This window comes from Lactococcus sp. NH2-7C, assembly GCF_029953655.1.
Classification (GTDB): Bacteria; Bacillota; Bacilli; order Lactobacillales; family Streptococcaceae; genus Lactococcus; species Lactococcus lactis.
On sequence record NZ_CP124538.1, the window covers coordinates 1150950 to 1207416 of the forward strand.

Genomic DNA, 56467 nt, shown 5'->3' on the forward strand with positions numbered 1-56467 from the left:
CCACCAATATATACTGCGTCTGCGCCATAATCAATAGCGACTTTTAGTTTTTCGAGTGTTCCTGCTGGTGCAAGCACCTCTGGACGTGTTTTTGTAATTGACATGTTTCAATTCTCCAATTTTCAAGATTGTAAGTATTTTGAAAAGGCTCCAAAAAGAAAAAATCTTAGTCAAATTTATTGTCAGTAAATTTGCGAGCCAAAACTTCTTTGTTTCTTTATTTTACAGGATTTCTTGCCAAATTTAAACCTTCAAATATGACAAAGTTCTTTGACATTATGTTGCTTATCTCTCATTTTTACTGACAGAATTATTGATATTTTTTTGAGTAAATAATAAAAAGGTCACTCTGAATATCCAGAGTGGCCTTCCATTTTGAATTCATTTGTTATAATTTTTGTTAATGAGCCTTGTGATAATGGCTCCAACAATCAATAAAAGTGTAAGGACAATTTTTCCTACTATTCCTGGATTAGAAAAAAGAACAATAAGCCAGACAATAACCATAATAATTGGAAAGAAATATTTTTTAAAATTAATCATTAGTTTTTCCTCCTTATTGCCATTTATATCCGCTATAAACAGAAGAAATCTTGCCACCTTTCAAAATAGAAGGGTAATATGTCGTGCAAGTAAAATAAAATCCTCCCGGTACTCTAGTCCATACCCCAGCTAGACTTAACATAAATTTCCCAATAGTTCCTACTCCGGGTATTACAAAACCACTATATATTAAACCCGAAGATATCATTTGATTTGCCCTATCTTTGGAAACGTATATTCTTGTTGTTTGAGAATATTTATTTTTACTTACCATCACCACTTTATTTACCCCTTGATGATAAGTTGTTGCTTTAACTTTTGGACCACCTATTAGTCCAAAAATAATTAACGATAAACACACTGTACTAAATATCAGAATCTTTTTCATGCCATAGTCCTTTTACCTTTCTCATTTCTTAATAAAATAAGAAACTAATTAAGAGCTCGGCATTCAAATAATCACCTAGATATGGCGGCGACTTTCCATAATTTTATCTCCTTTCTAAAAATTTGAATCTTTCATTTGAGTGAAAGTTTGCTTGTTTATTCGTAACTTTTCACTTGTTTTTATCTACAAGGACACTATAATATTTTATCGTTAGTTTTACAAATGATTTGTTTTTTTATTTCTAAAAGGTTATGAAAAAATTACAAAAAGTTATCGATAAATCGATAACTTCCTTTTTTTATTTAATGGCATCTTTGTCCAAATCATAGAAACCGTGTGATAATGTCCGTCCTGCTGGATGTATTTTTCGGATTTCTTCATCTAGTTGGAAAGCCTTAAGTTCTGTAAATTCGCCTGCTTCAATCAGCTTTTTAGCTTCTACAAAAAGTTTGCTTATCGCTACAAAATCTTCACCACGAGTAAAAATTCCATCCAATTTCCAATGGTTATAACCCATTGCTACTAAATCTGAAAGTTCTGTCATCATATCTAAATCATCATTAGCAAAAATATGCGTCCCGTGATTATCTTCAAAGATTGAATAATGTGTATCAACTTTCTTAGGTTCAGAGACAAAAAGATTTCTTTCTCTGTCTTTGCCTTTTTCTTCAGTCTTGATGAAATTATAATAGTTTTGCACCAATGGACGTTTGCTATGATGAATCACCGTTGCACCATAAACTAAAATTTCGCCTGGTACAACTAATTCATCGGTCATATCAGCAAGTTCTTCTTTTGGCAATTCACGTGCAAGAACAGCTTCAATTGCCCCTTGTTTGGCCCAAAAATTAACTTGGCGGGCAGAAGCAACCATGGTTGAGGCATCATAAGTAAATGGTAACTCATATTTATCACGTTGCAAAACAAAAATCACACCCGCATCGCCTACTGCAATTCGGTCAGCTTTAATTTCAACTAAGAAATCTAAAAAATCTTTTATTTTTGCCATCATCTCTGTATGCATCAGAGCATTGACCGCGACAGTTACTGTCTTTCCTGCATCATGTGCAAGTTCTGTAATTTTTTGAATCTCTTCGTTGGTTAAAGCAGTTGGTACGCGTAAACCATAATTTTTTTCACCAATGTATAAACGGTCGACTCCAGCTTCGAGCAATGCTTTAGCTTGCTCTAGGCTTTCTGCCGTAGAAGTAATAGTAATCATAGTGATAATTATATCATATTGTTCTCTTACACGTTTTTTCTAATTCATCCTCTTACTAAAATTTACTACTCAAAATGATATTTATTCATAAAAAAGTATAGGTTAATTTTATTTTAACTCAAACGAAACCAAATAGCAATACATTTAAACTCTCGGTAACGTAAACCTTTGCTTTTTATACTATAATTGATTACATAATATAGGAAAGTGCTAGAAAATTATGGAATTAAAGAATTTAAAAGATTTTTATGAGAAGCAAGAATATGTCGATTATAACGAAAGTAAAAGTTTTGAGCAAAGACAAGTCAACAAAAGAATTGAAGAATTAAGCTTCTTCACTAATATTGCTGTTTTCTCAATTTTTCTTGTTTTTACTACTTACATTTTGGTGAGTTTATTGGCAAGCTGGATTGCTATTCCAGTTTCTATTGTTCTCTCGCTTGCTCTTTATATTTCCGTGAAAAAAGGAATTGCTAAAGCGATTAAATTTATGATGAAATAAAAACTGTCTAATAGACAGTTTTTTTATTTTATTCCAATTAAAATTTGCACATGAATTCTCGCTGTTTTTGGCGGATTTTCCTTTGCAAATTTTTTTCTTTCCTCAGAAACTGACCATTCTAATGGACTCATCAATAAGAAATCTTGACGCAAATTTTCTGGAATTTCAAAAGTATAATCAATTGTTTGTTGAGTAGTCTTAGGAAATTCTTCTTTAAAACGCTCAATAACTGCTTGATTATCATAATCAACTGGAAGTTGATAAACTTCTCGCAACTCGCGTAAATAATTTCTGTCAGGAATAATTTTAATGACCCGTCCATTTTCTGTCAGAACTCGATGAAATTCTGCATAATTTGAAGGCGTAAAAATATTCAAAATTACTGACAAACTCTCGTCAGCAAAAGGGAGATTAGTTAAATCAGCTAAGGACAGAAAACTTTTCGTGTCTAATTCCGTCGCCATTTCAATTCCATCTTTAGCAATGTCAAAAGCAAACTTCGCCCCCTCTACCTCTAGAAGTTCTAAAAATGAACCTTCGCCTGTTCCAACATCAAGTAAATTTCCACTGACAAATGATTTTTGAATTTCTGTCAGTAAATTTTGATACATCCCTGCTTGAATTAGGCGTCTACGTGGTTCAAACATTTTACGCGTATAATGCTCTGTGTCAGCTTTTGTTTGTAAAAAATTAACATAACCTTTCTTGTTTAAATTATAAGTATGATTATTTTCACATTTTAAGGCATAGGCTGCCAATTGAAATTTACCATGACAAATTGGACATCTCAACATTTCCACATTTTCTTCTAAAAGTAAATAAGCTTTTTCAATTTTTTTTAACATAGTTCTATTTTATCACAGCTCCCCATTAGAGCCAAATAGAGGGTAAAATACACGTTTTATACAATTATGCACTAAAAACACGACCCATTAGACCACAATATACATGTTTTTAAACGTAGTAAAAAACGTTAAAAAACACAAACGTAGTAAAAAGCGTTAAAAAAATGAACAAATTTTTGTCAGGCAAGGGGCTGTATATCCACGATATACGGCTTTTAATTTTGCTGAATTTTTGTATAAAAGCGTAAAAAAATTATTAAAAAATGAATACCCCCGCCCCTATTTGTTTTAGGAGAACCGTATACCAATAGTGACTCCCTTTCGAAAAAAGTGATTTTTCAAAACTTTTTTTCTGAAACGAAATCGCTCAACTGCAATGATAACTAGGATAATTGACCCTCAAAAGTTGCACACCAAAAAGGAGGAAATAAGCTAAATCTATTTGTGAGACACGCTACCAACGATTATTAGTGCTAAAACGACATAAAAAAAGGCAAGAAAGGGAAGTAATTCCTCCTTTTTTTGCCTATAAACATGACTATATAAATGTTTTAGTGTTTTGACCCCCCCTATATAAAAATTTTCAAAATTGGGTTTTCACGCAAGACGAGACCTATGTGTGTGCTTTCCCTGTGAAAAGATAGGGGGGAGGGTGTTTAAAAAATAATCTAATCATTCGAGCTTATCGGAAAAATATTATAGATTAATAATGTAAATCAATCACAGAAGCTCACGGTTTAATCGCTGTGAGCTTTTAATATATTTTGCGGTAAAATTTTATATTCAATCAACCTCACGCGCGTGCTGTGCTTGTTCTGTGGCTTTCTTTATAATCTCTTTCACTTGGTTAATAGCTGGGTTCGTGTGGTTTCTAACAGTACGTTCGTTTAACAGATAACGACTTGCAACCTCTGATAGTGTCAAGCGTTCCATGTATCTAAGTCTTATTAACTCTAGGTTATCCTCACTCAATGAATCAAACAGCTCTGTCATTGCGTTTAATATAAAGCGTTGTGGTGTTTCTTTCCCTGTGTTGTCTATCCTATCAGTCCATGACTTCATAACGCCTGTAAGATATAACCTGATATTAAACTCTATGTTATTCATAATACAATCCTTTCAAACAAAAACACTACAAAACACGCGCTACATCTTCTTTAAAAGTAAAGTATATTCTTTTGGCTCTCTTGATAGATATGTCTATTCCTGCGTTCTCTAACTCCATAGCGACACGATACCACGTAAAACCGTCATACCCTTTACATCTTAACTCTATGATTCTTTTTTCTGATACTGTTAAAGTATTGTATAAAGCTCCTATAAGTTCAAGTGTTCGCCTTAATTCTATCAGCTCTTTATCCTCTTCCATGCGTTCCTTGTCTAATGTGTTCCCCTCTGGCTCTGCTGTGCCTTTATAAGCTGTTCTAATTCCTAAGTTGTCCTGTTTTACCCTGTATAGATAACGGCTCTCAATTGCTTTTATTTTGGTTTGTGCGCGCCCGTTAATATAATCGGCTATGATTTTATCTATTTTATCTTTCACGCTTCCCCCTCTCTGCTTGCTAAGATTCTAAGTTCTTCTTCTGTTAGATTCTCAAAAGGATTGCTCACGTTTAAATTCCCTTTGATATTAATGTCTTGGGCAAGTGGGTAACGTTTTAAGATTTCAGCACTCGCCCTAATGACTTGATTAGTATCAGGGTGTTTGTCTATGACGTCGCCCTCTGCTGTTATCACTTGCTCTGTATGCTCTCCTCGGACTATCTTAGTTAATATGCCTAGGGTTTCCTCTGCGGTTGCTATGGCGTTGTTTGAAATGTCTTTTAACTTGCTATCAATGTATTTTTTTAAGTCAGGTTTAGTAAGGTTTTCGGCTCCTATCGACTTCGCTGTTTTTTGGCTATACCCTGCATTAACAGCCGACTGCGTGGCGTTTCCTGTTTTAATATATTCATCGCAAAATTTCCGCTGTTTAGGTGTCATTGTTTCCCCTCGTTTCTGTTTATATGTCCTTTATTAATTATAGCAAAGTAAAATGACAAGTTTTGACAAGTTTTTATTTCCACATAACGTTAAAAAAGCCCAGTCATTGACTAGGCTCTTTTTGTTTATTCTTCTAACTCAAAGCCGATTAATTCCGCGATATTATCCAGCGCGTTGAGGTTCATATCTGCTAAGTCTTTAGCTGTGATGATTGTACCGTCTGTGAACCGTGGCACTTCGTTGATATCATCTTTAAACATTGAATCATTGAGCGCGTGCAAGTCTTGTAACTGTGCTTTAAGTGTATTTTCTTCTGATTCTTGTTTGTCGCCTACCGTGATACTTAAATCAGTCAAACCTAGTGTATTAATTAAACGCTCAACACTATCAGCGAGTAAGTCAGCTAAAACCTCAGTATCTGCCCCAACTAATTCATCAGGATTAAAGGCTGATGTCTTAATCTCCTCAATGATTGATTTTACTGTTTCCTGCGGTTCATACTCTTGCGGTTCTGTCAGTTCGTCCACAGATAAGCCTAAAACTTCAGTAAGGTTGATGAGGTTCTCATGCAATCCTTTCGCTAAGTCTTTTTGAGTGGCTGGCGTTTCGTTTGCTCCCTCAATATGAATCAATTTAGAGGTTGGTTCTGAAAGTTCACTTGTCAGCGTGAAAAGGTTAGATAAGATTGTTTTTGTGTTTTGGCTCATTTTATTTTCTCCAATTTTTCTATGTTTATTTTTTATTATTTTTTTATGCTCCATTTGTCGACAATTCAATTTGTCGGACATCGTGCTTTTTTCATGTTTTTGTTTTCCTGTGATAATTTCTAGCTAGTAGGTGTTTTTGCGGTAACAGAGTAACAAAGTGCTATAAACAGCTTAACCACGCGCCTAAAGTTGTTACTCCTAACAGTAACGTGTTACCGAAGTACAGTAACACTTTTATTTTTTCTTGCGTAAGTAACCTTTAGTAACTTTTTTATGTTTCTCATCGTCCCAGTAAAACAGCCGTCTGAAAAGCTCGGACTCCTCGGCTCGGTGTAAGTCGATCGCTCTGTTAAATCCTGCGCTGTACGGTCGCTGTACGGTCTTTTTCCATTGGTCTTTGACATAATCAGGTAGTTTGTTTTCAAACTCTCGCTTATTAAAGGGCTTCACTCCCTCATCTTCACACCATGCACGATATAAGGCACTTAGAAAAGTAGTCGGTAGAAAATCACTGACAAACTCCTCAAACATATCATTTACAAACGCCAGCACGTTATCATTAGAAATTTTAAAGTCATTTAATAGCCCTTGCGTGGCTTTTGGTTCGTCAAACTTCTCAAAGTTAAGGGATAACGCAATTTTAAGCACGTACTCTAAAACGTCTTTACGTTTAATATAATCATCTTTGATTTTCCAGTTGTCATTATCTGCCGTGAAAGACTTGTTAAAGGGAACAATAAGCAAACGTCTATATGTTCCGTTTGACTTGTTTCTGAACTTTGGTAAGAAATTAGTCGATTGAATAACTAGCTTGTTAAATACTGCCAGCGTTGGTTGTTTTCCTTTCGCTTCAATCGGTACTGGGTCGCCAGTAACCACAGAAAAGTAGTTTCCTGCATTGTCTAAATAGCTGACTTGGCTATCATCTCCAATAATGCAAGTCTTCCCAACGACTTGGGAAAGAGAAAAGCGTTCAGAAAACTGTTCAGCTTTGACACTTGCGACGTTCTCACGTCCGATTAAGTTCATGATGAGGCTCTGAAATGTGCCTTTGCCGTCATTCCCCTTACCGACAAGCCAAACGCCTTTGCGATATGAATAGTTGCCGTTGGTGCTTGCGGAAATAATCTGCCATAAAAGGCTAACGAGTTCTTTATCTCCACTCATTAAATCATTGAGCCAGTCGTCTACGTTCCAATCGTTAATATTAGGCGTTTTTGCCTTGTCATTGTACTTGGTCGCAATCGTTGAAGTAAAGACATAACTAGGGCTAAATGGCTCTAATTGTTGCGTTTTCTTGTTAAAAATACCGTTCGCAACTGGTATCAAGTGAGCTTCTGCGGTTTGTTGCTTAACCTCTGATAGAGTTTCAAGTTTAAAGAGAACCTCTTTAGACCGTGCTTGACTATAAGACGGTTCTAGCCAATAAATGAGCCTATGGAAGAAATTCTCATTCGTTTCATATATTCCTAGTTCAGGGTTATAAACGCCTAACAGTCCGCTTTGGTGGTCTAATTTTATGACTTTGAGCGTTTTATAGATGATTCTAGCCGTATCTAAGGGACTTAGCGAATTGGGTGTATTGCCGTCTTTGTTGGGTGTGCTTAAAAATAAATTGCGATGTTCAAAGAATAGTTTTCTAACTGCTCTAAGTGTTCGAGTGTTTGCTTTGACATAGTCAGGGTGATTGATGATTTCTTTTTCTTGTTCTAGCCAGTCCGCCAAACTGTCTTGATAACCTGCGATATTGATGACTTTTTTGCCGTCTTCGCCATAATCTGTGAAGTCCTCTATTTGCGGTTTTGGAATTCTTACATTTTCTTGTGGCGTTTCTGCCAAAAGTTTATCTAATTGGTCTGTCATGACTTCCTTTCTATTTCATCTTGAATACACTTTTCCAAATGGTCGCCAGTTCGTCATCAGGTAAGGGTGGACTGGTTCGATTGTTAAAGGTTCGCAATAAGTCCATGCAATTATTGTTATCAATGCCGATTTTTCTCCAATAGTGAAGTATTCGGTTCGTGTCATTGTTTCGGTTGCCTTTTCTTGCGCCTTGGTTGAATAGTTCCCACATTTCAGCGCCATAAGTCCTACTTCCTGTTATAGACTTTGCGCGTGCCTGTGGTCGCTGTATCATTTCAAGTAACCAGTCAGGACAATCGCAAAGACTATCGAAAGTTAAAGGCTCGTTAGTTTCTATATCATTCAAAGGCATGTAATCGCCGTCTGTCCGTTTGCTCGGATATATTGGTGTGAAGTGTGTTTTTATCTCTACGCCGTCCGCTAGTTCGCTGACAATCGGCTGATTAAATAGCTCTTTCGGAACTTTAAAGAAAACGTGCAAGCCGTTGCCTGTGGGTGTCTTTTCAACATAGGTACTTAATATTTCGCCCTCGCTGTTTTCATTCCACAATCGACTAAATACAGCTCTGCCATTCTGTCCGTTTTGGTGCTGGTCTAAGTCAATACAAATCAAACCACTATTTCTAAGATTAATCATAATGTTGCGGTTCGGTATTTCATCAAACCACGCGCTCACTGTGATTTCGTCAAGAGTTCCGCTTGAAGTTCCTTTTATAACAGCTCTCTCGCTTTTACCTGCTGGATAACCAGCGATAACAGAAAAGCCACGACTAATACAGTTTAAGGCTTGTTCTTTTGGTGTCAATCGTCAGTCCTCCTCAAAGAGTTGGTCAATCCAATCAAGTTCTGCAAGGGTGTAGCCGTTGACTGCATTATTAATCGCTATGCCTGTGCGTTGTTTTTTTATGATTCCAGCTCTGCGTTCTTCCTCATTAGTTGGGATAAAATAACCGTTATCAATCGAACCAATGGCGCAACCTTGCTTATGGAGGTACTCAATTCTACTCTGTAAAGTTCTCAAATCAATATCAAGGGCTTGTGCTAAAATCTTGCCTTTAACAGCTCGGTCAACTCCTCTATGTTCAGCAAGAAATTTAATAATATTTTGGTCTATTTTCTGTAAGTCAGTTATCTTCATTGAGATACCCCCAAATTCTAGTAACGGTTTCTAAAAATTGCTCATAGCTTGTTCGCTGTCTAGCTTCGCCAATCAAGGCAAACATTAAGACAGTAATGGCTTCGTTGCTTGTATCGCTGATAAGATACTCTAAATTGTCCTTATTACTTTCATTTTCAAGAACATCAATTGTAATTTTCATGGTTTAGTTTCCTTTATCTGTAATTTCATAACAGCCAGCTCTTTGCCTAGAATTGGCACTTGTTGCGTGCATAAGTTTCTTTTCACTCCGCTGGGTAAGATTATGCCTGTACTTGCTTCAAACTGCTGTATTAAGTCATATTTGACCGCTTGTGCGTTGTGAATAATCTTAAATGGGTGTTTCCCTACTGGTCTAAAACTATTCCGTCCGTACCGTTTTATAGCCGTGTAACCTTGGTGGTGTTCAATCATTTCGCTACCTCATCAAATAAGCTGATTTCTCCGCCCTCTTTTTCGCCCTCAAATCGGACACCGTGCTTATATTTACGAACTTTAAAAGAATAATCAACTGTGCCTGTATTGGCGTTTAATGGGTCTAATTTTTCAATCTGCTTGTCTGTGAGTTCTGTATGATAGGCTTTTAAACTTCGCAACCCTACGCTATCAATACCAGCCACATAAGGGCAAGCTCTAATAATATTTGTCATTTCTTAATCCTTTTTGCCTTGCCTGACAAGTTGCTAAGTATCTATGATGATGAATTTGCATATATCATCGATTAAATAGTAAATAAGTGTGGTTTTGTATCGCGGTTTATAGCGGTTCAAGCCGTGCTTTTCCCAATTATCAAGTGTGCCGTCTGATATATCCATTTCTTTCATGACATCTTGCCTAGAAATATAAGGTAACTTGCGGTCTTTTTTTAGTTCTAATAATTTATTTGCATACTGGTTAAAATCTGTAATCACAGAATCAACTAAACCACGCGCCACAAGGTTCGTTAAGGTGTCGTCATTCACTTCCTGCATCCTTTGGCTTCTCTTTTTTCATAATCAAACTAGCTATTTCATTGATGTCTTCCACTCGTTCACTCATCATAAAAAACGATGTCATTAAAGTATCTTTCAATCTATCCAATTCGTATTCCCTACCTCCTTTTTCGAGTTCGCAAATTCTTTGTACTTCATCAAAAACCATTGTTAGGATTGCTGAAACCTCAGTATTTTTTAAATTAATATCTTCAATCATTTTTTTCTCCTTTTTTAAAAATCTGTAAACTTACTAAATCAGGTTGTTTCTGTCCGAAAGTTTTAGAAAAAGGTAAAGGAGTAACCGCAAAACATTCAGCTTGTCCGTTGATACTAATTGCTAGCGGTGTATTATCGTCATAACGTTCAAGAGAAGTTACAAGCGCTTTTAAATCTGAAATAGTGTTAATTTTCATGCCATGCCTCCATTCTTACGTTTAGAGATAACTTCCAGTACTGCGTACGTTAGTTTATCCTCACTAACTCCTAGCTCATTAGAAAGCTCTATAACATCATCAGCACCGATAATGTCAAACGCTGATAGAACTGTTTCTTTTGATTTTCTACGTTGTCTTTCCTGACGGACACCACGGTTAAAAGCTACGTCATAAAGATATTCATAAGCAAAAACACGCATCCAGTCTTGCCAATTTTCTTTATTTGCTTTGTAATAATCCAGTGAGATAACTCTTTCTTCTACGACGTCCGCCAATAGCCTAAAGCCCTCAGGAGCAAATCCCTTATATTCTGTTTGCTTGATTTCCTGTTTAATACGGTACTTTTCAGCAATTTCGCGCGTGATTTTCATTTTAAAAGGTTTGCCTTTTGGAATATGTAATAACTTGATTAATGGTATCCGTCCGCCTTTGGTATCAAATGAAAGCAGTGTTTCATCATTATGACGATATACTCTTAAATCAAATGTTTTAAATTTCATGCTTTACCCCTTAACCATTTCTACTTGAATGTTATTTTCCAACGTTGTGAAAGTCACTACTGATTGACCGTCAAACAAGCGATAAACGTACTCATTAAGTTGGATAAAGTGGCGTGCTTTGGCTTTTAATAAGTCCATAAGCTCGAAAGCGATTGAATCGTCTAGGATATAAGTTTCTTTGGTTACTGGTTTATTCATGTTGAAAATTCCTCTCATTATGGTAAAATAAGAGCATGAAACCACGTTAGCGCGTGATTCATGCTAAGTTTGAATTAATCGGCTTCTGTGGTGGTTGTCCGATTTTCTTTTGTCAAAAATTCTTTGATTTGGTGTCTGTCAAAACCCAAATCTAGTAAATTAGTAATACTCGATTCATAAGTTTGGAGTAACTGCAGTTCTTCGGGACTGTCAAGCATTTGTTTAAGTTTTGCGTTAGGACGTCCTAGCGCTTTTCTCATGCCTCTAACGCTCTTATATTTACCATTGGTAACAAGAGCTGTAAGCATATCAGCAAAGATAACATGATAGTTTTTCTCAAAGTGAGGACTTTCACTGATGGCAGTCGATAATTCTCGCCGTGTGATAGTGGCTTTTGACATTTCTTTGGCTTTGACTAATTCGCCTTTGAAATAAGCATTCAATACACTACGTGTCCATTCACGGAATTTTTGAGCCGTTTCACTCTTTGGTGCAAGGAAAAGAATTTCTTTGATTCCCTCAAAAGTAAATACTCGAGTATCGTATTGCTTTCCGTCACCGTGTGCCAATTTGGCACTAACTGAAAATTCTCTGTTTTTGAGATACTTATTTTTCTGTACTAGTTTTGTAATACCATATCTAGTTTGATATCCAATACACTGAGCAAGTTGTTCGGTTGTCATGAAAATTTCATGATTATCATTACGCCAAACGTCACAGGTAATACCATTGAATAGCTCTTGATTGACTAATTGTAAGTTCATTTGTCCTCTTTCTAGCACTCACGCGCAAGGAGTATATTCAATGAGTTCTGATAATGAGCAATTAAGATAATCGCAAATCTTTGTTAAAGTGCTTAACTTTACATTTTCTGCTTCTTCATAATAGATTGCTCTGATCGTAGTGCGAGAAATTTTAGTATCTCTTGCAATAGCAACGGCAGTTAGACGGCGTTCTCCCATAATTTTTGATAAATTGTTTTTCATGTTCAAATCTCCTTTATAATTATTGTTTTGATTGACTAGCTGAACAATCAACAAGGATATTGTACAATAAAAAAAGACCAATGTAAACATATAAATGGTCAATTTGACAAAATGGATAGCGTATTGTACAATTAAGTGAACAAAAAGAACTGGAGTGTTATATGATTCGTAATAATTTAGCTGTGTTATTGGCACAAAAACAAATAAAAATATCTAGGATGGCTTTAGATACTGGTCTATCTAGAACTACTTTGACTGCTTTATCTCAAAATGATAGTAAGAGAATTGATAATGATACTTTGAATGTTATTTTAATGTATTTGAAAATAACTCCAAATGAATTTTTTAATTTTGTCAGTTATGATTTTCAAATAGAGATTATTCCAAATGAGTTTGAAATTGAAATACTTGAACATCCAAACTTTAACGAAATAGTAGAAGATATTACGATAAAAAAAGCTATTTTTGATTTTTATATTAAAGTTGAGGATAGAGTAAGTTCGCGAACTCCAATGTATGAGTTTGAAATTAATATTGATAAACAGTTTTCAACTGTCCATTATGAGTCGCATTCGGTTGAAGTTGGATTTAATGACTATGAAGATATAGAAACAATGGATGGGAATTTTATTTTTAATATAAATAGTTCAGAGCAAAATGTTCGTTTATTTAATGATTTTATACTTAGGGAAATTCCAAAAGAGTTTCAAGATGAATTGGCTAATAGAGTGAAAACTAGTCTCAAAGAGACCATAATGGATGAAATAATGAAACAATACCCTAAAATTACCCCTACTTTTTTAGGGGATATCATGGAAAAAGTTGATTTAATAAGTCAAGACGGTGTTTTAAACTTCTTACCTTTTTGAGTCTATCAGTGCCCTTTAGGTATTAATTTTGAAAATAGACTTCTACGGCTATCATCACAACGCTTATGACGAAGCGTGTGCGTTGCTGTATGAGCTATGCTGGTTTGAGTTGGTGGGGTAAAAAAGGAGAAAACATGAAACTATCGGACTACTTAAAGAATATTGATCACCTAGATGAAAAAATGGAAAAGGCTGTAATTATAGCTGGGTATGAGAGAATGCTTGGAGAACACTACAGACTACCACAAGAACAGTTTGCTGACCTGATGGAATTGCCTTTACCAAAATTAAGAAGAGTTATTCATGAATTGAAAAAAGCAATAGATTAGAACTTTAATAGTGCTAAAGTCTATATAGCTGTGAATCTCAACATTTCTTAACATATCTCTAAAGGTTCAATAAGTAACAATCTAACCAGCTTGACATAAAACTACGCTGATTTTAGTAGTATGAGTAAAAAGTTATGAGAAAAAAACAAAAAATATTTATAACGGCATTAATAGCCCTTATTTGTGTGGCATTCATTCCTCATGCCCATGCTACTGCAGGAGGTTTCCACGGAGGAGGGTTTGGCATTGGATTTCACGGAAGTGGGAGTGGGCATGTTTATAATAGTAACTATTCATCATCAAGTACAAACGGATCCATGTTAACCAAAATAATTCTAGCAATAGTCTTTGTTAGTATTACAGCTATCCTAGCTACCTTTGCTATTGTTAAATCTCCGAAAGAATATTGTCAAGGGATTGATATTGATGATTCTGAAATTTCGGATAAAATAAAGAGGCAATTTTTAGATATTCAGAACGCTTGGAATGTACAAGATATCTCTAGAGCTTCAAATTTATATAGCGAGAGACTTTATAAAAAGCACAACCAAATTTTATTACAATACTCAGATAAACGAATAGTAAACTATACAAAGAATATTGAAATTGAGGGACTGAGTCATCATCGCTGGAAGCAAACTAATAAATTTGAAGTAGATATATACTTTAAAGCCATTGATTATGTGATTGATAAAGATACTCAACAAATATTAAAGGGGAGTTCAAATAGCCAGCAAAGATTTAGGCAGCGCTGGACTTTCATAGTTCAAGAAGACGGATTGTTAGTTGATAAAATTAAGGAGTTCAGAGTTTATTAAAGGTTTAAAAAGTAACTAATGCACTAATGCTTGTATTATAGGCGATATGCTGAATCCATAAATGCTCAAACCTTTAGTATTATTTAGTACTTGTAACGTCAAAGATGACACTACAAAAGTTATAAAACACGCGAAAGCCAAGGAATAACAAAGGTTGACGGATATAATGAAACAGTTGAAAACAACTGTATTTGTTAGTTTTTGTCAAGTAGAAAAGGAGATGAAATGAAAGTAAAAATGCTACATTCTTGGTGGAGTGATAAAAGATTAGAGAATTATATCAATGATTTTTTAGACGAGTTGGAACATGAGGGATTTGAAGTAGTAGAGATTCAATACAGACCAACTATTTGGGGCTATTTTGCTACGGTTGTATATCAATAAGGTATAACTGTTTTTCAGATAAACCAATGCTTAGAAATGCTAAGGTTCAAAACTATATAACAAGTCCTAAATTTTAGGAACGCAAAATAAAAAGCGCTTGGGCGCGTGAAAGGAAAATATATCACAAATGATAGAACCTGATCAAATTTTACAGGAAACAGTAAAACTTGAATTTAAAAAAGCTAAAAATAGCTTACCTGACGATATATGGCCCACCTATAGTGCATTTGCAAACACGATGGGTGGAACGATTATTTTAGGAGTTGAAGAGAAGCCCAAAAATAAATTTAGCATTACTGGTGTAGAAAATCCTGCCAAAATTGTAGATGATTTTTGGAATACTGTCACTTCTGCTGAAAAAGTGAGTTGCAATATTCTTTCGGATAGTAATGTTATTGTAGATGATATCAGGGGAAAAACAGTAATAATTATTGAAGTACCTGAAGCAGATTATGGCCAAAAACCAATTTTAGTTAAAACACAAAACCGTAAGCAAATGACAGCTTATAAAAGGCTAGGGACAGCAGATAAGATTGCTACTCCGGAACAAATTGTCTACATGTACGCAAATAATAAAACGGATATGGACAGTACAGTCATTGATGGCTATGATATTGATGACCTTAATCTTTCTGACATCCGAGACTACAAAGCTGAGGTTTTAAACATTACCAAGCAAGATCGTTATCGTGAGATTTCTGATGAAGAGTTTTTAAAAGAAATTGGTGCGTTTAAAAGAAAACGTCCCTTTAAAGATTATGGACTGACTATTGGTGGATTGCTATTTTTTGGAAAATATCAATCTATACGTGACTATTATCCTGCTTTTCAACTTGATTACTTCAAGAAAGATACTAATCTAAATCCTGATTGGCAAGACCGTATTTCATCAGGAGATATGAGTTATCCTGAAATGAATGTTTATTCTTTTTATAACTTAGCTTTAAAGAAAATGACTGACAATATCACAGAAGCTTTTGTTTTAGATGAAAATGCAAGAAGAAAACCTTATCGTAGCGATTTGACAGTAGCAATTCGGGAGTCTTTGGTAAATATGTTAATGCACGCTTATTATGGTGCAGACGTTCCATTGAAAGTTATAGAGACTCCGGACTATATTGAATTCTACAATCCAGGAGATATGCGAATTTCAAGGGAAGAATTTATTATCGGAGGAACATCTAAGCAACGTAATAGTACGGTTTCGGTATTGTTTAGGAAAGTTGGTATTGCTGAAAAAGCGGGTTCTGGAGGCCCTCGGATATTTGATATTGTTAATCAGTATAGTTTAAAAATGCCTGATATTACTTCGACAGATATTGATACAACAATACGAATTTGGAAAACAAATTTCTTGTCTACCTTAGAAAATTTGGAAGAAAAAGAACAGCAAGTTATTGAATATATAGTGGCGACAGGGAAAATTTCTAAAGGTGAGGCACTTGGTGAGTTGCAATTAACAGAGTATGCTTACACAAAAGCGATAAAGTCATTATTGAGCCAAGAAATAATTTCTAAGCGTGGTAATAATAAAAGTACGCACTATGTTTTAAAAACAAATACTGAAGCTTCTACTTTTAGTGACCAAAAGTTTTTGAAAGAATTAGAAGATATGTTACGAAAAAAAGCGAAAAGATAAAAATGCGCGTGGTATTGCGCGTGATATTGCGCGTGATATTTTGAGGTCAAATTATAACAAAATCTTCTAGAGCTCGTTGTTATCAATGTTTTATCTTTAAAAATACGCGTGATATTGCGCGTGATATTTGTAAATCTATGTGTTTCCAGTCACTAAAAACTGGTAGGAGTAATTTATGAAAAATAAAAGTAAAAAATGGTGGTTTTGGGTTCTAGCTGTTTTACTGTTTCCTTTCTTATGCCTTTATGGCATTTATCGTTTAGTTATAAATTATAGAAAGACAGGTCGAAAAGTTTGGCTAGTCGGAGTTGTCCCACTTGCGTTAGTTTCATTGTTTGGATTTGTAGTTTATGCTGGAGCATTTAGTGGGCCGAATTCTGATAATAAAACTGAAACAGCTATATCTAGCTATTCCTCTAGTTTTTCTAGCAGTTCAGTATCCACAAGCACTAAGCCTGCGAAATCTATAAGTAAGAGTACTACGAGTTCTTCCAGTTCTAAAGTAGCTAAAAAAGTAGTTGCTAGTTCATCAAGCAGTTCTACTGCAGCTATTACAACGGATATTTTAAACAAATTAAACGAGTACACTAATGCCAAGTCTGCAGGTCCTACTGGTAATTATTACTGGGAAAATGGTTCAGCAAAACTTTCGGGCTTTGAAAATTTGAAAGCAGGAGAGTATAGTTTTAATGCTGATGATAAAGGGCGTTCAGGAGTAGCACGCGCGATTTTAACATATTCACAGTTTGAAGCCTCAAAAGGTTCGAGACAAGGACAACCTTTAGACCCTCCAGCTTGGCCATCAAGCAATCCAAAAATCGCAATCACGTTCTCACTGACAGGAAGAACCTATCATGGTTATTTATACAATAGAAGTCATTCAATTGCTGACAGTCTCTTAGGAGAAGGCTCTTATACTTCACAATATAACTTCACTACTGGTACGCGTAGTCAAAACGTTGGAGCAAATCAAAATGGAGGAATGAGGTATGCGGAAGAATTAGCAGAAGATTTTTGGAAGGCTAATCCAAATACAAGTGCAACTATAAATTATCAGACAACTCCTGTTTATAATGCCAATGAAACTATACCTCGTGGCTCAATTGTAGACATCAAGTCTTCAGATAGTACTCTAAATATAGAAGTGATCGTTATTAATAGTGCAGAGGGCTTAGAAATTGACTATGCCTCAGGAAATCCGATCTCTTCAACAACTCAACCAGTACAGTCAGAAGCGCCTAAAGTAAGTTCATCTCAAGCAGTAGAACAAGCGCCAGTAGTTACAGAGCCTTCATCTCAAACAGTAGCTAATGATAACTCCTACACAACTGAGGGCGGGTGGTCTATCGCAGCTCCTGGCATGGTGTTTGTTTCTGACAGCAATAAATACTATTCTTCAGTAACTAATCCAGCCAATTACCGATATATGACTCAGGCAGAGGCATCTAGTATTGCACAGCCAGCGACACGAGGTAATCAGTACGCTAGACCTTAGAAAAATAAAAAGCGCCAAAATCTCATTTTATTTATATGTTTTTAGTTTCACTTTTTTCGGAAACCAATAATAGGATATGAACATTTTTGTACAAATCTCTATAGGTCCACTCTGAAATATCATATTTTGTGACCGACAAAGATGTCGGTAGCAAACTCACAAACCGCATAACAGCTTTCATAAGTAAATTTTTCATGCTTTTTTACTTAACCCCAATACGTGCAAACCTGAACCACGTTAAAAGCTGAATGCCATTCTGTCAGTAGTTTATCCAACAATTCCCTCTATTAAGCTGTTTATCTCTCGCTTTCTATCGATATACTCTTTTATAGTTGTTACCTTGTTACTTTGTTGTTACTCTTAATATAGAGAAAGGTAACAGCTTAAAGTGTTGATATATATAGCTTTATAATACTTTGTTACTCTTGTTACCGTAAAATATACTATATCAGTAGAGAATTTAATAACTCTATAAACTAATAAACCAGTTAACTAATTAATCGTATAAGCTCTAATAACAATATTTCTCAATCCTCGTACATGCCTTGCCTGACATTAGTACAAAAATGGAAAGGAAGAAAATATGAATATTAAAGAATATATAAAAAAAGACGGTACAAAAATGTACCGCACTAACGTTTATTTGGGTGTGGATAATCTCACAGGTAAGCAAGTACGAACAAGTGTAACTGCTAAAAGTAAAAAGATGTGTGAAACTAAAGCACGCCAAGCTATAAATAAGTTTATCAATAATGGGTCTACAATTGCAAGGGAAAAAGTGGTTTTTGATAACTTTGAATCCTTGGCTTTGAGTTGGTTTGAGAGTTATAAGCTGACAGTTAAGGAAAATAGTATAAGTGTTGCTGATAATTACTTACGTAATTATATACTGCCTCCTATTGGCTCGTACAAGCTCTCTAAGATAACGCCAATGTTATTGCAGGAACTTGTCAATAAATGGGCTAATAACGCAAATACAGCCGAAATAATCAACGGTAAACGTGAAAAGGGGAAGTGCAAAGATTATAAATTACTGCTTAACTTTATAAAACGTATCCTTGATTATGGTATGCAATTGGGAGCTATCGAGGACAATCCAGCTATAAAGGTTTTTCCTCCAAAACTTAAAACAAGGACAGTCAAAAAGATTAAATATTTTGATAATGAGGAGCTAAAACAATTCTTGTCGTATCTTAATACGTTAGAGCCTAACACAGATAATCGAAAAAGCAAGACATTATACAAACTACTTCTTGCAACTGGTTTACGTGTTGGGGAAGCTATGGCTCTTTCTTGGTCAGATATTGATTTTAACAACCATTATCTCAATGTGTCTAAAACTCTGATACAACAAAGCAATATGATACAGGATAGCGCAAAGACAAAAGAGAGTAATCGTTCTGTGTTTTTGGATAACGACACTCTTGAAAGTTTAAAAGAATGGCGGAAATATCAAAATGACGGTGCTATATCTTTGCATGATTCTTTAGTCTTCTCATATCATCAAAAAATGAGGTCTTATGAAATAGAGAGACAGAAATTAGTGAGACACTTCAAAAATGCTGGAGTACCTAACATTGGCTTTCACGGTTTTCGTCATACTCACGCTAGTCTTTTAATGAACAACGATGTTAACCCTAAAGAGATACAAAGACGATTAGGACATGCAGATTATGCTATCACAATGAATACATATAGCCACCTTGCCAAAAGTAAAGAAAAAGAGACCGCTGAAAAGTTCAGCAGTATCTTAAAAGCATTATGATTTTTTGGTCGAACGTAGTAAAAAGCGTTAAAATTTGTGTTTATAATCTCTACAACCCTTATATACCAAGGATTAAAGCTCTATATTTTAACATAGTTCTATTCTAGCATAATCACTTTCATTCTTTTTATTCAAAATAATTCTTGTAATTTTTTTAAGTTAAACAAGATAATCATGTTATAATATTTTTAGTAGATGAAAGGAAGAAATTATGATTATCCGAGAACTTTGCATTGAAAACTTTACCAAAATTCCTCAAGCGCTACAAGCCGGCATTGAGAGAATTGAACTTTGCGACAACCTCGCGGTTGGAGGAACCACACCTTCTTATGGTGTCATTGAAGAAGCTGCTAAGTATGTTGCCGAAAGTAAGACAACTCTTGCTGTCATGATTCGTCCTCGCGGTGGTAATTTTGTTTATAATTCTCATGAACTTAAAATTATTGAAACTGACACACTTAAAGCTGTTGAAGCTGGTGCCCAAAACATTGTATTTGGTGCCCTTACTCCTGACAATGAAATAGATACTGACGCACTTGAAACAGTGAGTATTGCCACACAAGGGCTACCAATCACTTTTCATATGGCTTTTGATGAAGTAGCTGATCAAGAAAAAGCAATTGACCAACTTGTCGAATTTGGTGTAGATAAAATTTTGACGCACGGTGGACCGCTTGACCAACCCTTAAATACTGACAAACTTAAAAGTCTCATTGAATATGCTAAGGGAAAAATTAACATTATTATTGGTGGGGGTGTCAATTCTGAAAACTTTGAAAACCTCGCTCAATTAACCGGAACAAATTATGTTCATGGCACAAAAATTATCAAATTATAAGAAAAAGTTACTGACAGACATTCTGTCAGAGGATAGCCGTTGGCACTTTAGTGCTTACGGATATGCTCGAATGTTTATCAGTAACTTTTTATTTATTTTTAAGTCGGAATCTAACATAAAATTTTGTCAGTAAAAAGTTCGTAAGTAATATAATCAAACTCAAGAAAAATGGTCGAACAAAAATTAATGACAGAATCAGTTCAACAATTGTCACAAACATCATCACTCTAAAAATAAGCACCCGCAAGCCAGCTGTTTTAGCCGGCTTTTTCAGTGGATAAATTCTTGTTAAAAGTTGATAATCAAATGCCGTTCGTAATGATAAAAGTTGAAAAATAAGCAAATAGTTAAATACAACCACCATAATAATGGCAACAATTCCATTTTTCACAAAAATCATCGCTAAAATTGACAAAATAAGTAAACGAATGGTTAAACCAAGATAATCTCCTGAGCGTAAAAAGCTTCTCGTAAATAGATACTCATAAGTTCTTTTTGTTTTCGTCAGTAGAAAATCAAGATATTTCCGACGATGACTGTGTGATTTAAGTCCTTTAACATTTGTAAATAATGAGAATAATCTTAAAGTCCCAGTTTTTCGTCTTTCTTCTGAGTCAATCACAACTTGCCAGTCCAAAAGTCCACTTTTTTGAGAAGAGCGAATTTGGTAAAATAGCCAAGCCCCTTTAATAGCAACAAGTAAGACGAACCAAAGCCCCAAGAAAATAGGATTAAATCTTAATAATGGAGCAGCAATCAAAACCAAAAGTGCTGACACAACTGCTGGAATAATCAAAGAGCGGATTAAACATTTTACTAAATATGCCCGAACTTCCATTTCTTTTGTCAGTAAAAAAACTTTATCTGGACTTTCAATAAATGTTGCCAAACGTCCCAAAATTTGACTAGCCAAACTGACCAAAATAACTAAAATGATTTTGCCCCATAAATTCAGCTGATGAATTTGTAGAAAGTTAATGTACTGAACCACCAAAGCTCCTAATAAAATCATCAAGAACAAAACAAAATGGTCATTAAAAACATAACGAAGATATTTTATATTTTGCTTATACCAAAAGTTACGTCGTTTTTTAAAAATTTCATTCATTTGACTTTCCTGCCTCTACAACTTCTTTAGAGTTTGGAATATTTCCTTTTGTTAAAGCAAGATAAATTTCATCTAAACTTGCCTTAGGTTTATTAAATTGACTCCGTAATTCTTCTACCGTTCCAAAAGCAACAACTTGACCTTCATGTAAAACAATAAATTTATCACAGAATTTTTCAGCTGTGGACAAGATATGTGTACTCATCAAAATTGAACTTCCTGATTTTTTCATGTCAATCATCAAGTCAATCAAGTCCTGAATGGCAAGTGGGTCAAGTCCCATAAAAGGTTCATCAACAATATAGAGCGAAGGTTCCACTAAGAATGCGCAGATAATCATCACTTTTTGTTTCATCCCTTTTGAAAAATTCACAGGGAACCAATCTAATTTATCACTCAAGCGGAAAGTTTCTAATAATTTTTCAGCACGTTCAAAAGCCAAATCAACAGAAATTCCGTAAGCTAAAGCTGTCACTTCAACATGTTCCCGCAAAGTCAATTCTTCATACAAACTTGGTGTTTCTGGAATGAAACCAATTTTTCTACGATAGCCTTCTAAATCTTGTTGTAAAGTTAAGCCATCCAATTCAATTTGTCCAGAATAAGGAGTCAAAAGTCCAATAATTTCTTGAATTGTTGTTGATTTTCCTGCCCCATTTAAACCAATGAGTCCAACCAGCTCACCTTCTTTAATTTCAAAATTGAGATCTTTTAAGACAGGATGTCCTAAATAGCCGCCTGTTAGATTTGTTACTTTTAACATGTATTCCTCTTTTCAATTCTATTCTATATTTATTATTGAAGTCATTCTTAAAATACGTTGAGCATAGCTCGGATTATTATTATCAGCAGCGATAACTCCTTTTAAGTCATCAAGATTATCTGTGATAATTCCATCTACTCCATTGAACATCTGTTCTCTCATATCTGTTTCATCATTGACCGTCCAAGCAAAAACCATCTGCTTTCTTGCCTGAGCTTTATCCACAAAACTGCCATTGAGCGTCGTCGCCTCCATGGTATAAGCAGACATCTTAGTTTGTGGGAAAAGTAGGTTGAATGGAAGAATAAAGCTCACTTTAATCTTCGGATTAATTTTTTGCTCAATTAAAAGAGCATTATAATCTAAAGAATGAATCATAGCCTTATCTTTTAAAAGCCGTGCACCATATTTTTTACTAAAATTTTCAACCATCTTCGGAGAATCAAATGGAGATACTTTAATCTCAACCAGTAATTTTTGCTTGACTTTTTCAGCAGCCAATAAATAATCATCAAAACTTGGGATTAAAGCCTTTTTTCCATTTTCAGAAACGACCGTGTTCGTCAATTCCGCTAAGGTAAGTTTTTGTGGCGGAGTATCAATTCCAGCTAAATCTTTTAAAGTTGGGTCATGGAAAACAACAAATTGATGATCTTTGGTTTCCTGAATATCAATTTCTACATAATCCGGTTTTGATTTCGCTGTAGCTTCCATTGCCGGAATTGTATTTTGCACCCCATTTTCTTCATCAACTCCCCGATGTGAAATAGTTAAAGGGACCGTATCCATAAATCCCTCAACATAAGTCCAGCTCACTAAAGCAAAAAGCAAAACAGATAAAGCAGAAAAAATTATTTTATATTTTCTTCGCCTCTTTGGAGATTTTTTTTCTACCTCATAATTTTCAAAAGCTTCCAAATCAGCTTCCCTAATTAAGTAACTGAAGAGCATAACCAAACTCAAAGTCGAAATAATCAAACTCCCTATCCAAATCAAATCCAGTATTGTCACCGCTCCAACCAGAGCAAAAGAAGTTTTGTCCAGATACTCTTGTAAAGAGTAGCCTCCAAAACAAAGGAGTCCTTGCATTATTATACTAAATAAACCGACAAGTCCAAAATAAACAGAGATTCTAAAAAACTTTTTAATTCCTTTAGTTCGTCTTAAACTATCTTTTACTGCCACTTTTAATGATTGACCTTTTAATATCATCAGTGGAAGTGTTAAAATTAAACGAGTACTCAGCCAAAGAGTAATTGCATAAAATAATAATAAAAACAGCATATTCTGCCAACTCTTTAGGAAAAATTCAAGTGTAAAAACTGGAATTTTAATTTTTGATAAGAGAGGTGTACTAAATACATACCGTCCAAAAGGAATAATCAATAGAAAATAAAAAACAAAAAAGCCTAATTGTTGAACTCGAACCCTCTTAACAGAAACTATTGATTCTTTAAACAAATTTTTTAAGCTAAAAGTTCTCGCCTGAATTAATCGTATGCCTTGAAACTGAACAATAAATTGAAAATAGACCAAAAAAATCAATAAGAACAATACTGCTAAAAGACCGACAAGGCCTATAAAATGGTTTTGAAACAAATTTCCAAGGTTATTATAAGAAATATAAGGAATACCAGTTGCACGCATAATTAGCTCCGAAATGGATTCCAAAAAGGGAACAATGATAAAAGTAATTGTTATAGTTGCTCCAATAAAAATTGAGAGATATTCAAACCAAAACTTAGAAAAATCTCGTAAGTATTTAAAGATTAAAGCAAATGGTCGGTGCCCACTCTTTTTCTTTTTGTTCTTTTTTCTCACCATACTCTTAAACTCCCCTCGTTGTGTCCTCCTTCCCAGAAGGACAAATTTTATTACATTATACCAAAATTATAAAATAAAAAATGTATAAATTTAAGTCATAATAAATAAAAGTTTTATTTATTATAACATATTTGAATTTCTCTTTTTCAGCAATTCCCTTAAGATTTAGTAAATTTCAGCATTATTACTGGGATTTTCGCCTTATTTATAATATAATCTAAGTATATTATAAGTTTTGACTTGAGGGTCATTACTACTTACTACTGGAGGATCTATCAAATGGAAGATTGTATTTTTTGCAAAATTATCGCTGGTGAAATTCCTAGCACCAAAATTTATGAAGATGATGATGTTCTTGCCTTCCTTGATATCACTCAAACAACTAAAGGTCATACATTAGTCGTTCCCAAAAAACATTATCGCAATATCCTTTCGATGACAGCCGAACAATCAGCTGAACTTTTCAGCAAAGTTCCTTTTATCGCTAACAAAATTGTTACTAATCTTCATGCTAAAGGGATGAACATTTTACAAAATAACGAAGAAATCGCTGGTCAAACTGTTTTCCATACTCATATTCACCTTATTCCTCGTTTTGCTGAAAATGATGGCTTCGTTGGAAAATTCACTGCTCATAACTATGATTTAGCTGAAATTGCTAAAGAAATCAGTGGCCAATAAAAGGACATTACTATGATTGAATTATTTAAAGACTTAAAAAATATCATTGGCGAGTTGTCAGAAGAAATCAACACGATGAAAATAAATGTGGAACGTGTTCAAGAAGAAGGTATTAAAGCCGAAATAGTTGGAAAAGATATTCAAAAAAAAGTAGATGAATTTCAAATTTCCATTCAACCTAGAGTTGAAAAAATTAATGAACTTGTTAATCAAATAAATAAAAGGGTTGAATAATTTCAGCCCTTTATTTTTTTGATTTTTCTTGATGTTTATAAAACTGTCTTCCCCAAAAAATCCCCAATAATTGGGACAAGACAAAACTAACAACTATGACTAGCATTTTTTCGACATCATGATGTTGAATATAAGTAAAGGTATGTTGTGAAAAATATAGAATACTTATGAATATAATATTAATAACATTCATTCCAATAATTCGCCAATGTCTTCCTTTTGTACTCTCCCAAAAACTGATAAAAAGAATGAGAATGGTAACCACTTCTAATCCAATCAGAGTCAGGTTTAGAACTTGAAAAAGATATGCAATTGCAAAAATAATTGTTGTATAAGCCCATAGAAATAATAACATACCTCATTCTAGCATGTTTTTTTATATTCTACAATAAATAAAAAAAAGAGAAAAATATTTTTCTCTTTTTTTATTGTTATTAGAATGATGCAGAATCAACTTTAACACCAGGACCCATTGTAGTTGTAACAGAAAGGTTTGTGATGTAAGCTCCTTTAGATGCAGCAGGTTTAGCAGCTGCAATTACAGAGTTCAAAGCTTTAAAGTTTTCAACAAGTTTTTCTGTATCGAATGAAACTTTACCGATTGGAACATGAACGTTACCAGCTTTGTCAGCACGGTAGTTAACTTTACCAGCTTTTGATTCTTCAACTGCTTTAGTTACATCCATAGTAACTGTACCAGTTTTAGGATTTGGCATCAAGTTACGTGGTCCGAGGACACGTCCAAGACGTCCAACAACAGCCATCATATCAGGTGTTGCGATAACAACGTCGAAGTCCAACCATCCACCGTTGATTTTAGCAACGAGTTCATCAGAACCAACGAAGTCTGCACCAGCTGCTGTAGCTTCTTCAGCTTTCGCACCTTTAGCGAAAACGAGAACACGAGCAGTTTTACCAGTACCGTTTGGCAATACCATTGCTCCACGGATTTGTTGGTCAGATTTTTTAACATCGATGTTAAGGTTGTAAGCAACTTCTACAGTTGCATCAAATTTTGCAAATGAAGTTTCTTTTGCAAGTGCTACAGCTTCTTCTACGCTGTATAATTTAGTTGCGTCGATTTTTTCAATCGCTGCGCGCAATGCTTTACTTTTTTTAGCCATTTCTATTTCTCCTTGTGGTAATATCGGTTGTCTGTTTTTGAATTAAAACTTTAATTCAAGTAACAGCCTTCCACTAATGTGTGGATTGCATGTGTGACTTTTTCTGAATCTACAATATGTAAATCTCGAAATTTTATTTGGCTGACAAGGCAGGAGGTTGCGAAGCGGACTCAGGTCCTTGAGCGTTCTCCTAACAAAGTCAAGCGGACAAAATTTTAGTCAGTAACAGTGAATCCCATAGATTTTGCAGTACCTTCAATCATTGACATTGCAGTTTCAACTGTTGCCGCATTGAGGTCAGGCATTTTAAGTTCTGCAATTTCTTTGATTTGTGCTTTTGTAACTGAAGCAACTTTTGTTTTGTTAGGTTCACCAGAACCTTTTTGAACGCCTGCTGCTTTTTTCAAAAGAACTGCTGCTGGAGGAGTTTTTGTGATGAATGTAAATGATTTGTCATCATAAACTGAGATAACAACTGGGATGATCATACCAGCTTGGTCAGCTGTACGAGCGTTGAATTCTTTTGTGAATCCCATGATGTTAACACCTGCTTGACCCAAAGCTGGTCCAACTGGTGGAGCTGGTGTTGCTTTACCGGCAGGGATTTGTAATTTAACGAGTTTTTCTACTTGTTTAGCCACGATAAATTCTCCTTATATTTTGTTTTCGTGATGTGGTATGATGCTGTATTTTACAGCTTCCACGCCGTGTATGTGAAAATTCACATACCTGAGTATTCTATCAAAAAAAGAGCGCTCTGTCAAGCACTCTTTGCTTTATAAATCTTGTTTTCTGATAAGAGAGAGCCCGAGTAATCCAAAAGCAACTATTTCAACTACTGAGAAGATAATCCCAATTAGACTGGTATTTGACATCATATTATTACCATCAGTCGATACTACGTTTATTGAGCTGGTAAATATAGTGACGACAATCCCAATTCCCATTGCAATCCCTAAATAAACAAAAATCCCCCAGAATTTGCCTCGTGTCATAATCACAACGAAAAATAAGACAACGATAGAGGCCAAAGCACCAGCAAATGAATTTAGCAAAGCCATCCAAACGCTGCTAAGTGAAAGAGAACGAGAGACCATACTCAAAAATTCACTTAATTGTCGGGCATAAACACCTAAAATTAGGAAAAAAGGAACAATCAAAATTGTAAATAAGGCTAGTAAAGTCGAAAGAATTGTTGAAATTAATTTGATAAAATAATAAGTCATTCGATTTACTCCAGAAGCAATCATTAGCCCTAAAGCTTTATTACTATAATCAACTGATAATAAATGGAATGGATAAATGATTTGAAAGGCCCAAATTCCAAGTCCCAAAGCTAAAGTGAAAAAAATAGTTAAAGCTGCTAAGACTGCTGTCCCGGCACTATTATAACTGTATCCAGAGACTGTTTTTCCAATGAGATTGATGATTAAAATTGAATCAATTAATGCTAAAATTGCCATAACTCCAATGACAATCAACCAGCTTTTATCTCGAAAATTTCGGTAAAATTCCATTTTAAATATATTTTTTGCGCTCATCAGTTACTCCCTTTTTTGATAAATTCAGCAAATTTTGATTCTTTTTTAATGCTATCAAAGTTTACACCTTCTTCAACAGCATGACGAAAAGCAATTTGAAAATCTTCGGGACTGCTGTCAAATTTTACTGTATTTTCTTTAATTTCCACTTGAACACCGGCCTTCGTCAAGAAGCTTTCTAAGACTTGAACATCAGTCACGGAAACCGTATAAGTCAAGACTTCTTGTTGATTTTTCAAATCAAAAGTAGCTGTGAAATTTCCATTAGCCAGAAGATAAACTTTATCGCAGATTGTTTCAATATCTTCATGAACATGGCTAGAAATCAGAATCAAACGTCCTCTTCTTTTGAGTTCAAGCAAATAATCTCTGAACCACTCAACAGATTTTGCATCAATTCCTCGAAAAGGCTCGTCAAAAATTAAAATTTCCGCATCATTCATAACCGAGATGAGTAGAATTAACTTTTTCTTCATTCCAAGTGAATAAGTGGCAACTTTTTTTGATAACATTTCGGGAGTTAAGTCTAGTTTTTTAGCTAAATCAAGGGCTTTTGCCTCATCAAAATTTCCTCGTAATCCACCAAAATAGTGGAGATTAAATAAACCTGTGTAACTTTTATAAAGTTCCATATCATCAAGCATGATACCAACTTTTGTGAGCAATTCTGGATTTTGTTTGATTTCTTGACCATCAAGTTGAATATGCCCCTCATAGTTTGTAATAATATTGGTCAATGTCTTGAAAAAAGTTGTTTTACCAACACCATTATTGCCGACAATTCCATAAATCTGACCTGACTCAAAGACTCCTTCATTAATAGACAAAATTTGTCTAGACTGATATGAGAATTTAAGTTCTTCTACTTTAATTTCCATAAATCTCTCCTTTGCGTCCATTATATCATTTTATTATTTTTTGTTAAGAACAATTTAAGATAATCGCTAAGCTTCTAAATAACTTTCCCAAATATTATCAAACAGTGTAAGATTAAAGTAAAAAGGGGCTTGTGTTTCTAAATAAGTCGAAATTTCATCGAAATCTTTAGACTGTTTTGGAAAAAGCGGGTCTTGAAAAACTAAATTTGCAAGACGCGTTGCATCATCTTTTTCTACTGGTGCGCGATGGCGCATAAGGTAATTATAAAAAGTCATTTTCTCTTTCTATTGTCATTGAGTCTGAAAAATTTATTATTTTTCCCATTGTTTTTTCAAAAAATCATGACGAATTTTACTTGATTGGGCATAATCTTCTGGATTTTTTTTGTAAAATCCTTGATGGTAGTCTTCTGCTGGCCAGAATTTTTGAACGGCTTCAATACTTGTCACAATAGGTGAATCAAAATTTCCGCTGGCTTGCAATTGCGCTTTGCTGGCTTTGGCAATTTTTTCTTGTTCTTCATTTTCAACAAAAATGACTGGACGATAGTTATCTCCACGGTCTTCAAATTGACCAAACGCATCTGTTGGATCTGTGAGTGTCCAATAAAGTTCAACAAGACTTTGATAAGTAATTTTACTGTTATCAAAAATAATTTCTACTGCTTCTGTATGACCAGTCAGATGATCTTTTACTTGTTCATAAGTTGGATTTTCAACATTTCCCCCTGTATATCCACTTATCACAGATAAAATTCCTTCTCGTTCTTCAAAAGGTTGGACCATACACCAAAAACATCCACCTGCAAATATTGCTCTTTCTGTTGCCATTATTTCTCCTTCACTTTGTTTGTCTTGTGAAATATTATAGCATAGCTCAAAAAAAAGTAGCCAATTAAGCTACTTTTTTACTGACAGAAATTTTTATAAGTCATAAGACTGACAGAATTTACTGACGAATGCTTTTAAATTAAGCTTAGTATTTCTAAAGAAGCTGTCAGTAAATTATTCTCCGATTAATTCTGTTCCCTCTGGACTTTGTTTGATTTTTTTAGCTTTCATCAAACCACCAAGAGCTTTTTTAAATTGTCCTTTTGAGATTCCAAAAGTTGCTTTAATTTCATCTGGATTTGATTTGTCATTAAATGCCATTTTGCCACCCATTGATTGAAGATAAGCTAAAATCATTTGGCTGTCAGCATCAAGCATTTCATAAGCACGTGGTTTTGCTGACAGATTTAGACTACGGTCTTCTTTTCTAAAACCAATAACACGAACTTGAAGTTCTTGACCGACACGTGGGACTGAGAAACGTTCATTTGGATGGATAAATCCTAGCATATTGTTGTCAGGCAAATAAACAAATGTTCCTGATTCTTTATTTCGATAAACAATTGCTCGTAAATCTTGGTTTTGCATATTGTCATAACCAGGACCAGCAAGATTCCAGAAATCTTCATGCCAAGCTAAATGACCCCAAATCCGCTCTTTTCTGTCAACAATTAATTTCACATAAAGTTGGTCACCAACTTTTGGCCATTGGTCTTTTTCGAGTGGCAAATCATCAAGAGAGACGACCACATCTTTCCCTGGTAAACCTGTGTCAACAAAGGCACCAAGGTCCTTACGAACAGCTGTTACCGTTCCCCAACCATAATGCTCATTTGTTGCTTTTTGTTCCAAAGTCGTCAAACGACGATGGTCATCTTTATCCACATAAACAAAACCAGTCACCACATCGCCAACTGTATGTTCACCTTCTGTTTTATCTAAACGTAATAAATCTTCTCCTTTTTGAAGAAAATAGAAACGTTCACTTTCTTCCACAATAATTGCGGAGATTGTTTGTCCAATAATACTCATTTGTTCCTCTTTATAAAATGTAATTGAGAGACTATTTGCCTCTGTTTAATTGATATTTCCTTCGTAAATCCGTGACTTTTCACCCCAAGGATGATAGCCGTCAGCTAGATAATGAAAATCAAAGCGCTCATAGAAATCAGCAAAATCCGTTGCAAGATAAAGTTTATCAAAATCAAAAGTTCTGCAATCTTCTTTTACTGCTTCAATCAATAGACCAGCAAGACCTTGATTTCTAAATTTTTCTTCAACATAAAGTGCACAAAGCCAAGGGTATAGGTCCATTCGGCTAATAAAATCATTGCTAATCAATCCACAACCCGCGATAATTTTTCCTTCATCAGCAATCAGATACCACTTAGGAATCTTGTTGTCACTCTCTAGACTATGCTTCAAACAGTCGTCATATACAGGGTTACTTTCCGTATTTCCCCATTTTTCCTGAAAAAAACGAATTGCTTCTTTGAGATAAGACGGTTGCTCTCTAAGTTTGATTAACACTCTCAAATTTTATCCATCCTGATAGCTTTTTGATGTAAAAACGGCTCAATGGAGCCGTTAATGCTTTTACAGATTACTTTATTTGTTAGATTGTTCTACTTAGATATCCAACAATTCTTTTTCTTTAATTGATGCAAGACGGTCTGCTTCTTTAACTGCATCATCAGTCACTTTTTGAATCTCACTTTCAAGATCTTTAAGATCATCTTCAGTGATTTCTTTTGCTTTTTCTGATTTTTTAGCAGTATCCATTGCATCACGACGGATATTACGAATCGCTACTTTTGCTGATTCAATATATTTACCCATTTCTTTGACAAGTTCGCGACGGCGTTCTTCTGTCAACATTGGGATAACTAAACGAATCACAGAACCATCATTTGCTGGTGTAATTCCAAGATCTGATTCATACAATGCTTTTTCAATATCTTTCAAGATTGATTTATCAAAAGGAGTAACCATCAATACTCTCGCTTCTGGAATTGTGATTGACGCTAATTGATTGAGTGGTGTTGGTGCGCCGTAGTAAACAACTTGAACACGGTCAAGAAGACTTGCGTTGGCACGACCAGCTCGGATATGTCCTAAATCACGTTGTAAACTTCCTAATGATTGTTTCATCCGGTCTTGAGCTGTTGTAACAATTTCGTTTGCCATTTTATTTCCTTTTTCTATTTTTAATTCTTCTATTTATTTTACTGACAGAAACTTTGTCAGAGATAAGTGTTAGTATTTTAATGATTACAGTTATGCTAGTATTTCCATCATAGGATAGTCGTTGACGCTTCAGCGTTTACGAATATGCTAGTATTTCCATCAGTAATTTTTTAATGAATAAATTTACTGACAGCTTTTTTTGTAAGTAAATCTTATTCAACCGTTGTTCCGATTTCTTCACCACGAACGACACGTGTAATATTTCCAGCTTCATTCATGTTGAAAACAACAAGTGGAATATGATTATCCATTGACATTGTTGAAGCCGTACTGTCCATTACTTGCAAGCCTTTGGTAATAACATCCATATGTGTCAAATGTTCAAATTTAATAGCATCAGCAACTAATTTAGGGTCAGCATTATAAACACCATCAACACCATTTTTAGCCATTAAAATGACATCAGCATTAATTTCCGCAGCACGTAAAGCAGAGGTTGTATCCGTTGAGAAGTAAGGCGAACCAGTTCCCCCAGCAAAAATGACAACACGCCCCTTTTCTAAATGGCGTTCAGCACGACGACGGATATAAGGTTCAGCAACAGCTTTCATCTCAATGGCTGTCATCACTCGTGTGTCAACCCCAATATTTTCAAGAGCGCTTTGAATGAACAATCCATTTTGAATTGTTGCAAGCATTCCCATGTAATCTGCCTGAGCACGTTCCATTCCGGCTTTTTCACCAGTAATTCCACGCCAAACATTACCACCACCGCAAACAATCGCAAGTTCTGCGCCCAAATCATGAACCTCTTTGAGTTCTTCAGCAACAGCTTTTGCTGTTTCGGGGTCAAATCCGAAACCTTTTTCGCCTGAGAGGGCCTCTCCCGAAAGTTTTAACAGTACGCGTTTATATTTAATTTCAGCCATATTGCACCTATTCTATTATATTTTCTCTATTTTACCATAAAATGCTCACGAAAAAAAGACTAATCAAAGCCTTTTTAGAAACTATCATGATGTCAATAAACCCAGATGTCCCAACAATTGAATAAGTAAATAAATCACAAAAAGAATCCCCGCAATCCAAAAGATTAAATTAAGACTTTTTACCCCTTGCCAAATTGGGTGCTTAATTTCTTCTAACTCTTTCAATTTTTCTGGGTCTAGACTGTCAACATGTTTAAGACTGTGTTCCCAAAGCATTTCAGCAGGAATCACTGATTTATTAAGTAACAAATCTCCATTAGGTTCAATCTTAATCTCATTTCCAATCCATGAAACCATTCCCCCAAGAAACAAATTTGCGCCATATGTCTTTTTTAACTTACTCACATCAAAAGGATTCATCAGCAAATCAATTTGCTCATGAACGGGATAATATCGAACTTGTCCATTATCAAATTCTAAACGTAAACGCACTCCTGGCAACATTTCAGCTTTTGTAACTTTTGGTAAATTCTCCATAATTCCCTCCATTCACCCTAATTATAGCGCTTTCTTTTACAGAAGACAAACCATTTTCCAAAACTTTACTGACAGCTTTTTCATAAGTAAAAAAATTTACTGACAAATTTCTGTCAGTAAATTTTATCTAATTATTTAGCAGCTTCAACATCACGAGCAATAACTAATTCTTCGTTTGTTGGCACAACGAGTACTTTCACTTTAGACTCTGGTTTAGAAATGATACCAAATGCTCCACGAACATTTTTACTTTCATCAATTTCCATACCAAACCAAGAAAGTCCATTGACTACATCCGTTCGGACAGCTGCATCATTTTCACCAACACCAGCAGTGAAAATAAGAGCATCAGCCCCATTTAATACTCCAAAATATTGGGCAATAAATTTCTTGAGACGGTCAACATACATTTCATAAGCAAGAATCGCTTTAGGATTTCCTTTAGCTACTGCTTCTGAAAGATCACGCATATCACTTGAGAGTTCTGACACCCCAAGGACTCCAGATTCTTTATTGAGAATGTCAATCACATCTTGAGCATTTCTAAGGCTTGGGTCGCTCTCTAACATATAAGGAATGACCGAGGCGTCCATTTCACCTGCACGTGTTCCCATCATTACACCAGCAAGTGGTGTAAATCCCATTGAAGTATCAACAGATTTTCCAGCTTCAATTGCTGTAATTGAAGCTCCATTTCCGATATGAGCCGTAATTAGCTTCAAATCTTCCAATGGTTTTCCTAAGACTTTTGCCGCTTCTTGAGCGACATACATGTGTGACGTTCCATGTGCCCCATATTTTCTGATTGAATAATCTTCATAATATTTTGTTGGAATAGGATAACGATAAGCCTTTTCTGGCAAAGTACTGTGAAAAGCAGTGTCGAAAACAGCAACTGCAAGTGCATCTGGTAATAAACGTTGAAAAGCTTCAATCCCTAAAACATTAGCAGGATTATGCAAAGGAGCCAAAGTTGAAAGATTTTTAATCTCAGCCAAAACCTCAGGACTAATAACCGTAGAAGTTTTGAAAAATTCCCCACCTGCAACAACACGATGGCCAATTCCTGTGATTTCGCGGAATTCATGAATTAATTTAAAGTGAATTAATTCATCCATTAATAACAAAACAGCTTGACGATGGTCAACAATTTCTTGTTTTCTAACGTGTTCCTCATTGTTAAATTTTGTTGTTGAGATTGAGCCAGACAAACCAATACGTTCAAAAATTCCTTTAGCAATCACGGTTTCTTCCGGCATTTCGTAAAGTTGCCATTTTAATGACGAGGAGCCTGCATTGACAGCGAGCGTTTTTTCCATACTTACTCTCCTTAATGTATGCGTTTTATTCTTAAGATTATATCATATTTTATGTCTGATTGCATTTCTCCTCCCTCAAGGATTCCTACAACTTTTTATTTTATGTCATTTTTAAAATAAAAAAAGATTTTGTTTTAGAACAAAATCTTTTGATTAATTATTTTTTAAGTGCTTCAACATCACGAGCAATTACAAGCTCTTCGTCAGTTGGAATCACAAAAACTTTTACACGTGAATGAGCTGTTGAAATTTCACCCTCAACACCAAAGACATTTTTCTCAGGGTCAACTTCAATTCCAAACCAAGTCAATCCAGAAAGAATGGCTTCACGAACAGGAACCGAATTTTCACCAATACCAGCAGTAAAGACAAGAGCATCAGCCCCATTCAAAACGGCCAAATATTGACCAATAAATTTTTGAATTCGGTCAACATACATCTCAAATGCAAGTTTTGCATCAGGGTCTGTATCTTTAGCAGCAATGATATCACGCATATCTGATGAAATACCAGATACACCATAGAGGCCAGATTTTTTGTTCATCATATCAACGACACCTTGAGCATCTTTTAACTCAGCGTCATTTTTAATAAGATATGGAAAAACAGAAGGGTCCATTTCACCTGTACGTGTTCCCATCATCACTCCAGCGAGTGGTGTAAATCCCATTGAAGTATCAATTGATTTTCCACCTTTCACTGCTGTCAACGATGCGCCATTCCCAATATGAGCAGTGATAATTTTTGTTTCTTCAATTGGTTTTCCAAGTAATTTTGCAGCTTCTTGTGAAACATACATATGTGAAGTTCCATGAGCTCCATATTTACGGACAGCATAATCTGTATAATATTTTTTAGGCAATGGATAACGGAATGCTTTTTCAGGCATAGTTGTATGGAAAGCTGTATCAAAAACTACTACGGAAGTTGCATCAGGCAGTAAATTCAAAAAAGCTTCAATTCCTGCAGCATTTGCTGGATTATGCAAAGGAGCAAGAGCTGACAAATCTTTAACTTGTTGTAAAACTTCTGGTGTAACAACTGTTGATTTTTGGAAAATTTCACCTCCAGCAACCACACGATGTCCCACACCAGTAATTTCAGTAAATTCCTCTACTATTTTCAATCGTTTTAAATCTTCAAGTAAAACTTCTACTGCTTCTGTATGATTTGGAATGTCAAAAACGCGTTCTTCTTTTTGGTCACCAAATTTGACGGTCACAATTGAATCTTTCAAGCCAATTCGTTCAATTAATCCTTTGGCAAGAACTTTTTCTTCTGGCATTTCGTACATTTGCCATTTCATAGATGATGAACCAGCGTTAATTGCTAATGTTTTGGTCATGTTTAATAAACCTTCCTTGAATTTGAATACGGTTAAATTATAACACATTTACAATTCCTTTTGTGTTTTTCGATCATGATGCACTAGCTTAATTTAAGATGTAGCTTTTAAAATAAAAAACGTTTTCAAGTTCAATCATTTTCATACACTTTTACCAAAAAAATTACTGACAGAATCTGTCAGTAATTTCAATCTTATAATTTTACAATTTTTGTAAATTCTTCCATAAAAACTTCTAAGCTTTCTCTGTCTGTCAGCGAAGATAAAGGGTGAGCAAATGTTGCATGTGCAGCCGGTCCCTTTTTCAAAACATAAATCGCCTTAGCATCAGCATTAAAAAGTGATTTTGGTAAAGTGATGACAGCCATCACACTTCCATGTTTACTAATCCACTCTTTCAATAGTGGTCCTTGAGGACTTGTCAGTAAATCTTCTGGAGCTAGGAAAATGGCAAAAGAACCCTCTTTTAAATAATTAAACGATTGCTCAATCAAAAGATGATGAGCAAAAGTATGTCCGTCAGTAGCCGCAACTTCAAAATTCTTTGCAATTTCATCATCTGGATAAAAACCAATTGGTAAATCACTGACAACAACGTCAGCAGGTTCCATCAAACGCTTTTGTACCGCATCAATTTGCATGAACTCAGCCTGACTCCCCATAATTTCAGCCATTGAAGCAGACAAATCTAAAAGCAAATCATCAACTTCAAAGCCTACATAATCAACCTTTTTATTAAGATTAACCAAAAGAGTTTCAGCAAGATTACCCATACCAGACCCAAATTCAATTAAACGAAGTTCAGAATTTTTATTAAGATGTTCAATAATGAAATTAAAAATTAAACCAATTGCATCTGGAGTCATCGCATGATTGGGCTGAAGTGGTGCGACTTGTGATCCTTTCAACAAAACAAATTGAAAAAGTTTTTGCCACTCCTTATTTGATAAATTTAACTGACGAAGTTTGTCATTATTTACTGACAGCTCAACAATCCCTTGGTCAGTATCATCTAAAAAAGCAGCATTTTGTTCTACAAAAGCATCATAAAAATCTGTATCCAATTTCTCAGATAGTAACATAATATTTGCAACAACTAGCTCAAAACCTTGAGCCACTTTTTCCATATCCATGTTTTTTCTCCATTTCTACAAAATCAAAATAAAACTGCCAAACTTTGACAGTTTTATTCATTGCTTGATTATTAATCAATCATTTATTTTTTTCTTTTTCGACTGTCCAACTTTTCCAATTCCATCCAAGCTCTGACCGTTACGACAAGCATCGCCACAATACCGATAATTTCTAAAAGTAATGACCGATGGCTTACCGCCTGTGCCACAGCAAAAGCAAGAACTAGAACTCCAACACCAGCAAAGAAGAAAATGTCCATACTCCGCCGAACGTCTTTGGGCATCATGAAAATATACGCAAAGGCAACTAAAATCAACAAGATAATATAGAACATTTTTCTCCTTTCCAAGTTATGACAAGAGCTAACGAAAAATTAATTTATTCATCATCAATCTTTCAATAATTGAAAATCAAGTTTCTCTATTTGATTAAACTTATTTTTTCTTCTTAGTTGATTTTTCACGCATTGCTTTATCCAAAATTTGTTTACGCAAGCGGATTGATTCTGGAGTTACTTCCAAGTAATCATCATCTCCAAGGAATTCCAAAGATTCTTCAAGTGAAAGAATTTTTGGTGTGTTCAAAACAGATGTAGAGTCTTTATTTGAAGAACGGACGTTTGTTTGTTGTTTCATTTTAGTGATATTTACAGTTAAATCATTATCACGGCTGTGTTCACCAACAATCATCCCACCATAAACTTCAGTACCTGCATCAACAAAAAGTTGTCCACGTTCTTGAACGTAACCCATTGCGTAAGAAGTAACTTGACCTGAATCCATAGAAATCAAAGAACCACGGTGACGTCCACCGATTTCTCCCTTAACAGCTGGAAGATATTGGTCGAAAGTATGGTTCATAATTCCGTATCCACGAGTCATTGACATGAATTCTGTTGTGAATCCAATCAAACCGCGTGCAGGAACAAGGAAAATCAAACGTGCTTGACCGTTACCAGTGATTTGCATATCAAGCATATCACCTTTACGTTCAGAGAGCGCTTGGATAATTGAACCTTGATATTCTTCAGGAGTATCGATTTGAACACGTTCAAATGGTTCGCAAGCAACACCATCAATTTCTTTGATGATAACTTCAGGACGTGAAACTTGAAGTTCATATCCTTCACGGCGCATTGTTTCAATAAGAATTGACAAGTGCAATTCACCACGACCAGAAACAACCCATTTATCAGGAGATTCAGTGTTTTCAACACGAAGTGAAACGTCAGTTTGCAATTCAGAAACCAAACGTTCTTCAACTTTACGTGATGTTACCCATTTCCCTTCGCGACCAGCGAAAGGTGAATTGTTAGCAAGGAAAGTCATTTGCAAAGTAGGTTCGTCAATGTGCAAGATTGGCAATGGTTCAACGTGGTCTGAAGGTGTAACAGTTTCCCCAACGAAGATATCTTCCATACCAGACAAAGCAATCAAATCACCAGCTTTTGCTTCTTGGATTTCTTGACGGTCAAGACCGAAGAAACCAAAAAGTTTAGTGACGCGGAAGTTTTTAGTTGAACCATCAAGTTTAGACAAAGTAACGCTGTCCCCAACTTTGATTGTTCCACGGAAAACACGTCCAATACCAATACGTCCAACATAGTCGTTGTAGTCCAAAAGTGAAACTTGGAATTGCAAAGGTTCATCAGAGTTATCAACTGGACCAGGGATATGGTCGATGATTGTATCAAAAATATTTGCCATTGTGTGTTCTTGATCAGCTGGATTATCAGACATTGATGAAGAACCGTTGATTGCTGAAGCATAAACAACTGGGAAATCTAATTGTTCGTCATCAGCACCAAGTTCGATGAAAAGTTCAAGAACTTCATCAACAACTTCAGCTGGACGAGCAGATGGTTTGTCAATCTTATTAACAACAACGATTGGAGTCAAGTTTTGTTCCAAAGCTTTTTTCAAAACAAAACGTGTTTGAGGCATTGTTCCTTCATAAGCATCGACAACGAGGACAACCCCGTCAACCATTTTCATAATACGTTCAACTTCTCCACCGAAGTCCGCGTGACCTGGTGTGTCCAAGATGTTGATACGAGTTCCGTTATATTCAACTGCTGTATTTTTGGCAAGGATAGTAATCCCACGTTCTTGCTCAAGTGCATTTGAGTCCATCGCACGTTCAGCTAATTCTTTACGAGCATCCAACGTTTGAGATTGTTTTAAGAGTTCGTCAACCAATGTAGTTTTACCATGGTCAACGTGGGCAATAATAGCGACGTTTCTAATATCTTCGCGTAATTTAGTCAATTTTATCATACCTTACTTTCGTATATATCTAACCCATTATAGCACACTTTTCTAAAAGCTGTAAATGCACACGTTTACAAGCCTAACAAAGATTTTTTTACTTCCAAAATGAAAACCCCAAAGAAAAATTTCTAAGGAGTTCTTTATTTTTTTATAATTAATAAAATCAGCAAAAATGATTATGGTGTTAACATTCTTTTATTCTTAAACTGTAGAGAAAGAGTAAAAGAAAAGCAACTAAATCCAATAGAACAGCAATAATATATCCAGCTCCATAAAAGGTTAAAAAAATAGAAAGTTCAGCCCCAAAAGTATTCCCAGATAAACTATGATTAAAAATAATCATAGACGGAAAAGCTATAACTAAGAAACTAATGTAAAAAATAAGACTAGCAAAAGAAAAATAGACACTAAACTTTATTTTCCTATAAATGAGAAAAAGTGATATAAGCAACACCAATCCCAAAATGAAACTATAAAAAGAAACCTGATGAAAAAGAAAATAAAAGAAATTTTCTCGACTTTTTTTATAGTCAAAATTCGTATTCAATTTATCCTGATTTACCGTTGCAGGAAGAAACATGGTTCCTATCCAAACAACAAATGCAAGAGATACTTGCCAAACTTTTATTTTTCTCACCCACATTTTACTCTCCCTTTTTATAGGCATCAATACAAACCAAAACAGTAAAAATTAAAGACAAAGCGAAACTGATAAAATAGCCAAAACTATATCCTCCTAGAACCAGCAATCCTCTTTGAATTCCACCAATTAAGCATTGATTAAACGGAAGGCCACCGTAGGCTCCAAATATAGTAATTGAGATTAATAATGGAATGGCTTTTTTATATTTTACGTATCGCTCATTGATTGTAAAATAGTTTACTACTAGTACAATCAAAACAACGAAATAGAGCCACAGACCATATTTAACAACATATTGAAAGCCCAAAAGTTGAGTATTCTCAAAGTGATTATTAGTCGCTGGGAAAAATGGAAGAAAGAAGCTGAGTAACCCTAAAATAAATGTAAATACTATATATTTTTTCATCTCTTTCACTCTCTCATTTAGACAATTCAACAACCTCATCCGCCATTTCCCAAATAACAGGATTATGCGTTGCGATAATAATAATCCGATTTTCATTTTTCATACTCAAAAGCAGTTTCATCACTTCTTCACTATTCTCAGAATCTAGTGCCGCTGTTGGCTCATCTGCCAAAATAACCGGTGAATCCTTCAAAATCGCTTTAGCAAGTGCCACACGCTGTGCCTCACCACCTGACAATTCATAAATTTTTTGATTGAGTTTTAAATAGGCTACATTAACTTGTGCCAAAGTTTCAAGCTTTTTTTCTTGTTTAGTTTTCTTGGATAATTTTTGATTAAGCAATCCCAAATCCAAATTTTTATCAATCGTTTCATTTTCAATCAATCCAAAATTTTGAAAAAGATAAGACAAATCATTTAGAAAATAGGAATGTTTCTTGATTTTTGATAATTCTTTTCCCTCATAAAGAATACTTCCCTCGTAGGATTCAAGTTTAGCAATCATATTCAGTAAGGTTGTTTTACCAGAACCTGCTTGACCAATAATGGCATAAACTTTCCCAGCTTCAAAGGTTAATTTAAAGTTATCAAAAACCTTTCTATGTAAAAATTCTTTAGTAATATTAGTTAATTCAAACATCTATTCTCCTTTCAAACTATTTATTTGTCCATTTTCAAAATTTTTCATTTGAACAAGTAAGATAATAAGCGACATAAACCACAAAGCACTTACAACAAAAAGAGAATATAGAAACTCATTGCTGATTATTGTCAATGTTGGTAATAAAATCAAAAGTAATCCCAACTCTACAAAAATGAACCGACGATGAATTCTCAAGTTGGGCATTCCAGAAATAAATTTTATTACGATTGTTCTTCTGAAATGAGTAAAGTAAAGGACATGAAGTAAAATATAGAAAAAGCTAATGACAATAATCGTTATAATGGCTGATATGATTGCCATACTTAAACTCTCTTTTACAAGATTTGTCTGTGCTTCATACTGTCCATAGGCATTAACTAAATAATGAACCTTATCGTATAGTCCCAACTCTTTCAGCCTATTAATCGTTTGTTCTTTACCTTTCACAAAGAAATAATCATTATCCCCTGCCCAAGATAGACCAGTATCTTCTCCTGATGATTGTGGCGTTATCACAATAATAATTGGGTCAGATATTTCTTGTTGCGTTGTCATTTTCTCATAGGCCACATTGTAAATAAAACGTTTTTCACCATTTGGTACTTCTTCAACGTATTTTGCCTTCATCTTAGTCTCTTTTTTACCGTTTTGTGTGGTTTCCGTCAATGATTTATTATATTTAGTGATAAGTTTTTGACGGTTTTTCATTTGATTTTTCGGTATCAAAAGAGCGTATTCTCCAAGTTTAAGATTAGAAAAGTCTTCTTTAGTCTTGATATGCTGTGCTTTCAGATAACTTGGTGTAACGAAAAGTTCGTCTTGGCTACTTTCTTCTGGTCCAGCAAATAAATCATGTCTAACGAATATCGCATCATCTTTCGTTACTTCCATATTATAAAAGTTCCACCATGCTTTTGCTTCTTGATTACTTACTTGCAGATTAATAGAAGCATAAGGGAAAGTATAATAATCTTTTTCTTCTTTCCATTTATCTAAATCAGATTCCTGTTTTTTTAATTCAATTTGATTATAGTGAATTCCTGATAGACTTGTGACAAGGACAAAACTCACAGCAAATTGCATCAAAACCACAAGAACCATCAAAGCTATTGTCGGTAGTTTCCCTTTGATAAGTGAATTAAGCTGACTCCGAGAGAGGATAATCATGATTATTGCACTTACTAAGCATGACAATAGCACAAATATCAGAGAAGAAAAGAAGATAGAAAATAAAGCAAAAATGTGAAGTGACAAGTTGCTTAGACCAGTTATGAGAAAGTAACTAGAAGTCCCTATCATAGCAATAATCGTCAAAATTGAGATAAACTTTATATCACGAATACTATCTGAAAATACAGTATTCAACAATGTCTTCCCAGACAAAAGTTCTATTCCTGATTTTCGTAACTCTGAAATTCTTACAAAAATAGCTAAACCGACAAAAGCCAGAAAGATACTTATCAATAAGGTTACAGCCTGTGGATTACCATAGATGTTGTAATATTCCCCAAGGAGAGACATGCTTGGAATATAAGATGCTGTTACATGAAATTTTTGATTTAAATATTGACTAAACTCCTCAGATTCTTTCTTTCCAGAAAAAACGTTGTAAGTCCCAAACATACCAAGTGGGTCGTACTCCTCTCTTTTCTCTTTTGGAAGTAAAGACATATTATTTGCAAGTTTCCCTTTCCCAAAAGTCATATAAGTTGGCTTGAAATCTCCTGAACCATCAGGTGTGACAACATCCATAACGATAAAGAAATCATGTTTTCTTGCATAATCATCCACATCTTTGATAACTTCATGAGGACTAGGAATAGTTTCTGGATTTTGCTTCTCGTTATTTGCAATAAGAACAGCATTTGGCAATCTTTCTGCGATAATTTGCTGGTCTTTTCCTTTTATATTAATAATATAAAAGACTGTGACTAAAATTGTAGCCACAGCCAAAAAAATATATTTTATTTTTTTCATTGTGGCCCCCAATGTTTGCTTTTAGCTATACCATCGCTATGGTAGAAAACCACACTTTCTCCCCAGCGAGTATTCAACCAGGCATAGGCTTGCTGATTGGCATGAGCTCCTCCGGCTATTGTCCCTCCATATCTAGTCCGAAAAGCTACTTCAGCCCAATGATTTCCATAGTTATTCCAATAAGCCGCGTAATCTCCCATACCATACTTTTTGTCATTTGTTGAGCCTTGAGAATAAGTTGAACGATTAACAGCGAATACGGGGCTGACTTGAAGAAAAGTTCCGCCGATAGTCGCAAGGATAAGTGTTGAAACAAGTAATTTTTTAGTTCTCATTTTTCTACTTCCTTTCTAAAAATTTCTAATCTTTCGTAGAACTTTTTAAAAATTCTACTGCAACAAAATTTTCAGTCCCTCCTTTCCTCACTTTGACTGGATACGAACTTTCAGTCGTTTTTATTTGTTTAATAGCTTTAAATCAATATTAAATTTCATACTTTGATTGTAAGCTCTTTCATTTTTATTTACAATCTTTTTTTACTAAAATTAATCATTTTTGTGACGAAATTGAGTTTTCTGTGATGAAATTGCGTTTTTATCAGGCAAATACAAAAATCACCCTAAAAAAGAGTGATTATTTTATTCGTTTTGATTGTTTTTTGAGTTCCTTTAACTCTTTTTTGCAAACCATTGGTGCTTTGATTTTTTTCAAGCTTTGTTCGAAACATAGCGTCAACCCGTCTTCTTCAATTCGACGAATTTTATTTGTATCAACGAGTAAACCGCGCCCAAGTGCAAGTAAATTGGGAATTTTCTTTTTTACATCAGAAATCGTACCACGAACTAAACATTCATTATCTTTTGTGATGGCTCTAAGATAATTTCGATGTGTTTTGTCCGCTTCAATATATAAAAGAGAATCTATCGAAATTGGATAGCCACTGATTTCGACAATATTTAGCTCATTTGTAAAACAGTAGAGCAACACTTTCTTAATCATTTCTCTAACTTCAGTATCAGAGTCACTGGCCACAGTCATTTGAGTCCATAACGGAGAGGTAGTAAAGTTCAATAATTCATCTTTTAAGTCAGGATTATCAGTATAGATAAGAAAAAATGCCTTACTTTCTAACTTCTGTATTTTTTTCAGTATTTCGAACTCTTCTTTTTGTGCAATTTTTATAAAACAAGTCTTAACTTCATTAAGGTAAATTTGAAGAAATTTATAGACATGCTGATGATTATAGAATACCATCGTTGCATCGATCTCATCTTTTATCCCGAGTTCTTTTTCATTTTCAAGAACAAATCTCTCCAAGCGATTTACTGCATAAAAGTTCGCATCAATCAAAATTCTATTCATTTTTTTACCTTCAACAAGTAAATTTTAACTATAATCTTATTCCAAAAGCATCATTACCATTAAATATCTTTTTAGTTACGTTTTCAAATTATATTGTATTATACCATTTTATAAGCAAATTCTGCGCTATTCGCTCTCTTTTACATATAGCTTGGACTTGAAAGCCTTTATCAAATACGGTAAAATGTAGTAATGAAAACTCTCTATGACGTGCAAGAAATGCTGAAAAAATATGGATATATCAATCTTTTTCCAGATCGTTTGGATGCGATTGCTTTTATGCAAATTGAATTAGGAAAAATGCTTGAATCAGGAATATTTCAAAAAAGCGACCATGACTATTTGACTGCTCGCTTGATTTTGGCACGTGAAGAGAGAATTGAAAAGAAAAAATCTACGAACAATAAAAAATGATTCTTTTTTTATTGTCAGATTGGAGAAAAAAACATGACTGCAAGTAAAATTATCGGTATCGACCTTGGTGGAACTTCAATTAAATTTGGAATTTTAACACTCGATGGTGAGGTTCAAGATAAATGGTCTATTCCGACAAATATTTTAGAAGATGGAAAACATATCGTTCCTGATATTATTGAATCAATCAACCACCGTTTAAGCCTTTATAACTTGGACAAATCTGAATTTCTTGGAATTGGAATGGGAACACCGGGTTCAGTAAATATTTCTGAAAGTACTGTCAAAGCTGCTTTTAACTTGAACTGGGCAGATACTCAAGAAGTAGGTAAACCAATCTCTGAAGGTGTTGGTCTTCCATTCATTTTGGATAACGATGCTAACGTTGCTGCTCTTGGTGAACGGTGGGTAGGGGCAGGTGAAAATAATCCTGATGTTGTTTTCATTACTCTTGGAACTGGTGTTGGTGGCGGAATTATCGCTTCAGGTGAGCTTGTTCATGGTGTTGCTGGAGCTGGCGGCGAAATTGGCCACATTTGCGTTGATCCTGATGGTTTTGAATGTACTTGTGGGAACCGCGGTTGCTTGGAAACAGTAACTTCTGCAACAGGTATCGTTCGTTTAGCTCGTAAATTTGCTGAAGAATACGAAGGTGATTCTACTATTAAAGCAGCTATTGATAATGGTGATGAAGTGACTTCTAAAGACATCTTCTTTGCAGCTCAAGAAGGAGACCACTTTAGTTTATCTGTGGTTGATAAATTTGCCTATTATCTTGGTTTTGCTTGTGCAAACCTTGGTTCCACTTTGAACCCTGCTTCCATCGTTATCGGTGGTGGTGTTTCTGCTGCTGGAGAATTCTTACGTGAAAAAGTTGAAAAATACTTCACTAAATATGCCTTTTCAACGGTTCGTAACTCAAGTAAAATCAAACTTGCTGTCCTCGGAAATGACGCTGGAATTATCGGTGCCGCAAGTCTTGCTCTTAAATTTAAAGGAGAATAATTTTGGTTATTATTATCATTGATATCATTCTTGTTTTAGTAATTATCGGAATGTTTGTCTATCCTCGTTGGAATCTTCGTCGTAATGCTAAACTTGTTGAAGAAGCTGAGTTTGCTCGTTTAATGCCTACTTCTCAATTAATTGATATTCGTGAAGCAAAAGATTTTCGTATTAAACATATTCTTGGTGCTCGTAATCTTCCTGCTGGACAAATTGACCAAAGTTTAAATGCCTTAAGTAAACATAAACCTGTACTCCTTTATGAAAATGGTCGTCCTGTTGGCGGAGCAAAAGTTGCTAAAAAACTAAAAAAAGCTGGCATTCCTGAAGTTTATATCCTTAAAAGTGGTTTGAATTCTTGGAATGGTAAAACTAAATCTGGTATCTAATTACTAATCGTCTTATTAGTAAATTTCAAATAAAAAACTCTCTATCATTAACTGACAGAGAGTTTTTATTTATAAAGTAATTAACCTACTTCAGCTTCAATCATCCAAAGTGTTTTTTCAATATCTCCAAGTGCAGTCGTATATAAGTCAACTGTCACATCATCACCATCATCACCAGCAATTTTAATGCCATCTTTGAAGAGTTGAGTCAAATATTTGTAAGCAACAATCAATTCTTTCACACGTTCTGAATTAGATTTTCCCCAAACGGCGGGAGTCATTTCAATTTTAGAATTTTTATCAAATTCTGCTAAGGTTGAAACTGGAGAACCACCAATAGTGATTAGACGTTCTGCAAATTCGTCCAAATGTTCATCCAATTGATCTTTCAATTCATCCATTTTTGGGTGTAGGTAAAGGAAACCAGGTCCACGTAAATACCAGTGGATTTGATGAACAAGTGCTGATGCTTTTGATAAATCAGCAACTGTTTGATTTAAAACTTCTTGTGTGTGTTCATTTGACATAACTAACCTCCATTTTTTAAATATTAAATGTCACAAAGAGACTTAATATTAACTTTTCTATAAATATATTATAAACCAATGAGATTTTTTTCTCAAATGATTTACTTATTTTCTTTTTTCGCTATATTTAAAGTTACAATTCTTCATTTATTTCGTATAGATTAGTATGGACATTTTATTTATATTTGTAATTGGAAGTATTTTTGGCTCATTTTTTGGCTTAATAGTTGACCGCATTCCACTAAAAAAATCGATCATTTTTGGACGCTCACATTGTGATTCTTGTCATCAACTTTTAGCCTATCGTGATCTAATTCCTATTTTTTCTCAAATAAGATCGAGGTCACAGTGTCCTTATTGTAAAAGTAAAATTCCATATCTATATGTTTTTTTGGAGTTCTCATCAGCTTTAGCTTTTGTTTTAGCTTGGATAAATTATCTTGAACCTAGCCAATTTTTACTGATTATTCTTTCAATAATTTTATCTGCTTTTGATTATCGTCAGCATAGTTTTCCTTTTATTATCTGGTTTATTTTTGCACTCAGTTTTATTTTAATATTTCCTCTTTCTCCCTTTTTCTATTTTTGGCTTATTTTAGCCTTTTTAGCTGAAAAATTCAATTTAAGAGTTGGCAGTGGTGATTTTTTATGGTTTTTTACCGCTTCATTTTCGTTAACTTTCTTAAACGAAATGCTGCTCCTTCAAATTGCTTGTTCACTTGGTATCATTTATTATCTAATCACAAAAAAACGAGCTGAAATTGCCTTCATCCCGTTTCTAACTATTGCATATCTAATGTTGCTTTTTGGTCACCAAATTCTGTCACCGTAACCCCTAAGAGCCTTACTCCTAAACTTTCATCATATTCAAGTTCTTCAAATATCTCTTGTGCTACTTCTGCAATTTCTTCTGAACCTTCTAACTTTTCTACTAAAGATTTTCTTTTTGTCAATGTTGTAAAATCAGAATATCTCAATTTTAAAATGACAATACTTCCTTTTAATTGATGACTCTTTAATGAGTCGGAAACTTTGCCAGAAATTTTACTCAACTCTGCTTTAATATCATCTGGAAGATATAATAATTTACCGTAAGTTCGTTCTTTTCCAACTGACTTTCGCTCACGGTAATTTTTGACTTTCGAGTTATGTATTCCATTGGCCTTTTGATAAAGTTCCCAACCATAAACTCCGAATCTTTCAGCTAAATCAACTGGGTCGGCTTTTTGTAAATCTCCCCCGTTAAAGAAACCTAGTGCGTGTAATTTAGGAACTGTGGCTTTTCCAACACCGTGAAATTTTTCCACCGGTAATTTTGCTAAAAATTCTAATGCTTCTTCTGGCATAATTAAGGTTAAGCCATGGGGCTTTTTATAATCAGATGCAATTTTCGCTAAAAATTTATTATAAGAAACTCCTGCAGAACAGGTTAAGCCTAACTCAACAAAGATATCATGTTGAATCAACTTAGCAATTTTAATTGCTGATTGAGCACCGATTTTATTTTCTGTTACATCTAAATAGGCCTCATCAATTGAAGCTGCTTCAATATCATCGGTGTAACGTTTAAAGATTTCACGAACTTGTTTACTTACTTTTGTGTATTTTTCATAGTTTCCTGAAATAAAAATAGCTTGTGGGCAAAGATCATAAGCTTCCTTAGCGCTCATCGCTGAATGTATTCCAAAAGCACGCGCTTCATAAGAACAAGTTGAAACCACACCACGCCCACCTGTCTGTAGTGGATTCCTAGCAATAACAACCGGCTTTCCTTTTAGGCTCGGATTATCACGCACCTCAACAGACGCAAAAAAGGCATCCATATCGATATGAATGATTTTTCGAGAAGTATCATTGATGAGGGGGAAAGTTAACATATTGCTATTATACAAGAATTAGTTTTTAGACTCAATAGATTGATTAAAAAAACTCTTAACAAGTAAGAGTTTTAACTTATAAATCAATAATTTGATAATCATAGTCCTGCGACTTCAAAATTGTAAAACATGCGTCCATCGCAAAGAAAATCGTTTTAGTATTATCATTAGGATGAAAAGTTTGAATTTGATAATCATCAAGCATTTGTTGGTCAAAATAAATATGCATATTATCATAATGTTTACCAACAAGCCCAAAAAGAGAAACGATTCCCGAGTTTAATCCAAGCATATCTTCTAATCGTTCTTCAGAGACAAAATGAAGTCTTTTCACTCCAATAATTTCTCCCAAGCGCTTCATATCAACCTGCTTAGCATCATCCATAATTATCATATAGAACTGGGTAGACTTTTTATTAGCTAAAATTAAAGTTTTGGAACGACAACCTTCATAATCTTTAATGTAGTTATCCGACTCCTCAGTTGAATGGCTTGCTGGATGCTCTACTATATTATAAGGAATTTCAAGCTCAGCTAATAATTCCTTAACTTCTGAAAAAGTTCTCATCAATTCTCTCCTTTGCTCCCTTTTAGAAAAATACCGATAAAATTAATTTATATAAGACAACTTATTTTATATTTTGTTTAGTAGCCTAATAATCCCCTAAGATCTAAAGCTGTTCCTGATTTTGCGCCACAAATCAAAACTAGAATTGCTAAAACTCCTAATAAGGCCACAATGAACATTCCTGTCCACTCCTTAGCTGATATTGATTGTAGACTTTCTTTTTTAGCTTTAATAAATAAAATGAAACCAATCGTATAAAGGATCATCGCCAACCAAACATATTGCCAACCTGAAAGATAAAGGGCAAGAGCTTGGAAAGCAAAGGTGAAAAATCCTATTAAAATATTTTTAATTGAACCTTCTTTAATCCCAATTTTAAGAAGATATGCTCCAACCAAAGCATAACAAATCATAATTACAGCCGTTGCCATGTAAATAAAGACATTATAGGCATTGGCTACAAAATATGTAATGATAATAAAAATTTGAATCATCAGCTGAGTTATAAGTAAAGAATTACTTGGAGCGTGATATTTATTCAGCTTACCAAACCAACTTGGCAATAGCTTTTGCTCTGCCAATTGCTGTGTCGCCTCAACTGGTAACATTGTCCACGAAAGCCAAGCTCCTAATAAGGAAATGATTAATCCGATTGCCATCAGACTTCCGCCCCAGCCACCGACCATCTCGTTAAGAATATAAACTAAGCCTGGCGCCTTAACATTTGCCAAACTTGCCTGGTCCATATAACCGTAAGGAAGTAATGATAAAAGGACATAAATGACAAGCAAAACTGCCAGACCAATAATTGTCGCTTTAGCTGTGTCCGATTTTTTCTTTGCCCGATTTCCCATCATTGCTGCGCCTTCAATCCCGACAAATACCCAAACCATAACCATCAGCGAGCCTTTAATTTGATCAAGAAGCCCACCAGCAGTCATCGCATGCCAAACTAGACTTTTAACTGACCCATCCGCAGCTAGATTGCTTGTAAAGGTTTGCCAAAAGTGTTGAGTGAAAACATCAGCTTTAAATAGGATAATCCCTGTAATTGAAAATACAACTAAGGGAATGAGTTTTGCAATCATAACAACCGCATTTACAAGTGCAGCAGTTTCTACTCCTCGGTCAACCAGAAACATTAAAATCCATGAGATTATTGAAACAATAATTACCGATAAAACAGTCAACGAACCATTAGAATTAGCAAATTTACCAGGGAAAAAATAATCAGCAGATGTCATCATTAAAACTGCAAAACCAATTGTTCCAGTCCAAGCTGAAATCCAATAACCCCAACCTGATAGGAAACCTACAAAGTCTCCAAATCCTTCTCGGGCATAATCAGAAACTCCTGAAAGTTTAGGTCTAATTGTAATCAGTCGATTAAAACTCAAGACAAGCATTAAAATCCCAAAACCAATAAAGAGCCATGAAATCATAACTCCACCAGGCGTTGAACCATTGGCGAGGTCATTGGCAAGGTTGAAAACTCCACCTCCAATTGCTCCAGAAATAATAATCGCTATTAGTGCAAAAAGGCTAATCCCTTTTGTTTTCTTGTTTTCCATTTACTCACTTTCTACTATATTAATCATAAATTCCCTATAATTAAATTTATATAATACCATTATAAATATAAAACAGTCTCTTGAATATAGAGACTATTTTATATTCTTCAATTATAATTATACCAACAATTCTTTATTATACACTTTTTATACATTTTAGTAAAACAGAAATGTATTTTATAAAAAATATATCAACCTTGATATTCTCTCAAAAATTCAGATAAGCGTTTAAGACCTTGACGTAAGGTTGCTTCATCTGTGCAATATCCTATTCTCGCATAGCCAGGTAAATCAAAACGATTTCCAGGAATAATTAAGACTCCTTTTTCGCGAAGAAGTTGGATTGCAAAATCTTCAGTTTTTGTCGGGTCAAGTTGTTCAAATTTAACAAAGCTTACAGATACCACATTGGGATAGACCATTGAAACTAAGGGTTCATTTTCCACCCATTCTTTCAAAATTGATAGATTACCTTTGACAATTTTACGAGCGCGTTCAAGTACTTTATCTTTATGTTTTAATACTAAAGCCGCTACTGCATCATCAAAGACTCCTGTACAAATCAAGGTATAATCCCGAATTTTTCTAAATTCATTACAAAGGTCACGGTCTTGAGTGGCTACCCAACCCACACGAATTCCTGGTACAGAATAAGTTTTAGAAATAGAGTTAGTTGATATTCCTTTTTCGTATAAATCAGCAATAGGTGAATAAGGCGTTTCTTCATCTAGTGGAAGATAAACTTCATCACAAAGAATATAAGCATCAACACTACGTGCAATTTCAACCACTTCTGACAAAAATTTAGGACTCATAATTGCTCCGGTTGGTTGGGCCGCATTGTTTAAACAAATAAGTTTCGTATTGCTTTTAACTAAACGACGTAATTCTTCAATTTGTGGCAACCAATTATTTTCTTCTTTGATATGCCAATAATCAACTTGAGCACCTAAGGTTTTGGGCCAATCATATAATTGTTGATAAGAAGGGTATTGAGCAATCACATGATCACCTTGGCCGATTAATCCTAAAATTGTAAGGAAATTTGCTCCGGTAGCCCCATTTGTAGATAAAATATTATCCTCTGGCACTCTTTTATAAAGTTTTGCCACTTCTGATTTAAAGGCTGGTGAACCCTCAATCCAACCATAACTAAATTTTTCTTTCATCATCTGTGACATAAAAGCTTTGCCATTGTCTTCTTCAAAGGCCAAAACTTCTTCCAAAGATAGTGAATCAATGGTTGACTGAGCAATATCAATCGTTGCAGATTTTTCCCAAACATTGAGCCAGTCTTCACAACCAAATTGTACAAGTTCCATAAGTTTTATTTGCAAATTTAAATATTTTTTAACGAAAATTTTTTTAAATTTGTCTTCCTCTCTTTATTTTTTACTGACAGATTTAGTGATCATTTTACCTTAATGTTTATAGCTGATACTCGCATTTTGTCAGTAACTTTATCAATATAAATCGTTTACATGTTAATTGTACAATAATTATTGATAAAATATCGGAAAGTTTATCGATTTTTAGATTACATTTATAAAAAAATGCTACATCAAAAATGTAGCATTTTTATCTTTAAGGAATAATCTTTGTTCCTGAATCATTGTTGAGGAAGTCTTCAAGATTTTCCAAAGAAGTAATTGTTGCAGGACGTCCTGTACGGGCAACAAATTCCATTGCTGCTTCTACTTTTGGAAGCATTGAACCTGCAGCAAATTGACCTTCTTCAATATAAGCTTTCATTTCTGCCATTGTTACTGTTTCTAGTTTTTTCTGATTAGGTTTATTGAAATTAACAAAAACATTATCTACCGCAGTCAAAATCAAAAGATTGTCTGCTTCAACAAGTTCAGCTACTTTCGCTGCTGAAAAGTCTTTATCAATAACAGCTTCAACCCCTTCATAACCATCTTTAGTTTCAATGACAGGAATTCCTCCACCACCAGATACAGTCACCAAAACGCTTGATGAAATCAGTGGCTTAATCGCCTCGGCCTCAACGATACGTGTTGGCTTAGGGCTTGGAACTACCCTTCGATAACCACGGCCAGAATCTTCAACAAATACCCAGTCGGGGTATTGAGCTTTCATTTCTGCCAATCCTTTTTCATCATAGAATGGACCAATTGGTTTAGTAGGTTTTTCAAAAGCTTGGTCATCTTTATCAACAACTGTACGAGTCACTACAGAGATGACTGGAACACGTTCCATATTATTTTTTATCAAAGCTCTTGTAAAAGCTTGACCCATCCAAAATCCGATTTGTCCTTGAGTCATTGCAACAGCTGTATCAATTGGCATTGCTGGATTTTTAGGACTATCCGCCGCTAATTGTTGCAATAAAAGATTTCCGACTTGTGGTCCGTTACCATGAGTGACAACCATTTCCACATCATTATTTCTAATAAGGGGAATTAATTGTTCTGCTGTTGTTTCAAGTGCTTTTTCTTGCGCTTTTGCTGTTGGGTCATCTGTTAAAATAGCGTTACCACCTAGGGCTACGACCATACGTCTTACCATAAAATTATTTCTCCTCTATCTTTTTCTTATTTAAGGAACAATTCTCGTTCCACTACCAGATTTGACAAAATTTCCAACATTGTCAAGGCTAGTAATTGTAGCAGTCTTACCTGTTCGTTCAACAAAACTGACAGCTGCTTCGACTTTCGGTCCCATTGAACCTTTTGCAAAACGTTCTTCGTCAACATATTTGCGCATTTCAGAAACTTTGACTGTTTCCAAATGAACTTGGTTTTCTTTCCCATAGTTCAAATAAACGTCACCACCACTTGTCAAAATCAAAAGTTCGTCTGCTCCAACCATTTCAGCTAGTTTAGCTGCAGAGAAATCTTTGTCAATCACGGCTTCAACGCCTTTATAACCATTACCATCTTTAATGACGGGAATTCCACCACCGCCAGAAGCAATCAATAGACTACCAGATTCTAAGATTGGTCCAAAAGCTTTAGCTTCAATAATTTCAAGTGGCTTAGGACTTGGAACAACTCGGCGATATCCACGACCAGCGTCTTCCATCACTTCCCAATCAGGAAATTGCTTCTTAATTTCTGGCAATTGCTCTTCTGTGTAAAAAGGACCAATTGGTTTACTAGCATTTTTAAAAGCTGGATCATTTTCATCAACCAATGTTTGAGTCACTGCTGAAATAACTGGATAACGCTCCAATCCATTATTTGCCATTGCTCTTGTAAATGCTTGAACCGTCCAAAAGCCAATCTCACCTTGGGTCATTGCTCCAACTGTATCCAATGGCATAGCTGGATTTTTTTCACTATCTGAACCTAGTTGTTGTAATAGTAAGTTTCCAACCTGTGGTCCATTTCCATGAGTCACAACCATTTGCCGGTCATTATCTTTAATTAATGGAATCAATTGTTCAGCTGTAACTTCAAGTGCTTCTTTTTGAGCCTTTGCTGATGGGTCTTTTGACAGAATAGCATTCCCACCAAGGGCTACAACAATACGCCTTACCATTTCTGTACCCCTTTGCTTAATTTTTTATTTCTTTTTTGTTAATATCGCTACGAACGACGAAGTAAACAATAAATGTCACTACAATCAGTGGAACAACAGCAACAAGTAATGTATTACCATCAATTCCAAGGGCATCTTGCAATCCAAGCCAGTTTCCATATACTCCAAAAACAGCAAGAATTCCTAAAACTGTTAAAACAAAAGTTGCTATTAACTCTGCCGTAGACATTTTAGTACCATATTCTTTTTTACCTAAGGCATAAAGAATGAAACCAACAGCATAGAGAATTAGTGAAAGCCAAACAAATTGCCAACCTGAATAGTACAATGCTAAAATTTGGAAAGCAGCTGCGATGAAACCAATCACAATATTACTTGTTTTCTTTTCCTGAATCCCTAATTTAAAGAGGTATAAACCAACTAAGGCGTAACAAATCATGATAACAGCAGTACAAAGGTAAACAAAGACATTGTAAGCATCAGCTACAAAATAAGTGACAATCAAGAAGATTTGAACAATTAATTGTGTCAACAAAAGTGAGTTTTTAGGTGCACCTTTGTCATTAAGTTTACCAAACCAACTAGGAAGTAATTTTTGTTCTGACAATTGTTGTGTTGCCTCAACTGGAAGCATTGTCCATGATAACCAAGCACCAAGAAGTGAAATCACTAGACCGATAGCCATTAGTGAGCCACCCCAACCACCAACCATGGCGTTCAAAATATGAACTAAGCCAGGTTGACCTGTGTTTGCTAACTCTTGTTGACTCATAAAACCAAATGGTAATAATGAGAGCAAGATGTAAATTACTAGCAAGGCAATTAAACCAAGAATTGAAGCTTTACCGGCATCTGATTTACGTTTTGCACGGTCACCCATCATGGCGGCCCCTTCGATTCCGACAAAGACCCAAATCATAACCATGAGCGAACCTTTGACTTGACTGAATAAATCTCCACCAGTCATATTAGACCAAGTTAGGCTCTTGATTACACCATCAGCATTTGTATTCGCAACGAAATTTTGCCAGAAGTGAGCACTGAATACTCCAGCTTTAAAGGTTACTATTCCAGCAATTACAAAAACAAACAAGGGAATCAATTTTGCAATAAGTACAATTGCATTAATGGCAGCGGCCCCTTCAACACCTCGCATAACAAGTAAGGTCAATCCCCACGAAATAATTGAAACAACAATTACTGACAGAATGGTCAAAGAACCATTCTTAGCTTGAAAAACGCCGGGGAAGAAATAGTCAACGGAAGTCATCATCAAAACAGCAAAGGCAATGTTACCTGCCCAGGCAGATAACCAATAACCCCAACCTGAGATAAAACCAACCATATTACCAAAACCAGCACGTGCATAATCTGATACACCTGAAAGTTCAGGTTTATTTACCACCAAATGATTCAGTGATAAAACCAACATTAAGATACCAAAACCAATAACGATCCATGAAATGACAACACCACCAGGTGAGGCATTTGTTGCTAAATCGTTAGAGAGATTGAATACCCCACCACCAATCGCTCCAGAAACAATAATCGCAACTAAAGCAGCAAGGCCAATTCCTTTTTTATTTTCTGCGTCCATATCAATCCTTTCAGTGATTTCAACCGTCAAAACAGTCTAATTTTATCTTAGACTGCTTTCAACGACTTAAATCAAAATTTGTCAGTTTACTGACAGCTCTGTCAGTAAACTGACAAATTATCTATTTTAATTATTTAAAATCTTCAGGAACTGCTGGGATAAATAAATTACCCAAAGTTGCAGCCATGATTGCTTTGATAGAGTGCATACGATTTTCTGCTTCCTCAAATTGGCGAGCATATTTAGAACGGAAAACTTCGTCAGTCACTTCCATTTCTGTCAAACCATATTTTTCTTTGATTTCTTTACCATATTCAGTTTCAGTATCGTGGAATGCTGGTAAGCAGTGCATAAAGATCAATTGACCATTGTCAGCATTTCCAGTCATTTTAAGCATATCCATTGTGATACGGTATGGAGTCAAAAGTTTAACACGTTCTTCCCAGTTAGATTCTCCCATTGATACCCAAACATCTGAATAAATAATATTTGCGCCTTTAACTCCTTCTTCAATATTTGAAGTTGCAAGAGGTTTAGCACCTGATTTTTCAGCAAATTTATTTGCAATATCCATAACTTCTTTAGAAGGATGAAGTGAATCAGGAGCAACAATATGAACATTTACACCAAGCATAGAACCAGTTACGATAAGTGAGTTCGCCATGTTGTTACGACCATCACCTACGTAGACTAATGTCAAACCTTTAAGATGTCCAAAGTTTTCTTTAACAGTCATAAAGTCTGCAATCATTTGCGTTGGATGCCAATCATCTGTCAAACCATTCCAAACTGGAACACCAGAGTATTTTGCCAAATCTTCAACTTCTTTTTGAGAGAATCC

Annotated in this window: 72 protein-coding genes (2 of these 72 only partly in view); 15 read left to right on the forward strand and 57 right to left on the reverse strand. The window is 34.9% G+C overall.

All coding sequences use genetic code 11. The features are described from left to right. From QJV49_RS05680 to QJV49_RS05695, 4 genes are all read right to left on the reverse strand, one after another. Positions 1-104, reverse strand: partial view of a U32 family peptidase gene (locus QJV49_RS05680; RefSeq protein WP_021465949.1) — the beginning only. Its footprint begins 1189 nt before the window's first position; only the first 104 of its 1293 coding nucleotides appear in the window; the start codon lies at positions 102-104; its stop codon lies beyond the left edge, outside the window. Positions 105-381: 277 nt separating this feature from the next. After that, positions 382-543: a hypothetical protein gene (locus QJV49_RS05685; protein ID WP_225512786.1), complete on the reverse strand. Its 162-nt coding sequence runs from the start codon at positions 541-543 to the stop codon at positions 382-384. A 13-nt stretch (positions 544-556) separates the two neighbouring features. Beyond that, positions 557-931 carry a hypothetical protein gene (locus tag QJV49_RS05690; RefSeq protein WP_225512785.1) on the reverse strand — a complete coding sequence of 125 codons (375 nt, stop codon included), beginning with the start codon at positions 929-931 and terminating at the stop codon, positions 557-559. Between the two features lie 298 nt (positions 932-1229). Continuing rightward, positions 1230-2153: a peptidase U32 family protein gene (locus QJV49_RS05695; protein ID WP_225512784.1), complete on the reverse strand. Its 924-nt coding sequence runs from the start codon at positions 2151-2153 to the stop codon at positions 1230-1232. Between the two features lie 220 nt (positions 2154-2373). Here QJV49_RS05695 and QJV49_RS05700 point away from each other — a divergent pair, with 220 nt between their 5' ends. Further along, positions 2374-2655 carry a DUF3270 family protein gene (locus QJV49_RS05700; RefSeq protein WP_038602178.1) on the forward strand — a complete coding sequence of 94 codons (282 nt, stop codon included), beginning with the start codon at positions 2374-2376 and terminating at the stop codon, positions 2653-2655. 23 nt (positions 2656-2678) lie between these two features. Here the strand turns inward: QJV49_RS05700 and QJV49_RS05705 are convergent, their stop codons facing one another. The 18 genes from QJV49_RS05705 to QJV49_RS05790 form a co-directional block, all read right to left on the reverse strand. Further along, positions 2679-3500 carry a putative RNA methyltransferase gene (locus QJV49_RS05705; protein ID WP_225512783.1) on the reverse strand — a complete coding sequence of 274 codons (822 nt, stop codon included), beginning with the start codon at positions 3498-3500 and terminating at the stop codon, positions 2679-2681. A gap of 783 nt (positions 3501-4283) precedes the next feature. Further along, positions 4284-4607, reverse strand: a complete 324-nt coding sequence (locus QJV49_RS05710; RefSeq protein WP_225512782.1) for a sigma factor-like helix-turn-helix DNA-binding protein — start codon at positions 4605-4607, stop codon at positions 4284-4286. Between the two features lie 25 nt (positions 4608-4632). After that, positions 4633-5043 (reverse strand): RinA family protein, encoded by a 411-nt coding sequence (locus QJV49_RS05715; RefSeq protein WP_225512781.1) that lies wholly within the window; start codon positions 5041-5043, stop codon positions 4633-4635. Further along, positions 5040-5483 carry a terminase small subunit gene (locus tag QJV49_RS05720; RefSeq protein ID WP_225512780.1) on the reverse strand — a complete coding sequence of 148 codons (444 nt, stop codon included), beginning with the start codon at positions 5481-5483 and terminating at the stop codon, positions 5040-5042. The genes QJV49_RS05715 and QJV49_RS05720 overlap by 4 nt, the downstream gene beginning before the upstream one ends. Before the next feature lie 125 nt (positions 5484-5608). Then, positions 5609-6190, reverse strand: a complete 582-nt coding sequence (locus QJV49_RS05725) for a hypothetical protein (RefSeq protein WP_225512779.1) — start codon at positions 6188-6190, stop codon at positions 5609-5611. A 234-nt stretch (positions 6191-6424) separates the two neighbouring features. Further along, on the reverse strand, positions 6425-8053 hold the full coding sequence (locus QJV49_RS05730; RefSeq protein WP_225512778.1) for a phage/plasmid primase, P4 family: 1629 nt from the start codon (positions 8051-8053) through the stop codon (positions 6425-6427). A 10-nt stretch (positions 8054-8063) separates the two neighbouring features. Next, positions 8064-8858 (reverse strand): bifunctional DNA primase/polymerase, encoded by a 795-nt coding sequence (locus QJV49_RS05735; RefSeq protein WP_225512777.1) that lies wholly within the window; start codon positions 8856-8858, stop codon positions 8064-8066. A 3-nt stretch (positions 8859-8861) separates the two neighbouring features. After that, complete coding sequence (locus QJV49_RS05740; protein ID WP_225512776.1) at positions 8862-9191, reverse strand: hypothetical protein; 330 nt, start codon at positions 9189-9191, stop codon at positions 8862-8864. After that, positions 9178-9372 (reverse strand): hypothetical protein, encoded by a 195-nt coding sequence (locus tag QJV49_RS05745; protein ID WP_225512775.1) that lies wholly within the window; start codon positions 9370-9372, stop codon positions 9178-9180. Before QJV49_RS05745 ends, QJV49_RS05740 begins: the two co-directional genes overlap by 14 nt. Next, positions 9369-9623 (reverse strand): hypothetical protein, encoded by a 255-nt coding sequence (locus QJV49_RS05750; RefSeq protein WP_225512774.1) that lies wholly within the window; start codon positions 9621-9623, stop codon positions 9369-9371. The genes QJV49_RS05745 and QJV49_RS05750 overlap by 4 nt, the downstream gene beginning before the upstream one ends. After that, a complete protein-coding gene (locus tag QJV49_RS05755) occupies positions 9620-9859 on the reverse strand; it encodes a hypothetical protein (protein ID WP_114693310.1) in 240 nt (79 codons plus the stop codon). The genes QJV49_RS05750 and QJV49_RS05755 overlap by 4 nt, the downstream gene beginning before the upstream one ends. A 33-nt stretch (positions 9860-9892) precedes the next feature. Continuing rightward, positions 9893-10171, reverse strand: a complete 279-nt coding sequence (locus tag QJV49_RS05760; protein ID WP_031559294.1) for a hypothetical protein — start codon at positions 10169-10171, stop codon at positions 9893-9895. Next, on the reverse strand, positions 10164-10400 hold the full coding sequence (locus QJV49_RS05765; protein WP_225513230.1) for a hypothetical protein: 237 nt from the start codon (positions 10398-10400) through the stop codon (positions 10164-10166). The genes QJV49_RS05760 and QJV49_RS05765 overlap by 8 nt, the downstream gene beginning before the upstream one ends. Further along, positions 10393-10596 (reverse strand): hypothetical protein, encoded by a 204-nt coding sequence (locus QJV49_RS05770; RefSeq protein WP_225513228.1) that lies wholly within the window; start codon positions 10594-10596, stop codon positions 10393-10395. Before QJV49_RS05770 ends, QJV49_RS05765 begins: the two co-directional genes overlap by 8 nt. Further along, the gene (locus QJV49_RS05775) at positions 10593-11117 is read right to left on the reverse strand and encodes a hypothetical protein (protein WP_225513226.1); all 525 of its coding nucleotides are present in this window, start codon (positions 11115-11117) and stop codon (positions 10593-10595) included. Before QJV49_RS05775 ends, QJV49_RS05770 begins: the two co-directional genes overlap by 4 nt. 3 nt (positions 11118-11120) lie before the next feature. Next, a complete protein-coding gene (locus QJV49_RS05780) occupies positions 11121-11315 on the reverse strand; it encodes a DUF1655 domain-containing protein (RefSeq protein WP_281449170.1) in 195 nt (64 codons plus the stop codon). 74 nt (positions 11316-11389) lie between these two features. Further along, the gene (locus QJV49_RS05785; protein ID WP_281449171.1) at positions 11390-12079 is read right to left on the reverse strand and encodes a Bro-N domain-containing protein; all 690 of its coding nucleotides are present in this window, start codon (positions 12077-12079) and stop codon (positions 11390-11392) included. Positions 12080-12097: 18 nt separating this feature from the next. Further along, a complete protein-coding gene (locus tag QJV49_RS05790) occupies positions 12098-12301 on the reverse strand; it encodes a helix-turn-helix transcriptional regulator (protein WP_153915222.1) in 204 nt (67 codons plus the stop codon). A gap of 161 nt (positions 12302-12462) precedes the next feature. Between QJV49_RS05790 and QJV49_RS05795 the strand changes: the two genes are divergently transcribed. From QJV49_RS05795 to QJV49_RS05830, 8 genes are all read left to right on the forward strand, one after another. Further along, entirely contained in the window at positions 12463-13170 is a 708-nt protein-coding gene (locus QJV49_RS05795; protein ID WP_225512579.1) for a helix-turn-helix transcriptional regulator, read from the forward strand. 134 nt (positions 13171-13304) lie between these two features. After that, a complete protein-coding gene (locus QJV49_RS05800; protein ID WP_225512578.1) occupies positions 13305-13499 on the forward strand; it encodes a hypothetical protein in 195 nt (64 codons plus the stop codon). Positions 13500-13633: 134 nt separating this feature from the next. Continuing rightward, entirely contained in the window at positions 13634-14317 is a 684-nt protein-coding gene (locus QJV49_RS05805) for a TIM44-like domain-containing protein (protein ID WP_225512577.1), read from the forward strand. A gap of 225 nt (positions 14318-14542) precedes the next feature. Further along, positions 14543-14701 (forward strand): hypothetical protein, encoded by a 159-nt coding sequence (locus tag QJV49_RS05810; RefSeq protein ID WP_225512576.1) that lies wholly within the window; start codon positions 14543-14545, stop codon positions 14699-14701. Positions 14702-14828: 127 nt separating this feature from the next. Then, complete coding sequence (locus tag QJV49_RS05815) at positions 14829-16340, forward strand: RNA-binding domain-containing protein (RefSeq protein ID WP_225512575.1); 1512 nt, start codon at positions 14829-14831, stop codon at positions 16338-16340. Between the two features lie 175 nt (positions 16341-16515). Then, positions 16516-17835: a DNA/RNA non-specific endonuclease gene (locus tag QJV49_RS05820; protein WP_225512574.1), complete on the forward strand. Its 1320-nt coding sequence runs from the start codon at positions 16516-16518 to the stop codon at positions 17833-17835. 583 nt (positions 17836-18418) lie between these two features. Then, positions 18419-19600 (forward strand): site-specific integrase, encoded by a 1182-nt coding sequence (locus QJV49_RS05825; protein ID WP_225512573.1) that lies wholly within the window; start codon positions 18419-18421, stop codon positions 19598-19600. A gap of 211 nt (positions 19601-19811) precedes the next feature. Continuing rightward, entirely contained in the window at positions 19812-20438 is a 627-nt protein-coding gene (locus QJV49_RS05830) for a copper homeostasis protein CutC (RefSeq protein WP_225512572.1), read from the forward strand. 88 nt (positions 20439-20526) lie between these two features. On the opposite strand, the gene QJV49_RS05835 is transcribed toward QJV49_RS05830, so the two are convergent. Genes QJV49_RS05835 through QJV49_RS05845 form a run of 3 tightly spaced genes read right to left on the reverse strand, consistent with a single transcriptional unit; the run spans position 20527 to position 24133 of the window. Beyond that, entirely contained in the window at positions 20527-21546 is a 1020-nt protein-coding gene (locus tag QJV49_RS05835; RefSeq protein WP_225512571.1) for an ABC transporter permease, read from the reverse strand. Continuing rightward, complete coding sequence (locus QJV49_RS05840; RefSeq protein WP_225512570.1) at positions 21539-22309, reverse strand: ABC transporter ATP-binding protein; 771 nt, start codon at positions 22307-22309, stop codon at positions 21539-21541. Before QJV49_RS05840 ends, QJV49_RS05835 begins: the two co-directional genes overlap by 8 nt. A gap of 18 nt (positions 22310-22327) precedes the next feature. After that, the gene (locus tag QJV49_RS05845; protein WP_225512569.1) at positions 22328-24133 is read right to left on the reverse strand and encodes a glycerophosphoryl diester phosphodiesterase membrane domain-containing protein; all 1806 of its coding nucleotides are present in this window, start codon (positions 24131-24133) and stop codon (positions 22328-22330) included. Positions 24134-24412: 279 nt separating this feature from the next. Here QJV49_RS05845 and QJV49_RS05850 point away from each other — a divergent pair, with 279 nt between their 5' ends. Further along, positions 24413-24814, forward strand: a complete 402-nt coding sequence (locus QJV49_RS05850; RefSeq protein ID WP_225512568.1) for an HIT family protein — start codon at positions 24413-24415, stop codon at positions 24812-24814. 12 nt (positions 24815-24826) lie between these two features. Continuing rightward, positions 24827-25048 (forward strand): hypothetical protein, encoded by a 222-nt coding sequence (locus QJV49_RS05855; protein WP_225512567.1) that lies wholly within the window; start codon positions 24827-24829, stop codon positions 25046-25048. A gap of 10 nt (positions 25049-25058) precedes the next feature. Here QJV49_RS05855 and QJV49_RS05860 read toward each other — a convergent pair whose 3' ends face one another. From QJV49_RS05860 to QJV49_RS05970, 23 genes are all read right to left on the reverse strand, one after another. Continuing rightward, complete coding sequence (locus tag QJV49_RS05860) at positions 25059-25403, reverse strand: hypothetical protein (RefSeq protein ID WP_225512566.1); 345 nt, start codon at positions 25401-25403, stop codon at positions 25059-25061. Positions 25404-25482: 79 nt separating this feature from the next. Further along, entirely contained in the window at positions 25483-26172 is a 690-nt protein-coding gene (gene rplA, locus QJV49_RS05865) for a 50S ribosomal protein L1 (RefSeq protein ID WP_004254644.1), read from the reverse strand. Between the two features lie 215 nt (positions 26173-26387). After that, positions 26388-26813, reverse strand: coding sequence for a 50S ribosomal protein L11 (gene rplK / locus QJV49_RS05870; protein ID WP_225512565.1), 426 nt, complete (start codon positions 26811-26813; stop codon positions 26388-26390). Between the two features lie 135 nt (positions 26814-26948). Next, positions 26949-27713 carry an ABC transporter permease gene (locus QJV49_RS05875; RefSeq protein WP_225512564.1) on the reverse strand — a complete coding sequence of 255 codons (765 nt, stop codon included), beginning with the start codon at positions 27711-27713 and terminating at the stop codon, positions 26949-26951. Then, positions 27713-28591 (reverse strand): ATP-binding cassette domain-containing protein, encoded by an 879-nt coding sequence (locus tag QJV49_RS05880; RefSeq protein WP_225512563.1) that lies wholly within the window; start codon positions 28589-28591, stop codon positions 27713-27715. The genes QJV49_RS05875 and QJV49_RS05880 overlap by 1 nt, the downstream gene beginning before the upstream one ends. A gap of 66 nt (positions 28592-28657) precedes the next feature. Continuing rightward, complete coding sequence (locus QJV49_RS05885) at positions 28658-28867, reverse strand: YozE family protein (protein ID WP_010906259.1); 210 nt, start codon at positions 28865-28867, stop codon at positions 28658-28660. A 36-nt stretch (positions 28868-28903) separates the two neighbouring features. Next, entirely contained in the window at positions 28904-29422 is a 519-nt protein-coding gene (msrA, locus tag QJV49_RS05890; protein WP_225512562.1) for a peptide-methionine (S)-S-oxide reductase MsrA, read from the reverse strand. 174 nt (positions 29423-29596) lie between these two features. Further along, on the reverse strand, positions 29597-30454 hold the full coding sequence (locus tag QJV49_RS05895; RefSeq protein ID WP_225512561.1) for a S1 RNA-binding domain-containing protein: 858 nt from the start codon (positions 30452-30454) through the stop codon (positions 29597-29599). Positions 30455-30499: 45 nt separating this feature from the next. Then, positions 30500-30958, reverse strand: a complete 459-nt coding sequence (locus QJV49_RS05900) for a GNAT family N-acetyltransferase (protein ID WP_255597778.1) — start codon at positions 30956-30958, stop codon at positions 30500-30502. 93 nt (positions 30959-31051) lie between these two features. Continuing rightward, complete coding sequence (gene frr, locus QJV49_RS05905) at positions 31052-31609, reverse strand: ribosome recycling factor (RefSeq protein WP_225512560.1); 558 nt, start codon at positions 31607-31609, stop codon at positions 31052-31054. Positions 31610-31821: 212 nt separating this feature from the next. Next, positions 31822-32538, reverse strand: coding sequence for a UMP kinase (gene pyrH / locus QJV49_RS05910; RefSeq protein WP_021464089.1), 717 nt, complete (start codon positions 32536-32538; stop codon positions 31822-31824). A gap of 84 nt (positions 32539-32622) precedes the next feature. Beyond that, positions 32623-33075, reverse strand: coding sequence for a hypothetical protein (locus QJV49_RS05915; protein WP_225512559.1), 453 nt, complete (start codon positions 33073-33075; stop codon positions 32623-32625). Positions 33076-33206: 131 nt separating this feature from the next. Next, positions 33207-34394, reverse strand: a complete 1188-nt coding sequence (locus tag QJV49_RS05920; RefSeq protein WP_225512558.1) for an acetate kinase — start codon at positions 34392-34394, stop codon at positions 33207-33209. A gap of 157 nt (positions 34395-34551) precedes the next feature. Continuing rightward, positions 34552-35739 carry an acetate kinase gene (locus QJV49_RS05925; RefSeq protein WP_225512557.1) on the reverse strand — a complete coding sequence of 396 codons (1188 nt, stop codon included), beginning with the start codon at positions 35737-35739 and terminating at the stop codon, positions 34552-34554. 194 nt (positions 35740-35933) lie between these two features. Continuing rightward, positions 35934-36872 (reverse strand): class I SAM-dependent methyltransferase, encoded by a 939-nt coding sequence (locus QJV49_RS05930; protein ID WP_225512556.1) that lies wholly within the window; start codon positions 36870-36872, stop codon positions 35934-35936. A gap of 83 nt (positions 36873-36955) precedes the next feature. Then, on the reverse strand, positions 36956-37207 hold the full coding sequence (locus QJV49_RS05935) for a DUF3165 family protein (protein ID WP_004254583.1): 252 nt from the start codon (positions 37205-37207) through the stop codon (positions 36956-36958). A gap of 100 nt (positions 37208-37307) precedes the next feature. Next, entirely contained in the window at positions 37308-39140 is a 1833-nt protein-coding gene (gene typA, locus QJV49_RS05940) for a translational GTPase TypA (RefSeq protein WP_025016832.1), read from the reverse strand. Positions 39141-39327: 187 nt separating this feature from the next. Further along, positions 39328-39786, reverse strand: coding sequence for a hypothetical protein (locus QJV49_RS05945; RefSeq protein WP_225512555.1), 459 nt, complete (start codon positions 39784-39786; stop codon positions 39328-39330). Position 39787: 1 nt separating this feature from the next. Then, positions 39788-40192, reverse strand: a complete 405-nt coding sequence (locus QJV49_RS05950; RefSeq protein ID WP_225512554.1) for a hypothetical protein — start codon at positions 40190-40192, stop codon at positions 39788-39790. A gap of 13 nt (positions 40193-40205) precedes the next feature. Further along, positions 40206-40832, reverse strand: coding sequence for an ABC transporter ATP-binding protein (locus QJV49_RS05955; protein WP_225512553.1), 627 nt, complete (start codon positions 40830-40832; stop codon positions 40206-40208). Then, positions 40833-42812: a bacteriocin-associated integral membrane family protein gene (locus tag QJV49_RS05960; protein ID WP_225512552.1), complete on the reverse strand. Its 1980-nt coding sequence runs from the start codon at positions 42810-42812 to the stop codon at positions 40833-40835. Next, entirely contained in the window at positions 42809-43147 is a 339-nt protein-coding gene (locus QJV49_RS05965; RefSeq protein WP_225512551.1) for a lactococcin 972 family bacteriocin, read from the reverse strand. Before QJV49_RS05965 ends, QJV49_RS05960 begins: the two co-directional genes overlap by 4 nt. Positions 43148-43445: 298 nt before the next feature. After that, positions 43446-44174: a LytTR family transcriptional regulator DNA-binding domain-containing protein gene (locus QJV49_RS05970; RefSeq protein ID WP_225512550.1), complete on the reverse strand. Its 729-nt coding sequence runs from the start codon at positions 44172-44174 to the stop codon at positions 43446-43448. 192 nt (positions 44175-44366) lie between these two features. Here QJV49_RS05970 and QJV49_RS05975 point away from each other — a divergent pair, with 192 nt between their 5' ends. From QJV49_RS05975 to QJV49_RS05985, 3 genes are read left to right on the forward strand one after another with little or no spacing between them, the layout of a single operon-like run. Continuing rightward, a complete protein-coding gene (locus QJV49_RS05975; RefSeq protein ID WP_057720374.1) occupies positions 44367-44588 on the forward strand; it encodes a YqgQ family protein in 222 nt (73 codons plus the stop codon). A 33-nt stretch (positions 44589-44621) separates the two neighbouring features. After that, positions 44622-45593, forward strand: coding sequence for an ROK family glucokinase (locus QJV49_RS05980; RefSeq protein ID WP_015427121.1), 972 nt, complete (start codon positions 44622-44624; stop codon positions 45591-45593). A 2-nt stretch (positions 45594-45595) separates the two neighbouring features. Next, complete coding sequence (locus tag QJV49_RS05985) at positions 45596-45982, forward strand: rhodanese-like domain-containing protein (protein WP_225512549.1); 387 nt, start codon at positions 45596-45598, stop codon at positions 45980-45982. An 80-nt stretch (positions 45983-46062) separates the two neighbouring features. On the opposite strand, the gene QJV49_RS05990 is transcribed toward QJV49_RS05985, so the two are convergent. Next, the gene (locus QJV49_RS05990) at positions 46063-46509 is read right to left on the reverse strand and encodes a DNA starvation/stationary phase protection protein (protein ID WP_004254538.1); all 447 of its coding nucleotides are present in this window, start codon (positions 46507-46509) and stop codon (positions 46063-46065) included. 166 nt (positions 46510-46675) lie between these two features. Between QJV49_RS05990 and QJV49_RS05995 the strand changes: the two genes are divergently transcribed. Beyond that, on the forward strand, positions 46676-47341 hold the full coding sequence (locus QJV49_RS05995; protein WP_225512548.1) for an A24 family peptidase: 666 nt from the start codon (positions 46676-46678) through the stop codon (positions 47339-47341). Here QJV49_RS05995 and dinB read toward each other — a convergent pair. From dinB to argF, 8 genes are all read right to left on the reverse strand, one after another. Next, the gene (gene dinB / locus QJV49_RS06000; protein WP_225512547.1) at positions 47292-48386 is read right to left on the reverse strand and encodes a DNA polymerase IV; all 1095 of its coding nucleotides are present in this window, start codon (positions 48384-48386) and stop codon (positions 47292-47294) included. The genes QJV49_RS05995 and dinB overlap by 50 nt on opposite strands. Positions 48387-48462: 76 nt before the next feature. Continuing rightward, positions 48463-48954, reverse strand: a complete 492-nt coding sequence (locus tag QJV49_RS06005; protein ID WP_225512546.1) for a prolyl-tRNA synthetase associated domain-containing protein — start codon at positions 48952-48954, stop codon at positions 48463-48465. 77 nt (positions 48955-49031) lie between these two features. Next, positions 49032-50525, reverse strand: a complete 1494-nt coding sequence (locus QJV49_RS06010; RefSeq protein WP_225512545.1) for a basic amino acid/polyamine antiporter — start codon at positions 50523-50525, stop codon at positions 49032-49034. A 191-nt stretch (positions 50526-50716) separates the two neighbouring features. Further along, the gene (locus tag QJV49_RS06015; RefSeq protein ID WP_225512544.1) at positions 50717-51847 is read right to left on the reverse strand and encodes an aminotransferase; all 1131 of its coding nucleotides are present in this window, start codon (positions 51845-51847) and stop codon (positions 50717-50719) included. A 262-nt stretch (positions 51848-52109) separates the two neighbouring features. Next, positions 52110-53054 carry a carbamate kinase gene (gene arcC / locus QJV49_RS06020; RefSeq protein ID WP_012898533.1) on the reverse strand — a complete coding sequence of 315 codons (945 nt, stop codon included), beginning with the start codon at positions 53052-53054 and terminating at the stop codon, positions 52110-52112. Between the two features lie 30 nt (positions 53055-53084). Further along, complete coding sequence (arcC, locus tag QJV49_RS06025) at positions 53085-54029, reverse strand: carbamate kinase (RefSeq protein ID WP_225512543.1); 945 nt, start codon at positions 54027-54029, stop codon at positions 53085-53087. A 16-nt stretch (positions 54030-54045) separates the two neighbouring features. Then, on the reverse strand, positions 54046-55626 hold the full coding sequence (locus tag QJV49_RS06030) for a basic amino acid/polyamine antiporter (protein ID WP_225512542.1): 1581 nt from the start codon (positions 55624-55626) through the stop codon (positions 54046-54048). Positions 55627-55756: 130 nt separating this feature from the next. Continuing rightward, positions 55757-56467 carry the 3' portion of an ornithine carbamoyltransferase gene (gene argF, locus QJV49_RS06035; RefSeq protein ID WP_021723095.1) on the reverse strand. The gene runs 354 nt beyond the window's last position, so 711 of the gene's 1065 nt are visible here — the last part of the coding sequence; its start codon lies off the right edge, out of view; it ends in the stop codon at positions 55757-55759.

Excerpts from the sequence above, each read along its gene's own strand:
- QJV49_RS05685 (WP_225512786.1), bottom strand. The coding sequence starts at position 543 with ATGATTAATTTTAAAAAATATTTCTTTCCAATTATTATGGTTATTGTC.
- QJV49_RS05690 (WP_225512785.1), bottom strand. The coding sequence starts at position 931 with ATGAAAAAGATTCTGATATTTAGTACAGTGTGTTTATCGTTAATTATT.
- QJV49_RS05695 (WP_225512784.1), bottom strand. The coding sequence starts at position 2,153 with ATGATTACTATTACTTCTACGGCAGAAAGCCTAGAGCAAGCTAAAGCA.
- QJV49_RS05700 (WP_038602178.1), top strand. The coding sequence starts at position 2,374 with ATGGAATTAAAGAATTTAAAAGATTTTTATGAGAAGCAAGAATATGTC.
- QJV49_RS05705 (WP_225512783.1), bottom strand. The coding sequence starts at position 3,500 with ATGTTAAAAAAAATTGAAAAAGCTTATTTACTTTTAGAAGAAAATGTG.
- QJV49_RS05710 (WP_225512782.1), bottom strand. The coding sequence starts at position 4,607 with ATGAATAACATAGAGTTTAATATCAGGTTATATCTTACAGGCGTTATG.
- QJV49_RS05720 (WP_225512780.1), bottom strand. The coding sequence starts at position 5,483 with ATGACACCTAAACAGCGGAAATTTTGCGATGAATATATTAAAACAGGA.
- QJV49_RS05725 (WP_225512779.1), bottom strand. The coding sequence starts at position 6,190 with ATGAGCCAAAACACAAAAACAATCTTATCTAACCTTTTCACGCTGACA.
- QJV49_RS05730 (WP_225512778.1), bottom strand. The coding sequence starts at position 8,053 with ATGACAGACCAATTAGATAAACTTTTGGCAGAAACGCCACAAGAAAAT.
- QJV49_RS05740 (WP_225512776.1), bottom strand. The coding sequence starts at position 9,191 with ATGAAGATAACTGACTTACAGAAAATAGACCAAAATATTATTAAATTT.
- QJV49_RS05745 (WP_225512775.1), bottom strand. The coding sequence starts at position 9,372 with ATGAAAATTACAATTGATGTTCTTGAAAATGAAAGTAATAAGGACAAT.
- QJV49_RS05750 (WP_225512774.1), bottom strand. The coding sequence starts at position 9,623 with ATGATTGAACACCACCAAGGTTACACGGCTATAAAACGGTACGGACGG.
- QJV49_RS05755 (WP_114693310.1), bottom strand. The coding sequence starts at position 9,859 with ATGACAAATATTATTAGAGCTTGCCCTTATGTGGCTGGTATTGATAGC.
- QJV49_RS05765 (WP_225513230.1), bottom strand. The coding sequence starts at position 10,400 with ATGATTGAAGATATTAATTTAAAAAATACTGAGGTTTCAGCAATCCTA.
- QJV49_RS05770 (WP_225513228.1), bottom strand. The coding sequence starts at position 10,596 with ATGAAAATTAACACTATTTCAGATTTAAAAGCGCTTGTAACTTCTCTT.
- QJV49_RS05775 (WP_225513226.1), bottom strand. The coding sequence starts at position 11,117 with ATGAAATTTAAAACATTTGATTTAAGAGTATATCGTCATAATGATGAA.
- QJV49_RS05780 (WP_281449170.1), bottom strand. The coding sequence starts at position 11,315 with ATGAATAAACCAGTAACCAAAGAAACTTATATCCTAGACGATTCAATC.
- QJV49_RS05785 (WP_281449171.1), bottom strand. The coding sequence starts at position 12,079 with ATGAACTTACAATTAGTCAATCAAGAGCTATTCAATGGTATTACCTGT.
- QJV49_RS05790 (WP_153915222.1), bottom strand. The coding sequence starts at position 12,301 with ATGAAAAACAATTTATCAAAAATTATGGGAGAACGCCGTCTAACTGCC.
- QJV49_RS05795 (WP_225512579.1), top strand. The coding sequence starts at position 12,463 with ATGATTCGTAATAATTTAGCTGTGTTATTGGCACAAAAACAAATAAAA.
- QJV49_RS05800 (WP_225512578.1), top strand. The coding sequence starts at position 13,305 with ATGAAACTATCGGACTACTTAAAGAATATTGATCACCTAGATGAAAAA.
- QJV49_RS05805 (WP_225512577.1), top strand. The coding sequence starts at position 13,634 with ATGAGAAAAAAACAAAAAATATTTATAACGGCATTAATAGCCCTTATT.
- QJV49_RS05810 (WP_225512576.1), top strand. The coding sequence starts at position 14,543 with ATGAAAGTAAAAATGCTACATTCTTGGTGGAGTGATAAAAGATTAGAG.
- QJV49_RS05815 (WP_225512575.1), top strand. The coding sequence starts at position 14,829 with ATGATAGAACCTGATCAAATTTTACAGGAAACAGTAAAACTTGAATTT.
- QJV49_RS05820 (WP_225512574.1), top strand. The coding sequence starts at position 16,516 with ATGAAAAATAAAAGTAAAAAATGGTGGTTTTGGGTTCTAGCTGTTTTA.
- QJV49_RS05825 (WP_225512573.1), top strand. The coding sequence starts at position 18,419 with ATGAATATTAAAGAATATATAAAAAAAGACGGTACAAAAATGTACCGC.
- QJV49_RS05830 (WP_225512572.1), top strand. The coding sequence starts at position 19,812 with ATGATTATCCGAGAACTTTGCATTGAAAACTTTACCAAAATTCCTCAA.
- QJV49_RS05835 (WP_225512571.1), bottom strand. The coding sequence starts at position 21,546 with ATGAATGAAATTTTTAAAAAACGACGTAACTTTTGGTATAAGCAAAAT.
- QJV49_RS05840 (WP_225512570.1), bottom strand. The coding sequence starts at position 22,309 with ATGTTAAAAGTAACAAATCTAACAGGCGGCTATTTAGGACATCCTGTC.
- QJV49_RS05845 (WP_225512569.1), bottom strand. The coding sequence starts at position 24,133 with ATGGTGAGAAAAAAGAACAAAAAGAAAAAGAGTGGGCACCGACCATTT.
- QJV49_RS05850 (WP_225512568.1), top strand. The coding sequence starts at position 24,413 with ATGGAAGATTGTATTTTTTGCAAAATTATCGCTGGTGAAATTCCTAGC.
- QJV49_RS05855 (WP_225512567.1), top strand. The coding sequence starts at position 24,827 with ATGATTGAATTATTTAAAGACTTAAAAAATATCATTGGCGAGTTGTCA.
- QJV49_RS05860 (WP_225512566.1), bottom strand. The coding sequence starts at position 25,403 with ATGTTATTATTTCTATGGGCTTATACAACAATTATTTTTGCAATTGCA.
- rplA (WP_004254644.1), bottom strand. The coding sequence starts at position 26,172 with ATGGCTAAAAAAAGTAAAGCATTGCGCGCAGCGATTGAAAAAATCGAC.
- QJV49_RS05875 (WP_225512564.1), bottom strand. The coding sequence starts at position 27,713 with ATGAGCGCAAAAAATATATTTAAAATGGAATTTTACCGAAATTTTCGA.
- QJV49_RS05880 (WP_225512563.1), bottom strand. The coding sequence starts at position 28,591 with ATGGAAATTAAAGTAGAAGAACTTAAATTCTCATATCAGTCTAGACAA.
- QJV49_RS05885 (WP_010906259.1), bottom strand. The coding sequence starts at position 28,867 with ATGACTTTTTATAATTACCTTATGCGCCATCGCGCACCAGTAGAAAAA.
- msrA (WP_225512562.1), bottom strand. The coding sequence starts at position 29,422 with ATGGCAACAGAAAGAGCAATATTTGCAGGTGGATGTTTTTGGTGTATG.
- QJV49_RS05895 (WP_225512561.1), bottom strand. The coding sequence starts at position 30,454 with ATGAGTATTATTGGACAAACAATCTCCGCAATTATTGTGGAAGAAAGT.
- frr (WP_225512560.1), bottom strand. The coding sequence starts at position 31,609 with ATGGCAAACGAAATTGTTACAACAGCTCAAGACCGGATGAAACAATCA.
- pyrH (WP_021464089.1), bottom strand. The coding sequence starts at position 32,538 with ATGGCTGAAATTAAATATAAACGCGTACTGTTAAAACTTTCGGGAGAG.
- QJV49_RS05915 (WP_225512559.1), bottom strand. The coding sequence starts at position 33,075 with ATGGAGAATTTACCAAAAGTTACAAAAGCTGAAATGTTGCCAGGAGTG.
- QJV49_RS05920 (WP_225512558.1), bottom strand. The coding sequence starts at position 34,394 with ATGGAAAAAACGCTCGCTGTCAATGCAGGCTCCTCGTCATTAAAATGG.
- QJV49_RS05925 (WP_225512557.1), bottom strand. The coding sequence starts at position 35,739 with ATGACCAAAACATTAGCAATTAACGCTGGTTCATCATCTATGAAATGG.
- QJV49_RS05930 (WP_225512556.1), bottom strand. The coding sequence starts at position 36,872 with ATGGATATGGAAAAAGTGGCTCAAGGTTTTGAGCTAGTTGTTGCAAAT.
- QJV49_RS05935 (WP_004254583.1), bottom strand. The coding sequence starts at position 37,207 with ATGTTCTATATTATCTTGTTGATTTTAGTTGCCTTTGCGTATATTTTC.
- QJV49_RS05945 (WP_225512555.1), bottom strand. The coding sequence starts at position 39,786 with ATGTGGGTGAGAAAAATAAAAGTTTGGCAAGTATCTCTTGCATTTGTT.
- QJV49_RS05950 (WP_225512554.1), bottom strand. The coding sequence starts at position 40,192 with ATGAAAAAATATATAGTATTTACATTTATTTTAGGGTTACTCAGCTTC.
- QJV49_RS05955 (WP_225512553.1), bottom strand. The coding sequence starts at position 40,832 with ATGTTTGAATTAACTAATATTACTAAAGAATTTTTACATAGAAAGGTT.
- QJV49_RS05960 (WP_225512552.1), bottom strand. The coding sequence starts at position 42,812 with ATGAAAAAAATAAAATATATTTTTTTGGCTGTGGCTACAATTTTAGTC.
- QJV49_RS05965 (WP_225512551.1), bottom strand. The coding sequence starts at position 43,147 with ATGAGAACTAAAAAATTACTTGTTTCAACACTTATCCTTGCGACTATC.
- QJV49_RS05970 (WP_225512550.1), bottom strand. The coding sequence starts at position 44,174 with ATGAATAGAATTTTGATTGATGCGAACTTTTATGCAGTAAATCGCTTG.
- QJV49_RS05975 (WP_057720374.1), top strand. The coding sequence starts at position 44,367 with ATGAAAACTCTCTATGACGTGCAAGAAATGCTGAAAAAATATGGATAT.
- QJV49_RS05980 (WP_015427121.1), top strand. The coding sequence starts at position 44,622 with ATGACTGCAAGTAAAATTATCGGTATCGACCTTGGTGGAACTTCAATT.
- QJV49_RS05990 (WP_004254538.1), bottom strand. The coding sequence starts at position 46,509 with ATGTCAAATGAACACACACAAGAAGTTTTAAATCAAACAGTTGCTGAT.
- QJV49_RS05995 (WP_225512548.1), top strand. The coding sequence starts at position 46,676 with ATGGACATTTTATTTATATTTGTAATTGGAAGTATTTTTGGCTCATTT.
- dinB (WP_225512547.1), bottom strand. The coding sequence starts at position 48,386 with ATGTTAACTTTCCCCCTCATCAATGATACTTCTCGAAAAATCATTCAT.
- QJV49_RS06005 (WP_225512546.1), bottom strand. The coding sequence starts at position 48,954 with ATGAGAACTTTTTCAGAAGTTAAGGAATTATTAGCTGAGCTTGAAATT.
- QJV49_RS06010 (WP_225512545.1), bottom strand. The coding sequence starts at position 50,525 with ATGGAAAACAAGAAAACAAAAGGGATTAGCCTTTTTGCACTAATAGCG.
- QJV49_RS06015 (WP_225512544.1), bottom strand. The coding sequence starts at position 51,847 with ATGGAACTTGTACAATTTGGTTGTGAAGACTGGCTCAATGTTTGGGAA.
- arcC (WP_012898533.1), bottom strand. The coding sequence starts at position 53,054 with ATGGTAAGACGTATGGTCGTAGCCCTAGGTGGTAACGCTATTTTAACA.
- arcC (WP_225512543.1), bottom strand. The coding sequence starts at position 54,029 with ATGGTAAGGCGTATTGTTGTAGCCCTTGGTGGGAATGCTATTCTGTCA.
- QJV49_RS06030 (WP_225512542.1), bottom strand. The coding sequence starts at position 55,626 with ATGGACGCAGAAAATAAAAAAGGAATTGGCCTTGCTGCTTTAGTTGCG.